The following is a 57,671-nucleotide window of genomic DNA, read 5'->3' as shown; positions in this document are numbered from 1 at the left end:
TCAGATTTTGCCAGACTTTTATACGAAGGCTTCTGACGTTAAGGTGGCTGAAAAGCCCGTTGTGTCTTTTCCTTTTATCATTGAAGAGGCACCTGAAAACACCAAAACCTTTGCTTGGACTTTTGTGGATTATGATTCAATCCCTGTTTGCGGGTTTACCTTTATCCATTGGGTAGTGGCTAATGTGCCTGCAAGTAATGCCCTTATTTTAGAAGATTTTGCTCGCGTGGATGAAAACCACGTGCATGGCAAAAATAGTTTGGCAAGTCCTTTCTTTAGGGGAGCTTATACTAGCATTGATGAAGGGTACACAGGACCTTGTCCGCCAGATGAAGACCATCTCTATACCTTGACGGTTTATGCCTTGGATTGTGAATTGCCTGTGAAAGACGGCTTTTACTTAAATGACCTCCGTCGTGAAATGGCGGGTCATGTCTTGGCAAAAGCTGATATTGAACTTGTGGGAAGATGTTAAGGGAGTCACTATGCAGCATTCAAAATGGCATGACTTAATCAAAAAGGAATTGCCAGAGCATTATTTTGCTAGAATCAATCATTTTATGGATGAGGTCTATCAAGCTGGAGTGGTTTATCCACCGCGCGAGAAAGTGTTCAATGCCATTCAGACCACGCCTTTGGAGGCGGTGAAGGTGGTCATTATTGGGCAAGACCCTTATCATGGTCCCAATCAAGCTCAGGGCTTATCTTTTTCCGTTCCTGAGGACATTCCAGCTCCTCCGTCATTGCAAAATATTCTCAAAGAATTAGCTGATGATGTGGGACAGCGGGACCACCATGATTTGACTTCTTGGGCTGAGCGAGGTGTTCTTCTTTTAAATGCTTGTTTGACCGTGCCAGCAGGGCGTGCCAATGGACACGCTGGACAAATTTGGGAGCCTTTTACAGACGCCATTATCAAGGTGGTAAATGAAAAAGAAACCCCAGTTGTCTTTATCTTGTGGGGTGGTTATGCTCGCAAGAAAAAAGCTTTGGTGACCAATCCCATTCATCATGTCATTGAAAGTGCGCATCCAAGTCCCTTGTCGGCTTATCGAGGTTTCTTTGGTAGCCATCCCTTTTCACGAACAAATGCTTACTTAACTCAAGACGGTCTTGAACCTATTGACTGGTTAGAATGATAGGAGTTTACTATGTTATTGATTAAAAATGGTCGTGTTGTTGACCCTCAATCTGGATTTGATCAGGTTGCAGATGTCCTTGTTGATGGCAAAAAAGTGGTGAAAATCGCTGAATTTATTGAGGAAAATGGTGCCGAGGTGATTGATGCAACTGGGCTCGTTGTAGCGCCTGGTTTGGTGGATATTCACGTGCATTTCCGTGAACCTGGTCAAACACACAAGGAAGACATTCACACAGGTGCTCTTGCGGCTGCTGCGGGTGGCTTTACCTCAGTTGTCATGATGGCAAATACCAATCCCACTATTTCAGATGTGGCAACCTTGAAAGAGGTTTTGGCCAGCGCGGCAAAAGAGGACATTCACGTCTATACCAATGCCACAATTACCAAAAATTTTGATGGTCAACATTTGACGGACTTCAAGGCTTTGCTTGAAAATGGGGCCCTCAGTTTTTCTGATGACGGTATTCCCCTTCAAAGCAGCAAGGTCTTGAAAGAGGCTCTTGACTTGGCTAAGGCTAATAATACTTTCCTTGCCGTGCATGAAGAGGACCCTGAATTGAATGGCATTCTTGGTTTTAACGAACACATTGCCCAAGACAAATTCCATTTTTGTGGGGCAACAGGTGTGGCAGAATACAGCATGATTGCGCGTGATGTTATGATTGCTTATGACCGCGGCGTTCACTTGCACATCCAACATTTATCAAAAGCGGAATCAGTGAAAGTGGTTGAGTTTGCCCAACAATTAGGGGCTCATATCACAGCAGAAGCAGCACCGCAACATTTCTCAAAAACAGAAGATTTGCTATTGATTAAAGGGGCAGCTGCTAAGATGAATCCTCCTCTTCGTACGGAAAAAGACCGTTTAGGCGTGATTGAAGGCTTGAAATCTGGCGTGATTTCTGTGATTGCGACAGACCATGCCCCTCACCACGCAGATGAAAAGAACGTGGATGATATCACAAAAGCCCCATCAGGAATGACAGGGCTAGAAACGTCATTGTCACTGGGCTTGACCAACTTGGTGGAAACAGGTGATTTGACCTTGTCAGAATTGTTGGCTAAAATGACCATCAATCCATCATCGCTTTATGACTTTGATGCGGGTTATTTGGCAGAAAATGGGCCAGCGGACATTGTGATTTTCGCGGATAAGGAAGACCGCGTGGTGTCTGACCAATTTGCTTCAAAAGCATCTAATTCGCCATTTATCGGTGAAACCTTAAAAGGTGTGGTCAAATACACGATTTGTGATGGTAAAGTTGTTTATCAAGCCTAACAGGCTTTTAGCATATTAAAACCGTGCTCATGATGAGTGCGGTTGTTTTAGTCGAGGTTATTTTCCTTGGCGTATTGCGTTAGCTTAATAGCGTTGTCGTAAGACATGCGTCCGATATCAGTAATGCCGTTTACATAATTTGCGAGAGTTCGCTCTGAAATGCCAGTCGCTTTAGCAATTTGATAACGTGAGTTGTTGGTTAGTAAGTGTAGCAATTCCTGTTTTGATAAAACGTCAATCATTTGCATTCTCCTTTTAATCGGTTTCTGAAATCCAAAGATAGATTGAAAAAACAAAGATAAAAATAATAAACTACCCGTGGTGCTAGTTAAATTTAAGATACGAAAAAGCCCAAATGGACTATACTGTAAGTGACAACTAAACAGAAGGTAGTCTAAATGAGCCATTTACAGTATACCGCTAAATCTCATCTTAGAAATTTTAAAACTAGGATTTTTCGGGACGAACAGGCTGATATTTCCTTTAATTCAACTAAACAAATGTGGTTTTATGGTTTCAAGGTGCGTATGTTGGTAACCTTATCAGGTTACGTTGTGAACGACCTCGTGACACCTGCATCACCCCATGATAGTAAAGCCTGTGAGGAATTACTAGAAGATACCAATTTTCCTATTATTTTAGCGGATTTAGGCTATATTAGCCAATCATTGAAGCAACGATTAGCACAAAAATGATACCAGCTTTGGACACCGTTACGTCAAAACATGAGCGAAGCTAAACATCATGATAATTGGAAATTAATGGCTAAACGACGAACTATTGAAACGAGATTTTCGGTACTCTGTACAGAATTTGATATTCAAAGACCCCTTGTTCGTAGCTTATGCGGACTGGAACTGTGGTTAGAAAGTATTATTTGGGTTTATAATTTGAGATTTTTCAACTAGCACCACGGGTAATAAAATATTTCATGATAATACCTTATAAAATAATTTGTCAGAAAAGCGAACTAGAGTGTTCTAGTCCACTTTTTGTTTGCTTAAATTTAGCCCCCAAGAAATAAGGTTTTCTTGGTGATTTCGGATACGAGTGATATTGTCACGATGTCGCACAATGATGATGGTTGCCATTACGATGATGATACTTGTAAATAGCCAGTCATAATGTGGTAGGATAATGTGAAAGGCGGGAAAAACCAAAACACTAACCATAGCCACAACTGCTGACACCACACTTGATAATGAAATCATGCTGAAAAGGTAAAGCGTGATGACAAAGACGACAAACAAGTAAAGGAGAAAGAGTGGTGCAAATCCTAAAAGCACACCTGCGCTGGTTGCCACGGCTTTTCCACCCTTAAACCCAGCAAAAATAGGAAAGGTATGTCCGATAATGGCAAATAGCCCGATAACTAGAGGCGATACGCTAGTTACACCCAATAGATGAGGCAATAGCGTTGCAAGGGTTCCTTTTAACATATCAATCAAAAAGGTGATGACACCTGCTCTAGCTCCCAAAACACGAAAGGTATTGGTTGTTCCTGTGTTGCCACTGCCGTGTTCTCTGAGGTTGATATGGTAAAACCACTGCCCAATCCATAAACCTGTCGGAATAGACCCCAATAAATAAGCGATGATAATCAAAACTAAAATGTTCATAGGCCTATTATAACACAGTCGAGGAACAATAGGGCAAAGAGATCTTAAAAAGTCATGCGATTTTAAGAAAAGATAGAGGGGTTAAAGCTTAAAAAGATAGCGTTATACTGGGGATTTTCAATTTTTTTTGCAAAAATGTCAAAAAACTTGTAAGATAAGAAAGATGAACAATTTGGAGGTCACTTTTGGCTAAAAAAGAAATTAACGTAAATAATTATAATGATGATGCGATTCAAGTGTTAGAAGGGTTGGATGCTGTCCGTAAACGTCCAGGGATGTACATCGGCTCAACAGATGCAACAGGTTTGCACCACTTGGTTTGGGAAATTGTCGATAATGCTGTCGATGAGGCCTTATCTGGTTTTGGTAATCAGATTGATGTGATTATCAACGCCGACGGTAGTGTGACGGTTAAGGACCAGGGGCGCGGGATGCCGACAGGTCAGCACGCTATGGGTATTCCGACTGTTGAGGTTATTTTCACTGTTCTCCACGCAGGTGGGAAATTTGGTCAAGGCGGTTACAAAACGTCTGGTGGCTTGCACGGTGTGGGGTCTTCAGTGGTTAATGCCCTTTCTAGCTGGCTTGAGGTTGAGATTACGCGTGACGGTGTGGTTTACAAGCAGCGTTTTGAAAATGGCGGAAAACCTGTGACCACACTTCAAAAGGTCGGAACAGCTCCCAAGTCACAATCAGGGACAACCGTAACTTTCATGCCTGATGCGACGATTTTTTCAACTATTGATTTTAAATTCAATACCATTGCGGAACGCTTGAAAGAATCGGCCTTCTTACTAAAAAATGTCACCTTGACTTTGACCGACAATCGTTTGGAAGAACCAGAACACCTCGCTTTCCATTACGAAAATGGGGTGCAGGACTTTGTTGAGTACCTCAATGAAGACAAGGAAACCTTGACGCCTGTTATTTTTGTGCAGGGAGCTGACCAAGATTTTCAAGTGGAAGTGGCTCTTCAGTACAACGATGGCTTTTCAGACAACATTTTGTCATTTGTGAATAATGTTCGCACCAAAGATGGTGGAACGCATGAAACAGGGCTAAAATCAGCTATTACTAAGGCTATGAATGACTATGCTCGTAAGTCTGGTTTGCTCAAGGAAAAAGACAAGAACTTGGAAGGCTCAGATTACCGTGAAGGCTTGTCTGCGGTCTTATCTATTCTCGTCCCTGAAGAATATTTGCAGTTTGAAGGGCAAACCAAGGATAAGCTGGGAAGCCCTCTTGCACGTCCGATTGTGGATAGCATTGTTTCTGAGAAATTGACCTACTTCCTGTTGGAAAATGGCGAAATCGCAGCCAACTTGGTTCGAAAAGCTATCAAGGCGCGTGATGCTAGAGAGGCAGCTCGTAAGGCGCGTGACGAATCGCGAAATGGCAAGAAGAGCAAGAAAGACAAGGGCTTGCTTTCAGGGAAATTAACCCCAGCCCAGTCTAAAAATCCTAAGAAAAACGAACTTTACTTGGTCGAAGGAGATTCTGCTGGCGGTTCTGCCAAACAAGGGCGTGACCGCAAGTTCCAAGCCATTTTGCCTTTACGTGGTAAGGTGCTTAATACAGCAAAAGCCAAGATGTCAGATATCGTCAAAAATGAAGAAATCAATACCATGATTTACACGATTGGTGCAGGCGTTGGCGCAGAATTTAACGTTGATAATTCTAATTATGACAAGATTATCATCATGACCGATGCGGATACAGACGGTGCTCACATTCAGACGCTCTTGTTGACCTTCTTTTACCGTTATATGCGCCCTTTGGTCGAGGCAGGCCACGTTTATATCGCTCTGCCACCGCTTTACAAAATGTCAAAAGGCAAGGGCAAAAAAGAGGAAGTGGCTTATGCTTGGACCGATGGTGAATTAGAAGAATTGCGTCAGCGTTTTGGAAAGGGTGCCCAACTCCAACGTTACAAAGGTTTGGGTGAAATGAATGCTGATCAGCTTTGGGAAACCACTATGAACCCTGAAACACGGACCTTGATTCGTGTGACCATTGATGATTTGGCGCGTGCCGAACGCCGTGTGAATGTGTTGATGGGGGATAAGGTAGAACCACGTCGTAAATGGATTGAGGACAATGTCACCTTCACCTTGGAAGAAAACACCGCTTTTAGCAAGTAATGCTAAAAACTAAATTAGCAAAAATTAAGGACAAAGGATTATGTCAAATGTTCAAAATATGTCTTTAGAAGACATTATGGGAGATCGTTTTGGACGATACTCCAAATATATTATTCAAGAGCGGGCCTTGCCAGACATTCGTGATGGTTTGAAACCCGTTCAGCGCCGTATTTTGTATTCTATGAATAAGGACGGCAATACTTTTGATAAAGGATTTCGTAAATCAGCCAAGTCAGTTGGTAACGTCATGGGGAATTTCCATCCGCACGGGGATAGTTCCATTTATGACGCTATGGTGCGGATGAGCCAAGATTGGAAAAACCGTGCTACATTGATTGAAATGCACGGAAATAACGGGTCAATGGATGGTGATCCACCTGCTGCCATGCGTTATACCGAGGCACGTTTGTCAGAAATTGCTGGCTATCTTTTGAATGATATCGAGAAAAAGACGGTTCCATTTGCTTGGAATTTTGACGATACCGAAAAAGAACCAACGGTTTTACCTGCAGCCTTTCCAAATTTATTGGTCAATGGTGCCACAGGGATTTCTGCGGGTTATGCAACGGATATTCCGCCGCATAATCTGGCTGAAGTCATTGATGCTGTGGTTTATCTCATTGATCATCCAAATGCCAACTTGGATAAGTTGATGACCTTCTTGCCAGGACCTGATTTTCCGACAGGTGCGATTATTCAAGGCGAAGATGGTATCCGAAAAGCTTATGAAACCGGTAAAGGGCGCGTGGTTGTTCGATCACGTACAGCAGTCGAAGACCTCAAGGGTGGCAAGAAACAAATTGTTGTGACGGAAATTCCTTACGAAGTCAATAAGGCTGTTCTTGTCAAAAAAATCGACGATGTTCGTGTCAACAATAAAGTGCCAGGCATCGCTGAAGTCCGTGACGAATCAGACCGTGACGGTTTGCGTATTGCTATCGAATTGAAAAAAGATGCAGACAAGCAAACCATTCTCAATTACTTGTTGAAATACACGGATTTGCAGGTCAATTATAACTTCAACATGGTGGCTATTGATCACTACACCCCTCGTCAGGTTGGGCTTATTCAGATGTTAACCAGCTACATTGCCCATCGTAAGGATATTATCGTAGCGCGTTCAAAGTTTGATAAGGCCAAAGCAGAAAAACGCCTCCACATCGTGGAAGGTTTGATTCGCGTTATTTCCATTCTGGATGAGGTGATTGCTCTTATTCGTGCGTCTGAAAATAAAGCAGATGCCAAAGAAAATCTAAAAGTCAGCTACGATTTCTCAGAAGAACAGGCAGAAGCCATTGTTACCTTGCAATTGTACCGTTTGACCAATACGGACATTGTTACCTTGCAGGAAGAAGAAGCTGACCTACGTCAACAAATCACTGTTTTAGAGGCTATTATTGCAGATGAACGTACCATGTACAATGTCATGAAACGCGAATTGCGCGAAGTCAAGAAAAAATTTGCCACACCACGCTTGACGGAATTACAAGCACAAGCAGAAACGATTGAAATCGATGTGACCAGCTTGATTGTGGAAGAAGATACTTATGTCAGCGTGACAAAAGGTGGCTACATCAAGCGTACCAGCCCGCGTTCTTATAATGCCTCAACGGTTGAGGAAGTCGGCAAACGTGACGATGATGAATTGATTTTTGTGGCACCTGCCAAAACCACGCAGCAGCTCCTTATCTTCACCAATTTAGGTAATGTGATTTACCGCCCTGTTCACGAATTAACCGATATTCGTTGGAAAGACATCGGTGAACATGTGTCACAAACCATTACTAATTTTGCAGCCAATGAAGTGGTGCTTCATGCAGAAATTGTCGATGATTTTGGCACACAAACGTATTTTGCAGCGACTAAAATGGGGCAAATCAAACGCTTTGAACGTAAGGAATTGACGCCATGGCGTACCTACAAATCAAAAGCCATCAAATTCGCCAAATTGAAGAGCGAAGAGGACCAAGTGATTGCCATTTCACCGATAGCCCTTGATAATGTGATGCTTCTAACGCAAAATGGCTACGCTCTGCGATTTAACATCGAAGAAGTGCCAGTTGTTGGCCCGAAAGCAGCAGGTGTCAAGGCCATCAACCTCAAAGATGATGACGTCGTTGTTTCGGTTTTTATCGCAAATACTGACAGTGTGTTCATTTTGACCCAACGTGGTAGTGTGAAACGCATGGAAACCGACGTGATTCCATTGACCAATCGTGCCAACCGTGGTTTGCTCGTCTTACGCGAATTAAAAACCAAGCCACATCGCATCTTGCTTGCTGGTCCTGTTTACGATGAGCAACAAGACGAGTCGCTTGATTTGTTCACGACAGCACCAGAGGAAAATCTCGACCATGCTAGTCAAACCTTAGAAGTGCATTCAAACAACGGAACGGTTTATCAAGTGATTTTGGCAGATTTGAGTCTGTCTGAACGCACAAGTAACGGCGCTTTCATTTCAGACACCATCTCGGACGAAGGCATTTTCAGTGCCACGGTCAAATAGATGTAAAAATCAGGAGTTTTCCTGATTTTTTTAGTTAGTCAAAATTTTCAGAATTTTACAAAAAACACTTGAAAAATGATAAAAAAAGCGTACAATAGGATAAAAGTCAGGAAAGAGGATTTATTATGACAGTAGATTTCGATTGGGAAAACTTAGGATTTGAATACCATAAACTACCATTTCGCTACATTTCGTATTATAAAGACGGCAAATGGGACGATGGGCAATTAACAGAAGACGCTGTTTTGCACGTATCAGAAGCCTCAACAGCTCTTCACTATGGGCAGCAGGCTTTTGAAGGTTTGAAAGCCTACCGCACCAAAGATGGCTCTATTCAATTGTTCCGTCCTAATATGAACGCTGAGCGTTTGCAACGTACTGCTGACCGCTTGTTGATGCCACAAGTTCCAACGGATAAGTTCATCGATGCCGTCAAACAAGTCGTGCGTGCTAACGAAGACTATGTGCCACCATACGGCACAGGAGCGACTCTTTACATTCGCCCTCTCTTAATTGGGGTTGGTGATGTGATTGGGGTACATCCAGCCGATGAGTATATTTTCACTATTTTTGCTATGCCAGTGGGAAATTATTTTAAGGGTGGCTTGGTGCCAACCAATTTCCTCATTCAAGACGAATACGACCGTGCAGCACCACACGGCACAGGAGCAGCCAAGGTTGGTGGAAACTACGCGTCTAGCCTTCTGCCAGGAAAAATTGCCCACGAACGCCAATTTTCAGATGTGATTTACTTAGACCCTGCCACTCATACCAAAATCGAAGAAGTGGGGTCAGCTAACTTCTTCGGTATTACAGCAGACAATGAATTCATTACTCCTCTTAGTCCATCAATCCTACCGTCAATTACAAAATATTCGCTTCTTTATTTAGCAGAAAATCGCTTTGGTATGACAGCCATTCAAGGCGATGTCAAATTGGATGAGTTGGATAAGTTTGTAGAAGCAGGAGCCTGTGGAACTGCCGCTGTTATTTCCCCAATTGGTGGTGTTCAGCATGGTGATGATTTCCACGTCTTTTACAGTGAAACAGAAGTTGGTCCCGTCACTCGTCAGTTATATGATGAATTAGTCGGTATTCAATTTGGAGATGTGGAAGCTCCAGAAGGATGGATTGTCAAAGTAGATTAAAGCAGGAATCAGGAAGCTTGCCCTTGCCAGCTTCCTATTTTTTCGGTAAAATGGGTAGAGCGAGGTGAGAGAATGAGTAAAAAAGATAAAAAAATTGAATTGCAATTGTCAGATAGCAAGGTCACTATTAATAATGCCAAGGTTGACGGATATGCCTTGCAAACAGGTAAAAAAACAATTGGTGAAATTGCTGAGTTGGAGAACCGTTTTGCAGTCGTTGAAAACGGCGAAGTTAAAGCCTTTTTCAAAAATTTAGAACAAGCCATTGAAAGCACGATTGAAAATTATAATCTTAATCGTTAAAAAGAAGTGAAAACTACTTGCATCGAAACAAAAACTATGTTAAAATAGTTTTTGTTGTAACGGAAGGGTAGCGAAGAGGCTAAACGCGGCGGACTGTAAATCCGCTCCTTCGGGTTCGGGGGTTCGAATCCCTCCCCTTCCATTCTGTTATTGGGGTATAGCCAAGCGGTAAGGCAAGGGACTTTGACTCCCTCATGCGTTGGTTCGAATCCAGCTACCCCAGTCAAAGGTATCAAGTTTTGGCTTGACACCGTCAAAGATAAAAGTTGTTGTCATTGCGGGTTACCTTGAGAAATATTATTGTTGTCAAAAGTTAGTTAAACTAACTTTTGTTGGAGGATTTTTTAGAATGAATGAATTTGAAGATTTACTAAACAGTGTTAGCGAAGTAAATCCAGGTGATGTAGTCACTGCGGAAGTTTTAACAGTTGATAATGAACAAGCAAACGTTATTATCGAAGGAACAGGTGTTGAGGGTGTTCTTACACTTCGTGAATTGACTAATGATCGTGATGCTGATATTAACGATTTTGTTAAAGCTGGCGACACAGTTGAAGTTCTTGTTCTTCGTCAAGTTGTAGGTAAAGATACTGATACAGTTACTTTCCTTGTCTCTAAAAAACGTTTGGAAGCTCGCAAAGCTTGGGATAAACTTGTTGGTCGCGAAGGTGAAGTTGTTACTGTTAAAGGAACACGTGCCGTTAAAGGTGGCCTTTCAGTTGAATTTGAAGGACTTCGCGGTTTCATTCCGGCTTCAATGATTGATACTCGTTTTGTTCGTAACACTGAAAAATTTGTTGGACAAGAATTTGAAGCAAAAATCAAAGAAGTTGTTCCAGCTGAAAACCGTTTCATCCTTTCACGTCGTGACGTTGTTGAAGAAAAAGCAGCTGAAGCACGTAAAGAAGTCTTCTCAAAACTTGAAGAAGGCGCTATTGTTAAAGGTAAAGTTGCTCGTTTGACAAGCTTTGGTGCATTCATCGACTTAGGTGGTGTTGATGGACTTGTTCACGTTACTGAATTGTCACATGAACGCAACGTTTCACCTAAATCAGTTGTTTCTGTTGGTGAAGAAGTAGAAGTTAAAGTTCTTTCAATCGATGAAGAAGCAGGTCGTGTATCACTTTCACTTAAAGCAACAACACCTGGACCATGGGATGGTGTAGAACAAAAACTTGCTGCTGGTGATGTTGTTGAAGGTAAAGTAAAACGTTTGACTGATTTTGGTGCTTTCGTTGAGGTATTGCCAGGTATCGATGGACTTGTTCACATTTCACAAATTTCACACAAACGTGTTGAAAATCCAAAAGATGTTCTTTCAATAGGACAAGAAGTTAAAGTTAAAGTTTTGGATGTAAATGCTGATGCAGAACGTGTATCACTTTCAATCAAAGCTCTTGAAGAACGTCCAGCACAAGCTGAAAACAACGAAGAAAAACGCCAATCACGTCCACGTCGTCAAAAACGTGAAGTAAAACGTGATTACGAACTTCCAGAAACTCAAACTGGATTCTCAATGGCTGATTTGTTCGGTGATATCGAATTATAATCACTAGCTAATATATCAGGTACGAGGTTGATGTTAATCGACCTCGTATTCTTTTTTTGTTTTGGTTTTTATTTTTCTGGAAATATGGTATAATATAACAGTTGCCACTCTTAGTGTAATGGATATCACGCAAGATTCCGGTTCTTGAGATAGGGGTTCGATTCCCTTAGGGTGGATACAACTATATTAAAAAAGGCTTGGTTTCAAGGCTTTTTTAATTCTAAAAATAAGTTTTGTCCAAAATTTGTCCAAAAATATTTAAATAATTTTTCTAACAAGTTCAAACACTTCATCTTGCCTTCTCTCAAATAGATGGGCGTACGTTTGAAGTGTTTCTGTAGCGTCCTTGTGCCCGACAAGTCTTGCAATTGAAACAACGTCAATATTATGATAAATCAAAAAGCTTACATACGTATGTCTCAAACCGTGACAAGTAACTTCCGTTTGAGTTCGTTTTTTAATTAATTTATTAGCCATGTTATTTGAAACGTGAGTAAATAATCTGTTATCTTCGTTTGCTACAAACCCAGAGTTTAAGTATTCATCTAGTTTTTGAATAAACTCTTCATCAATTGGAACTTTTCGTTCTGACTGATTATTCTTAGTTTTTCCCCAACCTCGCCTTGCGCCGTTAACTTTATATGTTCTAAAAACATATACATACAGCTCTTTGCGATTAATGCATTTGTCATCATTCGTCAAACCTTGCGCTTCAGAAAAACGTAGTCCTGTTTTTGCTACAACATAGCAGAAGAAGCTTGATTGATACTGAATTGTCTCACTAACACTTTCAATAAAGTCCTCCCGCTGTTCTAATTCAAGATAGTTCATCCCTTTTTTTGAAGATTCGATAGAAGAGTGAATTTTAACCAATGCTGTAAAATCTTTTTTTAAACTACCTTCGTGCAAAGCAACTTTCAGTGATTGCCTGATGTTTGAATTAACTCTTTTGACTGTGTCTTTTACTATCGTTCTCCCAATTGATTAAAGATTTTTTGATAATGTGTAGCTGTAATATCAACCATCTTTGCGTCTTTGAAATATTCTTTAATCACTTTGTGAGAGAATTTGTATTTAGTATACGTTTCAGGATCAACTTCAGGTTTTTTGTAAATTTCTATCCAATTGCCGAAATAATCAGCTAGACTTATTGTTTTATTTTCTTTAATGCCGTCTAATAAGTCTTTTTTAGCGATTGCCGCAGCATTGACGGCCTCGGCTTTGGTTCTGAAACCGCCTTTTGTTAACTGGTCGTATTTTCCATACATGTTTTTATAACTTATACGATATTCCCAACCATTTGAACGTTTACGAAAAGAAGCCATTGCTTTAACCTCGCTTTTTTGATAAAATGGGTATAGCAAAGAGACCTACGCATGCAGGTTCTTACTATACTACCAATTATTCCTTGCACTCAAAGTTTGGCGATGGAGAGTGTGAGGGATTTTTTTGTTTTATTGACCTGTATACTCACCAGTATTTGGGTCTATATAGCCTTGTTCAATTCCCCATTGAACTTGGTCATCATACCATTGCTGATGTGCTTGGTCATCGGCTATTTCTTCATCAGATGGATAATATCCTCCATAAAGAAAGTACACATAAGAATGGCAGATATCATAGCAAATCAAGCTTATTATTTGTCTAAAAGTGGGAAAATTAATGAATTAAAACAAAAAATGATTACACATTTTTTACCGTAATTATCGGCTGACTAACGTATGCTAGCTCTATAATTTCTGTAGTGGGTAAAATCCTGCTAAGAAATTATAGAGCTTTTTATTTGCAAATAAAATAATAGAGGAGTAAACTTAAGGTATCAAATACTTAAGGAGTGTATCTATTATGTCAAACTATGAAGAAAAAGAAGCAAAAGCATTAGTAAAAATTGCAGATGTTTTGAACAAACTGGATTCAAATTTAGAAGAATTAGATTCTCTAAATGAAGATGCGAAAAAACATAGTATGAGAAAATGGCTTGTTGAGAAAAAAGCCATGCATGAAATTAAAAAGATTGTACACGAAGCTGGCAAGTATGAAAAGTACGATGAAAAAGAATTACAAAAAGAAATTGAACATGTAGAACAATATATGTAAAAGAAAATATTAAAAAGAAGAGTGTGCAGTCCCTTTTTTGTGGCTCTTTGTCAACTGTAGTGGGTGGCAAAGTTAAGCTCTAGCGAGAACAAATGATGTTCTCGCTTTTTTGCTGTTCAAAGCGATGTAAATACGTTTTTTTAAAGTTGTCAAAGTTCCTGTAACCAAAAGCGCAAGTGATAAATTGGATATATTGGATATATTGTTACATACTTATGATTCTGAATGTTGGGTGAACGTTGGAGGTAACCATTCCTTCCTAGTCATTGAACCTCTTAGGAAGTTTGTAAGGTAGCTCCTCATAGCTCAGACCTAAGACGACTATCAGCTAATAAGTTGCATATATTTGAAGCAGAGCGAAGGCTCATTTAGTTAGTTGTTTTAAATTTGTGATAAATCCGTACTCCTGAGGGGGTATGTGATGGAGAGCTAACAAAGGTTAGCTCTTTTTTATTTTCCAAGTAAATTCCCAAATACCAACAAAGCTCATAATATCAACGTTTTTTTATTTTCCGTTATAACCACAAAAACAAGAAAAGTCCGCTTTAACGGACTAAAAAATAAAAAAATATCAAAAAAGTTTATAAAAAGTGTTGACGATTTATCTTACATGTACTGTAATATACTTGTAAGATAAAGAAAGACGAAAGAGGTAAACATTATGAAAACATGGAAAACAATTAGCATTACAGCATTAACAACATTAGGACTAATTGCAGGTGGTAGCTTCGTTTACACAAGCAATCAACCAGCTAACTACGAAGGTAAAACATTTAAATCAAGTGTTTCATCATCTAGTACTGAAGAAACTACCACTGAAGAAACTACGAAGACATCATCATTACCAGAAATGGATGCTTATGGTACAGAAACGGCTAGTGCTGAAGATAATAGTTATGAAGGACTATACATTAATAACGGACCAGGTCCTTACAATTGCGTAGGTGACAATGCTGAACCAGTCTCACGCTATGGATTTTACATCATGACACCAATGCAAAGAACTAATCAAATTATGGTTATACAATGCGGAGCTTCTCGTGAAAAGGGAGAATATGATGATATGGTTATCGTACATGGTGAAAATAATGATAGTGATTTAAGTGAGCTCAATTGTGATAGTGCTAAACAAAACGCTGAAGCTTTCTGTAGATGGCTTCGCCAGCAAGCACCAGACGGTACAACTCAAAATGGGTTGCAATCTAACTATGACTATTGGTGTAAGAATGAAAAATATAAATTTAAAACTGTTGACAATCATCAATAAAATAAAATGAAATAATATAATCAGAAAGATGAAAGAGGTAAATGAAATGAAAACAATTAAATTTAACAACAAAGTTAGCTGTACCAGCTGAAACAATCGTGGAATATTTGGAATATCGCAAACTTGGTAAAGAACTTGAAGAATTTTACAGCGAAGGTCTTAACCAAGCGCAAGATAATCTGGCTCAAAATATTATGATTTGGGCAAACGACATCGCAGGTCTCAATACAACTTTCCCAGAACTTGAACCAGAACTCGAAAAACTCGCTCTTGAGCTTATCTAATAAATTATGTTATACTATAAGTACCTCTTATCTAGGTACTTTTTTATCTTACAAATTGCACCCGATTCGGGTGCATTTTTGTCCAAAATTTGTCCAAAAACTTTAAAAAATACTAGGAAAAGTAAGAAAGAAAAACGTTAAAAAATAGCTACTTTTATATCTTTTTTTACTTTTTTATTCCTATGTAATACCCAAATATTCCCTTAGGGTGGATGATAGTTAACGTTTTCTTATGAGATGTTTTAAGCTTTATTTTAATTGCTAGTGCTAGTCTTATAAGTATAGGATATATCGGTTGATGCCATCCGTTTCTGTTTCATGAGGTGACCAATATGCAAAAGTACTCTTCTTATCGTCGGCAATTTCTCTGCTTGCTCATTTACCTTGTTGCAATCATTTATAATATAATGACTTTGAACATGGTCTTTGTTTATTTATGGATAGCGATTTTCTTGGGGCATCTGATGTTTTTGCTTTGTAGTATATTTAAAGATCATAAGCAGTAAAAGCACCCTTTGGATAGGGTACTTTTAGTTAATTAATGGTTGCCATTATGCTATCTGCAGTAGTTGTTGGTAGAATACGTATGCGGTTGAGTGACAGCAGTCCATTGTCGGCGCTTGCGAGTCCTTCGTTGGTGGTTACCCCAAGTTTGTAATCTAGATTTTCTGCAATTTGTAAGGTTGTGTCAGAATAACGTCCAGCAGGGTAAGCGATAGCAATGGTGTCTTGATTCAAGGAATCGTCTAGATACTGTTTGGAATCCTTCATTTCGGTTGTTTGCGTAGAACTGTCTGTGGCAGATAAATCAGGATGAGTCACTGTGTGGTCTTGGAAAGACATACCGTTGTTCTTCATTTCAAGCATTTCATCAAGAGATAAATTGGTTTGGCTACCAACTGTACTAGTGATCACATTATTGGTTGCCTTGACTTGGTATTTTTGTAAAATAGGGTAGGCATTATCATAAAAATCCCACAAGCTGTCATCAAAAGTTAGCCAGATAATTTTTTGATTGCCATTTGGAAGTACATTTTCAGTTAAAACCTTGTGGACTTCCTCAGGCGTTAGAAAGTAGTAGCCTTCGTTTGACAGGCGTTGAATGTGGCTTTCAAAAGTGGTCGGGTCAACGATGAGGTTGGCGTTAGCACTTTCTTCAGGCGCCATGACGTGGATGGCGTGGTACATGAGAATCGGGAAATGGATGGCCGTGTCTTGCTTGACCCAGTCCACTTCACTGCTTTCTTGGGTAGTGGTCGATGAAGAAGTACTGCTAACAGCAATCATAGTGCTTTCTTGTTTTATGACATCTTGTGCTTGTTTTGTTGCGTGGTTAGGTTTTGCTATAAAAAAGATGGTGACTCCAGCGATAACACAAGCAAATGCTAAGAAAAACCAAATAAGGACAGTTGGTTTCTTCTTTTGGCGCCTGTGGCGATGGCTTCGTTTTTCCATAATGTAATAAAATCTCCTTGTTAAATCATTCGTTTACTTCTATTCTACTATTTTTTTGGCTTAAAATGGAAGCTTTTCTGAAAAATGACGGCTATTTTTAATGAAAGCTATTTTTCTGTAAATTCTGAATAATTTTGTGGTATAATGTAAGAAATGTGTTTATTTTAGAGAGTTTTTCTCAAATGAAGGAGGAGACGATGTCATTAAAAATTGCTTTACTTGGATTTGGTACGGTTGCTAGCGGAGTGCCGTTTTTGCTGGAAGAAAACCATTCAAAAATTGTAGAGGCAGCTCATGACACCATTGAAATCGCTAAAGTTTTGGTGAGAGATGACGAGGAAAAAAATCGTTTAAGAGCAGCAGGTCACGATTATCATTTTGTGACAAATATTGATGATATTTTAAACGATGAAAGCATTGCAATTGTGGTTGAATTGATGGGACGCATTGAGCCAGCTCGTACCTTTATCACAAGAGCCCTTGAGGCAGGCAAGCATGTGGTAACAGCCAATAAAGATTTGGTGGCGACCCATGGGAAAGAGTTGATACAATTGGCAAAAGACAAGGAAGTTGCCTTTTATTATGAAGCAGCAGTTGCTGGGGGAATTCCAATTTTGCGTACCCTTGCCAATTCATTGACTTCAGATAAAATCACACGTATTTTGGGCGTGCTTAATGGAACATCTAATTTCATGATGACCAAAATGGTGGATGAAGGTTGGACTTATGAGGATGCTCTTAAAACAGCTCAAGAATTAGGATATGCTGAAAGTGACCCAACAAATGACGTGGAAGGGATTGACGCGGCTTACAAAGCTGTCATTTTAAGTCAATTTGGTTTTGGAATGACCATTGATTTTGATGATGTGGCTCATAAAGGCATTACCAACATCACTCCTGACGATGTGGCAGTGGCTCAAGAATTGGGTTATGTGATTAAATTAGTGGGTGATATCCGTGAAGTTGCTTCAGGTTTGTCCGCAGAAGTGTCACCAACCTTCTTGCCAAAAACACACCCATTGGCTAGTGTCAACGATGTTATGAATGCTGTTTTTGTGGAATCTATTGGTATCGGGGAGTCGATGTACTATGGACCTGGTGCGGGTCAAAAACCAACAGCAACCTCTGTTACGGCTGATATTATTCGCATTGCACGTCGTATCAAAGACGGTAATGTTGGCAAACCATTTAATGAATTTGAGCGTGAAACCAAGATGGCTGACCCAGCAGATGTGAAGAGCCATTATTACTTTGCGATTAACACGCCTGATAAGAAGGGGCAATTACTGCGTTTAGCTAAAATTTTCAATGCGGAAGATATCTCATTTGAGCAAGTACTTCAACAAAAAGCGAATGGCACACGTGCACGTGTGGTCATTATCACGCACGTCATGAGCCAAACCCAATTGGCATCTGTTACAGCTAAGTTGGAAGCTATTGACGATTTCCAAGTGCTTAATACATTGAAAGTATTAGGGGAATAAACTATATGAAAATTACTGTACCAGCGACTTCGGCCAATTTGGGCCCAGGTTTTGATTCGGTGGGGATTGCGGTATCCAAGTATTTAACTATTGAGGTTTTAGAGCCTTCTGAGAAATGGGAGGTCTTGCATGACTTGGACGGTGTTCCTAACGATGAGAACAATCTTTTGATTGCGACGGCTTTGAGTGTGTGCTCTGAATTAAGGCCGCACCGTGTGAAAATGGTGTCTGATGTTCCTTTGGCCAGAGGTCTGGGGTCATCGTCATCGGTTATCGTGGCAGGGATTGCCTTGGCTAATGAATTGGGGCAATTGCATTTGTCAAAAGAAGAGATGTTGGCTATTGCTACTAAAGAAGAAGGGCATCCTGATAATGTTGCGCCAGCTATTTTTGGGCAATTGGTGGTGTCATCGTACGTTGATGGCAAGGTTAGCCATGTTGTGGCCAAATTCCCTGAAACGGCTCTGATTGCTTTCATTCCCAATTATGAATTGAAAACCAGCGATAGCCGCCGTGTCTTGCCAAGTGAATTTGCTTATAAAGAGGCCGTAGCCGCTTCTTCCATTGCCAATGTAGCACTTGCGGCACTTTTGACAGGTGATTTGGTGACGGCAGGTAAGGCCATTGAAGCTGACCTTTTCCATGAGCGTTTCCGCCAACAATTGATAAAGGAATTTGCGCCAATAAAAGCAGCGGCCCATGAACTTGGTGCCTATGCCACTTATTTATCAGGAGCTGGGCCAACTATCATGGTCTTGGCGCCCAAAGATAAAGAAACAGCCATTTTTGAGTGTTTAATAGCTCTTCAGTTGGATGGTGAAGTTGTATCTTTAAACATTGACCCTCAAGGGCTTGTGATAGAATAATTCCATTATTTTAATCAAAGTGATATTAAAACACACACCTTAACGATTGGACGTCTTGTCTAATGGTTAGGGTGTTTTTTTGTTTTGTCTAAAAAACGCGGCGTATAGCGTATTTTGTCATAAAAAAGACTTATACCCAACCATAAAAAATTTAGAGTACACGATTAGGTCTTATTCTTTTATAATACTTTTATACGATTTGGAGGGGTGCTATGTTAGATTGGTCGTTTATTGTTGCAAATATTCCCCTATACCAAGAAGCTTTGGTGTTAACAGTTCGGCTGGCTTTGTTTGGTATTTTGGGAGCTATTGCGTTGGGCTTTGTCATCAGTCTTATACGCTATTATCATGTTCCGATTTTGAATACGATTTGCAAGGCTTACGTTGAATTGTCACGCAATACGCCTCTTTTGATTCAACTGTATTTTTTGTATTTTGGATTGCCAAAGATTGGTGTGATGCTTGAACCTGAAACCTGTGCTATTGTAGGCTTGATTTTTCTGGGTGGGTCTTACATGGCAGAATCTTTCCGTTCAGGCTTAGAAGCCGTTTCTGCTAGGCAATACGAAGTGGGATTGAGTATCGGATTAACACCTTTACAGAATTTTAGTTATGTCATTTTTCCGCAATCGTTGGCCGTTGCATTCCCCTCACTTGTCGCCAATGTCATTTTCTTAATCAAAGAAACGTCTGTTTTCTCCATTGTTGCTTTAGCTGACTTGATGTATGTCACTAAAGATTTGATTGGCTTGTATTATAAGACAGACGAGGCTTTGTTGATGTTGGTACTGGCTTATTTGGTGGTTTTGTTGCCCTTGTCTTTAGTAGCCAAATGGTTGGAAAGGAGGTTGAACAATGCAGGTTTCGGGATTGCACGTACTTTTTCAGGGGAATAATGTATGGCGTTTGCTTCAAGGTTTGCTGGTCACGATTAACATTGCCTTGATTTCTATTGTAATTTCTCTTGTGCTTGGGTTTTTCTTTGGTTTTCTTTTGATTTCTCGCTTTCGCGTGGTGCGTATTGCTTCTCACATGTATTTAGAATTCATTCGCATCATGCCCCAGTTAGTTCTCTTGTTTTTGGTTTATTTTGGTTTGGCACGCACTTTTAATGTCAATTTATCCAGTGAAGTGGCGGCGGTGATTGTCTTTTCCATGTGGGGAACGGCTGAAATGGGCGATTTGGTCAGGGGTGCTCTACTTTCCTTACCTAAACACCAATTTGAGAGTGGTTTGGCTTTGGGGTTGAGCAAGGGACAATTGCTCATTCATGTGATTATCCCGCAAATCTTACGGCGATTATTGCCCCAAGCGGTCAATTTGATGACGCGGATGATCAAAACCACTTCCTTGATCGTGCTGATTGGGGCGGTAGAAGTGGTCAAGGTCGGGCAACAGATTATTGAGGCCAATCGTTTAACGGTTCCCAGCACCGCCATTTGGGTTTATGGCTTGATCTTTTTCTTGTATTTCGCGGTCTGTTTCCCGATTTCAAGATTATCTGGTTATTTAGAAAAGTGTTGGAAGGAGTGACTCTAGTGACAGCAATTTTAGACATTCAGGATATAACGAAGGATTATGGCGAGCAAACAGTGCTTGACCACTTGTCTTTTTCCGTTGGGAAAGGGGAAGTTTTGGTGATTTTAGGACCGTCTGGGTGTGGCAAATCAACCTTGCTGCGCTGCTTAAACGGTCTGGAACCCATTCAATCAGGGCAGGTGCGTTTAAACGGCGAAGCTATTTTAGAACACCCCAAACAATTGTCAGCTGTTCGTCAAAAAATTGGCATGGTCTTTCAATCCTACGACTTATTTCCGCATTTGACAGTGCTGAAAAACGTGATTTTGGCACCTGTCCGAGTGCAAAAGCGTCCCCGCAAAGAAGTCGAGGCAGAAGCCCTTGCTTTGCTGGAACGAGTGGGTTTGGCAGGAAAGGAAAATAGCTTGCCACATGAATTATCAGGCGGGCAGCAGCAACGTGTGGCTATTGTTAGAAGTTTGTTATTGCATCCTGAAGTTCTCTTGCTTGACGAGGTGACGGCCTCACTAGACCCTGAAATGGTGCGAGAAGTCTTGGAATTGGTCGGCGAATTGGCGCGTGAGGGATACACCATGATTATCGTGACCCATGAGTTGCAGTTTGCCAAAGCTGTGGCAGATCGTGTCTTGTTTTTGGAAAAGGGAGCGATTGTAGAAGAAGGTGACGCTAAAGCCTTTTTCAACCATCCCAAAACCCAACGTGCCCAAGAATTTTTAAGTGTCTTTGATTTTTCAACAGTCACTGATTGATTATAAAAAGGAGTTTGCTATGAGAAATGTAAAACGTTTATTAGGTGTGATTGGCCTACTGGCTTTGTTTGTTGTTGGTTTGGCAGCTTGCTCAAATTCCGATGCTGATTCAACGGCATCTTCTGCCAGTTCGTCAGGTAATACGGCTAAGGCGAGAACTTTAGACGAGATTAAAAAAAGTGGCACGATTAGAATTGGTGTGTTTTCCGACAAAAAACCGTTTGGTTATGTAGATGACAAGGGCGCTTATCAAGGTTACGATGTTTATTTTGCCAATCGTTTAGCCAAAGATTTGGGTGTGGATGTCGAGTACGTGGCAGTGGACCCAGCCAGTCGTGTGGAATACTTGACGTCTGCCAAAGTGGATGTGATTTTGGCTAATTTCACGGTGACAGATGAACGTGCTAAACAAGTTGATTTTGCCTTGCCTTACATGAAAGTTGCGCTGGGTGTGGTGTCACCTAGTCAAAACCTGATTTCGTCAGTGGATGATTTGAAAGGTAAGACCTTGATTGTCGGCAAAGGGACAACGGCAGAAACCTATTTTGAGGAACATTATCCAGATGTGAAATTGCTCAAATACGACCAATACAGCGAAGCCTATCAAGCGCTTCTTGACGGTCGCGGAGATGCCTTATCAACGGACAATACGGAAGTGCTCGCTTGGGCTTTGGAAAATAAAGGCTACCAAGTCGGTATCACTAGTTTAGGAGATATTGATACCATCGCACCTGCCGTTCAAAAAGGCAACACCGAATTGCTCAACTGGTTAAATGATGAAATCAAATCTTTGGGCAATGAACAATTCTTCCACAAAGATTATCAAAAAACCTTGGAACCCGTCTATGGCCAAACCACCAATCTAGACGATTTAGTAGTTGAAGGTGGTGTCGTTAACTAAAAGAATGCAAAAAAGCCAGTAGCACTGGCTTTTTTTGGCTCTCAGTATGTTATAATGGCTACATCTATTATAAGGCAACACAAAAAGCGCAAGCCTTTTAAATTTCCCAAGACAAGAAGCAAGCGCTAAATCAAAATAGGTAGCAAAGAAAGTCAAACGGCTTTCCCACTGCTCCTATCATATCATAAGGAGACGATCGATAAAAATACTTGTTGTTATTTTTGTAATTATAATGATAGTCACTATTGCAGCAACGATTGTTGTTGAATGGTTCGCAAGGAAAATTAATAGAAAGGCGGATGAAATTGGAAAAGAATAAAAGAAAAGCTTACGCAACGAAAGAGGGGCAAGCAGAGGCGATTAAGCGTTGGCTTGAAAAGAGCCCCGAGAATAGAGTACACCGCAATTATTTAAATCGCCGCTCTAACGCTCGTGGTTTTATCAGAACTATGGCGACTGCGGAAGATTTGGAAGAGTTAAAACAACTCATTTCAGAGCGCGAAAAAGACCTGAAAAACATTTAACTGGGGGATGGGAAATGGATTATCAAGAAGCGTTGGCGTGGATTCATGGGAAATTGAGATTTGGCATTAAGCCTGGTTTGGAGCGTATGGCTTGGATGTTGCAAGAGCTGGGCAATCCGCAAGAAAAAGTAGCTGCCGTGCATGTGGTGGGAACTAACGGCAAAGGCTCTGTAACAAGTTATTTGCAGCATATCTTTTCGTTAGCGAGCTATGAGGTGGGAACATTCACCTCGCCTTATATCCTTGATTTTAGGGAACGGATTAGCCTAAATGGACAGATGATATCGCAGCCAGATTTTCTTGAGTTGGTTGAGCGGGTGCGTCCTGTGGTCGAGCGTTTGCCCTTGGAAACGGATTTGGAGCCTGCCACAGAATTTGAAGTCATTACTGTTTTAATGTTTGAATATTTTGGGCATATACACCCTGTTGACATTGCCATTATTGAAGCAGGGATGGGTGGACTTTACGATTCGACCAATGTTTTTAAGGCCTTGGCTGTGGTCTGCCCATCGATTGGTTTGGACCATCAAGCCATTTTAGGGCAGACTTACGCGGCTATTGCGGAGCAAAAAGTTGGTGTCTTGAAAGAAAAAGTGCCTTTTGTTTTTGCAACAGAGCGTGAGGATGTTCGTAAGGTTTTCATGGAAAAAGCGGCAGCTTGTCACAGTCACACATATGAATGCCAAAAGGACTTTATTATCAACGTTCACGATAAGGCTTTTGATTACCGTGGGTTAGCGGCTATCGACAAAATCCACCTCGCTATGCCAGGTTATCATCAAATGAGCAATGCTAGCCTTGCGATTACCACCGCGCTTTTACTGCAAGAGCAATACCCAAATGTGACTAATCCTATTATCAAAAAAGGCTTGGAAACCACTCACTGGGTCGGACGTACCGAGTTACTCTTTCCAAATGTCATGATTGACGGCGCCCATAATAATGAAAGCGTAGCGGCTCTGGTTAAGGTCATGGAAGCCTATAAAGACAAGACGATTCATATTTTATTTGCTGCTATTGACACCAAACCAGTGGATTCGATGCTGGAGCTGCTGAGCCAAGTGGCAACTGTTGCTGTAACGACTTTTGAGTACCCTAATGCCTTGGCCTTGGAGCGTTACCCTGAGCAGTACCGCAAAGTGGCGCACTGGCAAGATTGGCTTGCCCAAATCAATCTCGATAGTCAAGAGGATTTTTACCTCATAACAGGGTCACTCTACTTCATCTCACAGGTCCGCCCAGTGCTTTTGTCAAAAGAGGTCAATTAGGTTATAGATAAATCATCAAAAACACCTGCTTTTGGATAAATAGTCTGAAAATTAGCACACCCTTCTGGAGGGTGTTTTTTGTAAGATTTATCCGAAAATTTTCGGAAAAGTTAGGAAATGATAAAAATAAACTGTTGTATTTTGTGATATAATAGTAGGAAATAAAAAAGATTGGAATAAGTATGTCAAAGCAAGAAAAACTTGAATCAGCCGTTTATCAATTGTTGGAGGCCTTGGGTGAAAATCCAGAGCGTGAGGGGTTGTTGGATACACCAAAGCGTGTTGCGAAAATGTACCAAGAAATGTTCTCAGGTTTGCATGAGGACCCGAAAGACCAGTTTACCGCCGTTTTTTCAGAAAATCACGACGAGATTGTCTTGGTCAAAGATATTCCTTTTTATTCCATGTGTGAACACCATTTGGTGCCTTTTTATGGAAAAGCTCACGTGGCTTATTTACCGAGTGACGGCCGAGTGACTGGTTTAAGCAAGTTGGCGCGTGCGGTCGAGGTTGCCAGCAAACGCCCACAATTGCAAGAACGTTTGACAGACCAAGTGGCTACGGCGCTGGAAGAAGCCTTGCAGCCAAAAGGGGTATTTGTCATGGTAGAAGCAGAGCATATGTGCATGACCATGCGCGGCATTAAAAAACCAGGCAGCAAAACAGTCACAACCGTTGCTAAAGGGATTTTCAAAGACAATCGAGATGAGCGAAATGAAATCTTGTCTTTGATTTTGGGCAAATAGTAGCAAGTGATCACACAAGGGAGATAAGATGAAAATTGGTACACACGAGCTCGATGCAAAAGCTTGCATTATGGGAGTGCTCAATGTTACTCCAGATTCGTTTTCAGATGGCGGATCTTATATCACGGTTGAAAAGGCGCTCAAGCAAGCGGAGCAAATGATTGCAGCAGGGGCGCAAGTGATTGATGTCGGCGGCGAATCCACTCGTCCAGGAGCTAGTTTCGTAGACGCTGAGGAAGAAATCCATCGCGTAGTCCCTGTTATCAAAGCCCTCAAGGAACGTTTTGACGTTTTGGTAAGCATCGATACCTATAAAACCCAGACGGCGCGTGCGGCTCTAGAAGCTGGTGCTGATATTTTAAATGACGTTTGGGCTGGGCTTTACGATGGAGATATGCTGGCTTTGGCAGCTGAAAAAAAGGTGCCCATTATGCTGATGCACAATCAAAAAGAGGAAAGCTATCAAGACATTACCCAAGACGTTTGTGATTTTTTGAGTCAGCGTGCTCAAGCTGCTCTGGAAGCTGGCGTTCCTGCGGAGTGTATTTGGTTGGATCCAGGTTTTGGTTTTGCTAAAAATGAGCAGCAAAATGTCGAACTATTAAAGGGCTTGGACAAGGTTTGCCAGCTGGGCTTTCCTGTTCTTTTTGGTATTTCACGAAAACGCACGGTAGATTATTTGCTGGGCGGAGGGACTTTGGCCAGTGAGCGTGATATGGGAACGGCTGCGCTATCAGCGTGGGCAATTGCCAAGGGTTGTCAAATGGTTCGTGTTCACAATGTTGACCTTAATCGTGATTTGGTTCGAGTGATTAGCCAGTTAGTGTGAAGGGAGTGACAGACAAGGAAAGCAGACAAGTGGCTTTCTTGTGGTGATATGGATAAGATTTATTTAAACGGCTGCCGTTTTTACGGTTATCATGGTGCCTTGGCTGAAGAACAGGTTTTGGGTCAGATTTTTCGTGTGAATTGTACCTTGTCAGTTGATTTGCAACAAGCATCGCAATCGGATGCTTTAGAAGACACGGTGCATTATGGTTTGGTCTTTGACGCTATCAAAAAACAAGTGGAAGAAAAGCGTTATGCCTTGCTAGAGCGTTTGGCGGGAGCTATTTGCCAAGACATTTTTGACCAATTTCCCTTGGTTCAAGCCATTTCCATTGAGATTTTCAAAGATAATCCCCCTATCAATGGGCATTATGATGCCGTGGGCATTGCTTTAGAGAGGAAACGTGTATGACCCGTGTGTACTTGAGTTTGGGCAGTAATATTGGTGATAGAGAAGCCTATTTATCTGCCGCGGTGGAGGCTCTGAGACAATTAGAGCAAACAAGGGTGACGGCTGTGTCTTCACTCTACGAAACAGCCGCTTGGGGGAAGACAGATCAAGACGATTTTTTGAATATCTGTTGCGAACTAGACACGTCTTTATCGCCTCAAGTCTTCTTGCAGGCTTGTCAGACCATTGAAAGGGACCTTGACCGTGTGCGGCATGAGCATTGGGGGCCTCGGACCATTGACATCGATATTCTTATCTATGGCAATGAAAAGCAAAAAACGGAAGAATTGACCCTTCCGCATCCTTATATGACTGAGCGTGCCTTTGTTTTAGTACCCTTGGCTGAGATTGCGCCAAACCTTTTGCTTGATGGTAAAGATCTGGTTTTTTATCTAGGAAAGTTAGAGGCGCAAGAAGTTCGAAAAGTTCCTTGGAAATGATCGTCAAACAGCCGTTTTTGTGCTATAATGAAAATCGGCTTTATGCCGTTTTTTAGTCATGCAAATAAGAATCAGATAACTCAAACAGCCTTATTTGTTATTAAAGAGTTAGAATTGGAAAAACATGTTAGATTTTTTAGAAAATGAATTAGAAGGCATTGATATTCGTGTCAATGAACCTTTGAAAAAATACACTTATACCAAGGTGGGTGGTCCAGCAGATTACCTTGCCTTTCCGCGCAACCGCTATGAATTGTCACGCATTGTCGCTTATGCCAATGCGCATGACATTCCTTGGATGGTCCTTGGAAATGCCAGCAACATCATTGTCAGAGATGGCGGTATCCGTGGTTTTGTGATTATGTTTGACAAGCTAAATACCGTGACGGTCAATGGTTATGTTATCGAAGCCGAAGCAGGTGCCAACCTAATTGAAACGACTCATATCGCTAAATTCCACAGTTTGACAGGTTTTGAATTTGCTTGCGGTATTCCAGGTAGCGTTGGTGGTGCGGTTTTCATGAATGCAGGTGCTTACGGCGGAGAGATTTCGCATATCTTGGTTTCAGCCAAAGTTCTCAATAAAGATGGTTCGATTGAAACTATCGCTGCGCGTGATATGGCATTTGGTTACCGTCATTCTGCGGTGCAAGATAGCGGAGCGGTGGTGATTTCAGCAAAATTCGCTCTCAAACCAGGGGATTTCCACTTGATTGAACAAGAAATGCTACGTTTGACCCATTTGCGTGAATTAAAGCAACCGTTGGAATACCCGTCATGCGGTTCGGTTTTCAAACGTCCCGTCGGTCATTTTGCAGGGCAATTGATTAGCGAAGCTGGTCTAAAAGGACATCGTATCGGTGGCGTTGAAGTCAGCAAAAAGCACGCTGGCTTTATGGTCAATGTTGCTGACGGTATTGCTCAGGATTACGAGGACCTCATTGCCTATGTGATTGACCAAGTGGAGCAGACATCTGGTGTTCGCTTGGAACGTGAAGTTCGTATTATTGGTGAAAAAAACAGTAAAGAAGCCCTCAGGAGGATTTATGAGAATTGACTAATCCAATTATTGAATTTAAAAATGTATCAAAAGTATTTGAAGACAATGGCACTGTCGTTTTAAAAGATATTAACTTTACGCTAGAAGAAGGGAAATTCTACACCCTTCTTGGTGCTTCAGGTTCTGGTAAATCAACGATTTTAAATATTATCGCTGGTTTGCTGGATGTCACGACAGGGGATGTTTACCTAGACGGGCAGCGCATCAACGATGTCCCAATCAATAAGCGTGATGTGCACACCGTTTTCCAAAATTATGCCCTTTTTCCACACATGACTGTTTTTGAAAACGTCGCTTTTCCGCTGAAACTCAAAAAAGTGGACAAAAAAGAGATTGAGCGCCGTGTAGAAGAAGCTCTTAAAATGGTGCGTTTGGATGGATTTGGCAAACGTCAAATTCAAAAACTCTCAGGTGGGCAACGCCAACGTGTCGCGATTGCACGCGCTATTATCAACGAACCACGCGTGGTCTTACTTGATGAACCCCTGTCTGCCCTTGATTTGAAATTGCGAACGGAAATGCAATACGAACTGCGTGAATTGCAGCAACGATTGGGTATCACGTTTGTCTTTGTGACACACGACCAAGAAGAAGCGCTTGCCATGTCAGATTGGATTTTTGTCATGAATGAGGGGGAAATTGTTCAATCAGGAACGCCAGTTGATATTTACGATGAGCCCATCAACCACTTCGTTGCGACCTTTATCGGTGAGTCTAATATTTTGCCAGCTACCATGATTGAAGATTACTTGGTAGAATTCAACGGCAAACGCTTTGAAGCTGTTGACGGTGGTATGCGTCCTAACGAGCCTGTTGAGGTGGTCATTCGTCCTGAAGATTTGCAAATTACCATGCCTGAAGAAGGTAAATTGCAGGTGAAAGTGGATACGCAACTCTTTCGTGGGGTGCATTATGAAATCATCGCTCATGACGATTTAGGCAATGAATGGATGATTCATTCAACCCGCAAAGCGATTGAAGGAGAGGTCATCGGACTGGATTTCACACCAGAGGACATCCACATCATGCGTCTGAATGAAACTGAGGAAGAATTTGACGCACGTATCGAAGAGTACGCTGAAGTGGAAGAGCATGAAGACGGTTTGATTCATGCCATCGAGGAGGAACGCAATGAAGAAAAACACTAGTTTCTTCTCGGTGACCTACTTGCTTTGGCTGGGGCTTTTTGTCATTGCACCTGTGGTTATGATTCTTTGGCAATCTTTTTTTGACATCCAAGGTCATTTCACTCTAGCCAATTATGAAACTTTTTTTAGCTCATGGACTTACCTGCGCATGAGTTTTAATTCCATTTTGTATGCTGCCATCATCACTTTGGTGACTTTGGTGATTTCTTACCCAACGGCCTATTTTTTAACCCGTTTGAAACATAAGCACCTCTTTTTGATGCTGGTTGTCTTACCGACATGGATTAATTTGTTGCTGAAAGCCTATACGTTCATGGGGATTTTTGGGCAACAAGGTGGGGTCAATAACTTTTTAACCTTTATTGGTATTGGTCCTAAACAGATTTTGTTTACCGATTTTTCATTTATTTTCGTCGCTTCTTACATCGAAATTCCCTTTATGATTTTGCCTATTTTCAATGCTCTTGACGACATTGACCAAAACCTTATTCATGCTAGCCGTGACTTAGGGGCAAATGAATGGCAGACCTTTTTAAAAGTCACGCTGCCTTTATCCTTAAATGGGGTGCGAAGTGGGGTGCAATCAGTCTTTATCCCGAGTCTTAGCTTGTTCATGCTGACACGCTTGATTGGGGGAAATCGAGTGATTACACTAGGAACTGCGATTGAACAACACTTTTTGACCACTCAAAACTGGGGCATGGGTTCAACCATTGGGGTAATTTTAATTATCGCCATGATTGCGACCATGTGGGTGACTAAGGAGAGAAGAAAATGAAAAAATTTGCAAATCTTTATCTGACTTTAGTCTTTATTATCTTATACATTCCGATTGCCTACCTCATTTTTTATTCCTTTAATGAAGGTGGGGACATGAATGGGTTTACGGACTTTACCTTGGAGCATTACCGCACCATGTTTGCAGATAGCCGCTTGATGTTAATTCTCGTGCAAACCTTTTTCTTAGCCTTTCTCAGTTCTATTTTGGCGACAGCAATTGGAACATTTGGTGCGATTTTTATTTACCAAGCCCGCCGCAAACACCAGCAAGCCTTGTTATCATTGAATAACATTTTGATGGTGGCACCAGACGTCATGATTGGGGCAAGTTTTTTGATTCTCTTTACCCGTCTGGCTAGTCTTTTGCATTTCAATCTTGGCTTTATGACGGTTTTACTGAGCCATATCGCCTTTTCTATTCCCATCGTGGTGCTGATGGTTTTGCCACGCTTGCAGGAAATGAATGCAGACATGATTAATGCCGCTTATGATTTGGGGGCAACGCCTTGGCAAATGTTGCGAGAAGTCATGTTGCCTTATTTGACACCTGCGATTATTTCAGGTTTCTTCATGGCGTTTACGTATTCCCTTGATGATTTTGCGGTGACGTTCTTTGTGACAGGAAATGGTTTTTCAACTCTTTCTGTTGAGATTTATTCACGGGCTCGCCGTGGGATTTCTCTGGAAATCAATGCCCTATCAACCGTCGTCTTTCTCTTTAGTATCTTGCTTGTTATAGGGTATTACTTTATTTCTCAAGATAAGGAGGAAAAAGATGCGTAGATTATACTCGTTTATCGTGGGAGTGCTCGTGATTACGGGTGTTTTGTTTGGGGCTTCGATTTACATGAAAAGAAGTACTAGCTCAACCAGTCAATCAGACAAGCTGGTTATCTATAACTGGGGGGATTACATTGACCCTGAGTTGATTACCAAATTCACCAAAGAAACAGGTATCGAAATCCAATACGAAACCTTTGATTCCAATGAATCCATGTACACAAAAATCAAGCAGGGCGGAACAACTTATGACATTGCCGTGCCTTCTGATTACATGATTGACAAATTGAAAAAAGAAAACCTGCTCAACAAGCTGGACAAATCAAAGATTGTTGGCTTGGATAATATCGGCAAGGAATTTCTCAATCTTGGTTTTGACAAAAATAACGATTATTCCATTCCCTATTTTTGGGGAACGCTAGGGATTGTTTACAATGATACCATGGTAGATAATCCACCTGAACATTGGACAGACCTTTGGAATCCTGAATATGCTAACGATATTATGCTGGTTGATGGAGCGCGCGAGGTGATGGGAATTGGACTTGGTGCTTTGGGTTATAGCTTGAACACCAAATCATTGCCTGAATTGGAGGCAGCTTCGCAAAAATTAGCTGCGCTGACACCCAATGTCAAGGCGATTGTGGGAGATGAGATGAAGGGCTACATGATTAATGGCGATGCCGCCATTGGGGTGACTTTCTCAGGGGAAGCCAGTGAAATGCTTGATTCGAATGAACACCTGCATTATGTCTTGCCAAGCGAAGGCTCGAACTTATGGTTTGATAACCTTGTCATTCCAAAGACAGCCAAGCACATTGACGAAGCTTATGCCTTTATCAACTTCATGTTAAGACCTGAAAATGCTGCTCAAAATGCGGAGTACATTGGTTATTCGACGCCTAATAATGCCGCGAAGGCTCTTTTGCCTGACAGTGTGAAAAATGACAAGGCTTTCTATCCATCAGAAGACACCATTTCACACTTGCAAGTTTATGACAACCTCGGTCAAAAATGGCTAGGCATTTACAACGACTTGTACTTACAATTTAAAATGTACCGCAAGTAAACAGACAGATTGAAGGGATTTCCCTTCAATTTTTTTGATTCCCTCGAAATACCGCAGAAGTTTTATGGTATAATAGCAGCGTATGAAATCTATTGGAAAAGTATGAAAACACTGTTTCATGAAAAGGAGTTTAGTATGGATCGTTATCATAAGGAGTATCAATTTTCGCTATCGTCCATTCTTAGTTTTGTATGGCGGGGCTTATTGGTTGGCTGTGTGGCAGGGACTATTGCCAGTGTTTTTCGCCTTTTAATTGAGCTCAGTTTGAAAAAAGTGGTACACCTTTACGAATTGTCCCACCAGCAGCCTAGTTTGTTGCTGATCTTATTTGGATTAAGTCTGGTTGTTGTAACCATTATTGGCTTTTTCATCCAATCTGACCCCAATATTAAAGGTTCAGGGGTTCAACACGTTGAAGCTGAATTGAAAGGTTTGTTGCACCCTAACTGGTGGTCTGTTCTTTGGAAAAAATTCTTTGGAGGTGTACTAGCCATTTCAATGGGATTTTTGCTTGGGCGTGAAGGACCTAGTATTCAGCTTGGTGCTATGGCAGGAAAAGGTATCGGGCGGTATTTTAAGGCTGGGCGTCTAGAAGAACGTGTCTTGATTGCTAGTGGTGCGGCAGCTGGTTTGTCTGCTGCTTTCAATGCCCCCGTGGCTGGATTGATGTTTGTTGTAGAAGAAGTTTACCATCAATTTTCGCGCTGTATTTGGATTAGTGCCTTGGTTGCCAGCCTAGCTGCTAACTTTATTTCCATGAATTTCTTTGGCTTGAAGCCTGTGCTTTATATGTCAGACCGCTTGCCTGTCTTGCCCTTGCGTTATTATTGGCTGATTTTATTGCTAGGAATTATCTTAGGTGTTTTGGGTTATGTTTATGAAAAAGTCACTCTAAATGGCGATTTGTTCTACCGTTATTTAGCCAAATTCATTCCAATTCCAAGTGCTTTTTACAGTGTTTTTGCGGTCTTTCTCATTATTCCTATCGGTTATTTCTACCCACAATTGCTGGGTGGGGGAAATGGTTTAATCACGTCTTTGCCAAGTAGTCACTTGACCTTGACCGCTGTCTGTCTTTATTTTGTCATTCGCTTTGTGTGGAGTACTTTTAGTTATTCTAGCGGCTTGCCAGGTGGTATTTTCTTACCAGTCTTAACCTTGGGTGCTATTTTAGGATTTGGTTTTGGTCTGGTTGGTCAAGGCTTGGGACTTTATGCGGACAAATACCTCGTTTTATTTCTTGTGATGGGAATGTCAGGTTATTTTGGAGCCATTTCCAAAGCTCCGCTGACAGCCATGGTGTTGGTGACTGAAATGGTTGGTGATTTTCGTCAACTCATGCCAATTGCTGTGGTGAGCATTGTGGCTTATATCGTCATGGATGTCATGAAAGGGGAACCTATCTACGAAGCTTTGTTAGCTAAATTACCGATTTTAGAGGATAGAGAAGTCATTGAGCCAACGTTGGTGTCTTTGACCGTTTCAGATAAAATTGCTGGCAAGTATGTCAGAGATTTGGTTCTTCCTAAAAATGTGCTGATTACTATGCAAGTTAGTGACCAACATTCTGAAGTTGTGTCAGGAAGCACGCGCTTAAATGCTGGAGATACCATTTTCCTTGTGGTCAATGAGCCAGATATCGGCAAAATAAGATCCTTACTGATGTAGTTTGTAAAATGATGGTGCTCTTTTTTCTTTCTTTGTAATTTTTGATACAATAAATGGAGAAAAAGGATTGTTTCTGATATGAACATTATCAAAGTTTATAATAACAATGTGGTTTGGGCGAAAAATGACCAGGATGAAGAACTCATTGTTATGGGAAAGGGGCTTGGTTTTCAGAAAAAACGGGCGATGCTGTTGCCCCTCTTTTGATTGAAAAGACTTTTGTTTTGTGAAATGAAGGGACTAGTGATGAATTAACACGGTTTTATTTGGAATTGTCATCATCAGGGGCTTACCTATCAACTGTTATGTCAAGTATTTTAGCATTTTGGTTGGCATCAATGATTGAAAAAGGCATTAAGAACATCAGGCCTGATCTGGTCAAACTCTTTGTGGTACCATTTTTGACAATTATTGTCACTGCTCTTTTAACCTTCCTAGTGGTTGGTCCGATTACTAATCTCCTAACGGACTGGCTATCTCTAGGATTCCAAACAATTTTGAACTTCAACTCAGTTCTTTATGGTTTCTTCTTGGGAGCATTGTGGCAAGTATTGGTTATGTTTGGTTTGCACTAGGCTCTTGTTTCACTTGCTATCATGAACATTACTATAAATGGTTATTCTTGCTATTCTTTTGGATCATGTCTGCCAAACTTCACTCAAACAGGTGTTCTTGAAGCGATTATTCTTAAAACCAAAGAACCAAAAGTTCGCACGATTTCAACGCCAGCCTTCATTTCATCAGTTTTTGGTGTAACCGAACCGGATAATTTTGGTGTGACGCTTCCAATGAAACATCGTTCTTCATCTCATATTTCGTTTTAGGTATTGCCGGTGCTTTGGAAATATTCTTCAAAGTGTATAGCTATAGCACTAGAGTATCTGGAATCTTCCAATATCCAGCTTATATTAAGTCAGAAATGGGTGATATGTTTGATATGTGGATTATGATTAGACTTTCAGTGATTACCATTGTTCTTGCCTTCACTATCCAAATGTTTGTTCTAGTATCATACCTTTACGGCTAACCAAAAGAAGAAAAGACACAAGCTGTGGTTGAACCAGTCCATAACTTGAAAGAATTCCAACAAGAAATCATTGCTAGCCCAATGACAGGGAAAGTAGTGAAACTTGAAGATGTGCCAGATGAAGTTTTTGCGACAGGTGCGATGGGTAAAGGTATTGCCATTGACCCAGCAGACGGTATCGTATCATCGCCTGTTGATGGTGAAGTCACTCTTGTCTTCCCAACAGAACACGCCCGTTGGCCTACGCACAGAAAGCAGTGTCGAATTGCTCATTCACGTAGGTATGGATATGGTTTTTCTTGATGGTAAAGGCTTTACAACCTTTGTCAAAGCAGGGGATAAGGTTCAAGCTGGTAAAAACTTACTAGATTTTGATTTGAAAGTCATCCGCGATGCAGGCAGGCTTTACCAGTTATCTCACCGATTATCGTTACCAATTCGACAGACTTCAGTGATGTGCTAACCACACAAGATGCAACGGTAATAGCTGGTGATTACCTCCTAACGGCACTAGCTTAAAAATAGAGCAAAACAAAAAGCATGATTGAGTATCATGCGTTTTTTGGTGTCACGATTTGTGAGAATGCGTGAATTTTTTACGGTATTGACTTGGGGTTAATTGGTAATAACGCTTGAATTGGCGGTTAAAATTAGACAGATTATTAAAGCCGACATCCGTCGCGATATCTAAAATAGAATGCGATGTGTTGATGAGCAATTCACTGGCCTTATTGAGTCGTACTTGAATGACAAATTCAGTACAAGAAACCCCTGTTTGTTGCTTGAAAAGGGTCATGAAATGGGTCTTGCTATACCCCATAAAATGAGAGAGGTAATCAATAGACAAATTCTTTTGGTAATTGTGGTTGATGTGGTCAATCAAATGACGAATTTGCTCGTTTTTACGATAGGCATCATCTGTCGTTTTTTGAACAACATAATGATGGTAAAACAAGAGATAAAGAAATTCGTTGAGTTTTGATTTGAGAGAGAGTTCAAAATGGCGGTTTTTATTGGCAGACAGCTCAAAAATGGTAAACAAACAACGTTTAATCTCATCATAGCCTCCCATGCCTGGTTGAATCCGCGGAACAAATTGGTAAAGACTGGATTGCAAGGGTTGCAAGTAACTAATGCTGACATGGTCAACTGTTGAATGGCCAATCATATCCAAATGAAAGTGGAAAGTATCCATCACATGGGTTTGATTTTCCAAAGGATGAATAGAGTGCATACCATTTGGACGGATGAGGATAATATCACCTGCCTGACTGTCAAAATAATCGTAGTCAATATGAAAACGAGCTGACCCCTCATAAATGTAATTGATTTCTATTTCGGGATGCCAATGAAATAAAATATCTGGACGTCCTGACTCCACGACCGTTCGATAATAGTCGTAAGGAAGTAAGGACTTGTGTTCTGAATTAGTTGTCATAGTCAAACACCTTAATCATATGATAGTATTATATGATTATTATAACAAAAAACGAAAGAGATAACAGATTTGAACAGTGGTCCCCTTAGCTATTTTGCTTTAAAAGTAGTAAAATAAAGGGGTATAAGATGTATTGTCACATGATGTAAGGAGGAAGTATCATGGATGAATTGAAAAAGGTATTATTGGCTGGTATTGGATTAACATCTATGACCTTAGAAAAAGCAGATACTTTTGTTAAGGATTTGGTGCAAAAGGGACGTTTGACCGTTGATGAAGGCAAAGAACTTCAAACCGAATTAAAACGCAAGAGTAGAGACCAAGCTGAAGATTTGTTGACGCAATTAGACGTCAAAACAAAACCTGTGCAATACGCCACTAAGGCAGATATCGCGCGTCTAGAAGAAAAATTAGATGCCTTATTGACCAAGGCACCAAACGATGACGACAAAGAGTAAGGACAGTTTATGTCGAATAAGCGCCTAAGAGAAATTATAGGAGTCTTTAGTGCAGTTGGCCTCACAACCTTAAAAGAAAAAGGAAAGCCCTTAAAAGACAAGTCCACACCACGAAAACTGCGCCTTGCTTTTGAGAAACTGGGCCCTAGTTTTATCAAAATCGGGCAAATTCTCTCCACTAGAAGTGACCTTTTGCCAGATGTTTACATCAAAGAACTCAGCAAGCTTCAAAATGATGTCATTCCGCTGCCGCAAGAGGAAATGTTGGCTGCTATCAAGGCAGAGTTACCTGTGCCAATGTCAGAAGTTTTTGCAGAGATTGGCACAACACCACTAGCCAGTGGTTCGGTGGCACAAACAGTGCGTGCGACCTTGGTTGATGGGCAACAAGTGATTATCAAAATCCAGCGGCCGCATTTGCCTGAAATCATTAATGAGGATCTCAACCTTCTGATTCGATTGTCGCGTTTTATTCCCAAAGGCATTTTGCCCATGGTGAATTTTGGGGAGGTCTTTGAACAATTAAAAGAGAGTCTAAGTAGAGAGATTGATTTTCGTAATGAAGCGCAGGCCATTCAGACCTTTTCTGACTTAAACAAATCAGTTGCCTGCATTGCTACGCCCCGTTTATTTGATTCCTACACAACGCCTCGTATGCTAGTGGAGGAATACGTTGAAGGCATTCCCATCAATCATTATGATGAGTTGGTAAAGGCGGGCTATGATTTAGAGGACATTGGTAAAAAGCTGATGTTAAGTTTTATCAAGCAAGTCTTTAAGGACGGGTACTTTCATGGTGACCCTCACCCAGGAAATCTGCTGATTTCTGAAGGCAAAATCTATTTCATTGACTTTGGGATCATCGGCCAACTGGAAAATGATATGCGCGTGGCGCTCAACGATATTTTGTATAGTTTTACGGCTCAAGATGTTGAGGGCATGATGCAAGGAATTTTGGCGGTGACTAGCTTTGATTCCACCCTCAGCAAAACCGATTTGGCTCAAGATGTGGAGCGGATGTTGGCTAAATATTCTAATTTGGATTTGGGCAATCTATCTCTGACTGATTTGATAGAAGATTTGCTAGATGTGTTTGTCAAAAACGATTTGAAAGCATCGCCCAAGATTACCATTTTGGAAAAAGCCAGCCTTCAAATTGAAGGGATTTTCAGAGAATTGGCCCCAGATGTTGACCTGATGACCTTATCAAAGAATTACTTTTTGGAAAATATGGGGCCTGATATGCTCAAACAAGCCCTCAATAAAGAAACCTTGTTGATTGAGCTCTTTTATCAATTAAAAAATGGTAAGAACATTCCGCGTCGTCTAAATCAGCTTTTGGAACAAGTGTTAAATGGGCGTATTTTAATCAATCACGATATTTATGATTACAAAAAGCGGATATTGGTGATTAATCAAATGGTCAATCGTTTTGTGGTGGGTTTGCTCTTTACAGGAACTCTGCTTGCGGCGACCATTTTAAGTTTTAATCCTCAGCGCCAAGGCTTGTCAACGGCTTTGTTTAGCTTGTCCGCTATATTATTTTTGTGGGACCTTGTCCTTATCTTGAAAAAGAAAAAATGAAAATGGTTTTTAAAAATTTCCTAATTGGTTAGGAAATTTTTTCTATGTTGATTTTTGAAAGCGATTGCTATAATGAAAGAGTAAAAAACAAGGAGGTTCTAACATGTCAAAATTACCAGATAACTTTTTATGGGGCGGAGCCGTTGCTGCTCATCAGCTAGAAGGTGGATGGAAAGAAGGAGGAAAAGGACTCAGTGTTGCTGACGTGATGACAGCTGGTCGTCATGGTGTTCCTCGTGAAATCACTGACGGTGTGGTTGAAGGTAAATATTATCCAAACCACGAAGCGATTGATTTCTATCACCACTATAAAGAAGATATTGCTTTGTTTGCTGAAATGGGCTTCAAATGCTTCCGTACATCAATTGCATGGACACGTATTTTCCCAAATGGTGATGAATTAGAAGCAAATGAAGCAGGTTTGCAATTCTACGATGATTTATTTGACGAATGCTTAAAACACGGTATCGAACCTGTTGTTACTTTGTCTCACTTTGAATTGCCATATCACTTGGTTAAAGAATATGGTGGTTTCACAAACCGTAAATTGGTTGATTTCTTTGTTCGTTTTGCAGAAACATGCTTCCGTCGCTACAAAGATAAAGTTAAATATTGGATGACTTTCAATGAAATCAATAACCAAGCAAACTATCAAGAAGATTTTGCACCATTTACAAACTCTGGTATTGTCTACAAAGAAGGCGATGACCGCGAAGCGATTATGTATCAAGCTGCTCATTATGAATTGGTAGCATCTGCGCGTGCGGTTAAAATTGGTCGTGAAATCAACCCTGATTTTCAAATTGGTTGTATGATTGCTATGTGTCCAATTTACCCTGCAACATGTAATCCAAAAGATATTCTAATGGCACAAAAAGCCATGGAAAAACGTTATTACTTCACTGATGTACATGTTCATGGTTTCTACCCAAATCATATTCTTAAATACTGGGAACGCAAAGGTATTGACATTGACATTACCGAGCAAGATTTGGATGATTTGATGAATGGGACCGTTGATTATATCGGTTTTTCATACTATATGTCTTTTGCGATTGATGCTCACCGTGAAAATAATCCGCATTTTGACTACTTGGAAACAGAAGATTTAATCCGCAATCCGTATGTAGAAGCATCTGAGTGGGATTGGCAAATTGACCCAGAAGGCCTGCGTTATAGCCTGAATTGGTTTACTGATATGTACCACTTGCCACTTTTCATCGTGGAAAATGGTTTTGGTGCTATTGACCAAGTAGAAGAAGATGGCATGGTTCACGATGATTATCGTATTGATTACCTTGGTGCTCACATCAAAGAAATGATTAAAGCTGTCGACGAAGACGGTGTTGATTTGATTGGGTACACGCCTTGGGGCTGTATTGACCTTGTTTCAGCAGGAACAGGTGAAATGCGGAAACGTTACGGCTTTATCTATGTTGATAAAGATGACGAAGGCAACGGTACTTACAAACGTACACCAAAATTGTCATTTGATTGGTATAAGAAAGTCATTGCTTCTAACGGTGAAGAAGTCTAAAGCTATCCATTAAGTTAGTATTTTGAAACCTTTGTGGGGGTGTAATCTCTTACCCTACGAAGGTTTTTACATGATTATAAGAAGAGAGTAGGTCTTTATGATTGGGTATATTGCGGCTTGTTTGACAACATTTGGTTTTTTGCCACAAATGATCAAGGTTTTAAAAACCAAAGACATTGAATCCATTTCACTTGGCATGTATACCATGTCAGTCACTGGGATAGCATTGTGGTTAGCACATGGAATTTCTGTTTCAGATCCAGCTTTAATTGTTGCCAATACCATCTCAGTTGCCTTAGCAGGAATTATCCTTATTTGTAAAATAATTTATAAATAATTTTTAAAAGTCTTTGAAATGTTGTTGTATCAATGTTTTGGAGACTTTTTTGCAAAAGTTTTTCAGTAGATTCTTCCTATTTAATTCCTGAAAAGAAACCTTACAGAAAATAATTGACAGGGCTTTCAAAAAGGATTATAGTAATCGTATAATTTGAGTGTTTCGCTAGGAACAAGGAGGTGAGGGTTATTACGGTGACGATTTTAGCAATTGTTTTTGGAATTTTGTTAATCTTCGCGATTGTTCGTGTTGTTCAAATCAAAATGGGCGTGACCAAACGCTTTGGTTACCATTACACCATTACCATGCATCATGGACTGAAGTTACCAGATTTGATAAAAAATGATAATCTTGGAGGAAAGATTAAGATTATTTCAGCAACAGACGACACTTGCAAGGTACAATCACAGATTAATGATACCGAGCTGAAAACAACTTTGATGAAGGATTATCAACTGGATTCAACTCAGGTGTCTGTCGAGATTACTCAGTAAATCGTATGCCAGTTGGGAAGGTTTATTTTTAAGGGATGGCTAAAACTATTTAGAAAAAATACAACTACCAATTTTATGTTAATATTTATGACATTTTTTCTTAAAAATAATTGTTTTTTTTTGAAGTTTAAAAAAATACTTCAAAAAAACAGGTTAAAGGAGATTAATGACGTTGAAAGTTTTATTGATTGTTTTGCTTATTGCACTTATTGTAGCTGGTGTATACAGCGTTAGAAATCAACTTTGGGTAGCAAAAACATTTGGTTGTGATTATGTGGTCGTCATGAAAGATGGTGCAAAACTACCTGATTTAGCAAGCATTGCCAACCTTAAAGGAAAAGTTAGATTTGTCGGCTCATCAGATGATACTTGTAGCGTTCAATCACATCTCAACGATGTGGAATTGAAAAAGGTTTTGATGGCAGATTATCACTTGTCAGACGAACAAATTTATATCCGCCCAGCCCAACTATCAGGTGCCCTTGGTATGATGTAGTTTAGGTGATGACGAATAAGAGCATTAAATGGGTTATTATTATCGTATTTTTAGTTCTGATTGTTCTTATTTACTTTTTGCCTAGCAAATATCGAAAAGTTTATGATAATCAAGGTCAACGAATGAGTGGTCCATATATCATCACCTCTTCAAATCCTAATGAGCTTCCTGATATTTTAGCTAATCAAAAGATTGCTGATACGATTCAAGTGCTTTACAAAGACTCAAAAAGCTATCGCGTTTATTCTATAATGAACGATGAAAAATTGAAAAAGCTAATTATTGATGAGTTAGGCTTGCAATAAAATCAAGTTTCTGTGAATTATACAAAATTATTTATTCCTGAATTCTTTTAAGATAGTCAGACTAGTTTTCCCTAGTCTGGTTCTTTTTTTCTAAAAACACTGAAGATTTACAGCAAATTTCCGTAGTGATTGTAGTTTGATTACGGAAAGAGTTATATCTAAACGGAAATTTTCCGTAGTGGTCTTATTTTTTTCCTCATCACATAGGAAAAAGAATGCGTTTACATAATGATGACGTTTTCATATAATATCAGTGTAAATAAAAAACAAAGGAGATTAAACGTTATGGCTAAACAAGCTTTAATTATCTGTGCAGGCGGTATGTCATCATCAATGATTGCTAAAAAAACAATGACATATCTTCAAGAAAAAGGTGAAGACATTGAAATGGATGCTGTTGGGGTTCCAGAAGGACAAAAACGTATCGAAGCTGATAAATACGATTTGTACCTTGTCAGCCCACAAACTAAAATGAACTTTAAACAATTGGCAGATGCAGCTGCTAAAACAAACAAACCAATCGTTCAAATTCCACCACAAGCTTACATTCCAATCCCAATGGGTATTGAAAAAATGGCAGCTTTGGTAAAAGAAAACATCTAATGCCCGTTGTGATATAATAGTTCTAATGGTACTTGGAGGTGTCCTCTTCTGTGTTAAATAAAAAAGAAAAGCAGATTATTCAATATCTTATTAAAGATAAGGATAAATTCGTTACTAGTAAAGAACTAGCAGCGCAATTAGGATGTTCGGATAGAACAATTAGAACTTACTATAAAACACTTGTTGAAAAATTAGATTTTTACTCAGGCATTGATTTGATTTCCAAACAAGGTTACGGCTACAAGTTAGACATCGTAGATGATGATACTTATGCTGATTTCTTAGAAGAAAATCATATCAATGACCATCACAATAACTACCAAAACATTACTGATATCAGTGATCGTTACAATTATCTGCTAAATAAACTTTTGTTTGAACAAAATGAAATTTATTTTGATGATTTAGCTGATGAGTTGTTTGTTAGTCGATCAACATTATCTAGTGATTTTAAAAAGATAAGACAAAAATTTAAACCTTATCATTTGAAAATTGAAAGCAAAGCCAATAAAGGGGTTTACGTCTTAGGACAAGAACGTGATAAACGTCGTTTCATCATGGATTACTTTATTGATTCTGGTTTTATTAACACCATGCATTCATATGTTGACAATGAGCTGCTTAATCAAAAGATTTCTTTTGAAGAGTTAACCATCATTGTTCTGGATGAATGTCGGGAAGGTGGTCTTAAATTATCAGACTTTGTGATTCAAAATCTAATCATCCACATTGCTTTAGCGATTCGTCGCATTACCGAAGGTTTTCGCATTAGCAAGGTGTCAGAAGATGAACTGGTACTGAGAGGTTTGGCAGAACGTCAAATTGCTGAAAATATTTTAAAACGTGTTTCAGTATCTACGCACATTGATTTTCCAGCAGATGAAGTTGATTACATTACTCTCCACTTGGTTTCAAAAGGTCACGGGAGTGCTTGTCACATTTCAGAAGTTTTGCAAGAGCAGATACGTCAGGAATTGATTGACAGTATTGACCAAATTAATCCAACTGTTAAGAATGACTTCCAATTGATTGAGGGCTTACTTGCTCATCTATCAACTATGTTCATTCGCTTGCAAAGTAGGGTTGTTATGGAAAACCCTTTGACAGCGGAAATTAAAGCCAATTATCGCGACATGTATCAACTAGCTGAACGTGTTGTAGCTAATATGCCAACTTTCAGTGCTTACACTTTATCACCAAATGAAATCGCCTACATTGCTCTGCATTTTATGGCTGCCAAAGAAAGATACAAAGAACAACGTAAATACAATGTTCTTGTCATCTGTGCTACGGGATACGGCAGTGCTCAAATGCTTAAGAGCCGAATTGAAAACGAGCTCGGGAACTTGGTTTCGATTACGGATGTGATTGGTTATTATGAAATCAACGATGAAAAGTTAAAAGGAATTGATTTTATCGTTTCTTCTATTGCCTTATCAAACTTGATTTTCAATATTCCAGTCTTTACGGTTTCAGTTTTCTTAAATGATGAAGAGTTAAAGGATATTAAACAGGGAATCTCTAATTTGAATAGGTCTTTAGCAAATGTAGAAAATCGTCAATTAGAACTCAGTGTAAGCGATGTGTTTGATGATTACTTCTCAGAAGACTATTTCTTTCTACTATCGGACGCTTCAAAAGAAGAGGTATTGCAAAAACTAGCTCAGAGCATTTCACAAAATGAAAATGAGCAATTTGAGGAACGACTTCTTAATATGATGAAACAGCGGGAATCTATGAGTTCCATTGTATTCGGGAAAAACATTGCCGTACCTCATCCTTTGAAAGCCGTCGGTAGCAAACATCATTTTGCGGTAGCAATTGTCAAAAATGGTGTGAAATGGGATGAACAATATCTATCAATCAAAATTATCTTTTTAATGTCAATGTCAATTCATGATAATGATGGACTACCAGAGTTGACATCTGCCATTGTTGATTTGGTTGATAATCCAAAACTTCAAGAACAAATGTTAGCTTGCCAATCATTTGATGAATTTAAAAAAATATTTTTAACGATTTAAAAAGGAAGTAGGAGTTATATGAATTCAGAAGAATTGCAAGTTGCAGCATTTGAGATTATCTTAAATTCTGGTAACGCACGTTCAATCGTCCACGAAGCATTCGATGCGATGCGAGAAGGAAACTATGCCTTAGCAGAAGAAAAGTTAAAAGAATCAAATGACGAATTATTAAAAGCCCACCAATCACAAACACACTTGCTCCAAGAGTATGCAGGTGGTAAAGAAGTTAATGTTGAAATCATCATGGTTCATGCTCAAGACCACTTGATGACTACAATGACTCTTCGTGAAGTTGGACTTGAAATGTTAGAATTATACAAAAAAGTTAATTAGTTGAGAGGAGATAAATGATGGCAGGACGTAAAAATCAAAAAAGTAGTACGCAAAAAAGGGATTTAAAGCAGGAAACCACTTGGAAGAATAACTTGTTTGCTCGGTATATACTTTTTAGATATTCTCTTGCCTTGTTATTCTTCGCTAATATTTATTGGATAATGATTTTGTCGTATCAATTGAATGTTATTATTATTTTGCCAATTTTACAGTTACTTTTAATTGCAATCGCTTTCGCTGAACAATTCACTTTGTATGGTAAAATAACAGTTGCTTTGAAATGGACTAAGTTAGCATTTTTAGGACAAATAGCGGTAAGCCTCATCGGTATTTTATTGGTGATTTTACCATATCAGTTTGAACAAGCTTTTCCAATTTTTAGCAACGGATTAAGTGGCAAAGTATTTGTTATTGTTTTACAACTTTTAGGATTGGGGCTTAGTCAGCTAAATATTAAGCGGATTGAGCAAGTAAAAAATAATACAGACAAATTTTATTATCGTTTTCAACAAACTTTTGGAAAGTAGATTAATAAGCTTGTGATTTAAAAGGAGTTTAATATGGATGAACAAAAAGGATTCTTTGGCTTGCTAGATAAGTATTTAATGGGGCCAATGAGTGTCATTGCTCAATTTAAGGTTGTACGTGCTATTACAGCAGCTGGTATGGCAGCAGTACCATTTACGATTGTTGGATCAATGTTTTTGGTATTTTCTATTTTGCCACAAGCATTCTCATTCTGGCCTATTGTAGCTAATATTTTTTCGGCATCTTTTGATAAATTTACGGATCTTTATATGATTGCTTATTATGCAACTATGGGATCACTTTCATTGTACTTTGTCCTTGCTATGGCTTATGAATTAACAAAAATTTATGCAGAGGAAGAAGATTTAAATCTAACTCCGCTAAATGGTGCCTTACTCGCTTTGTTTGCATTTATTATGACGGTACCCCAAATTATTTTTGAAGGCGGAGCAATGTCTGCGGTAATAAGCCTAAAGGAAGGTACAGTTGTAGCTGATGGTTGGGCTATGTCAAATGGGGTTACACGTTTTGGTACAACTGGTATTTTTACAGCAATTATTATGGCAGTTGTGACAGTATTGTTATATCGTATGTGTGTGAAACATAACTGGGTTATTAAAATGCCAGAATCAGTTCCAGAAGGTGTTTCACGAGGCTTTACAGCATTAATTCCTGGATTCGTTGTAGCCTTTACTGTTATCATTGTTAATGGTATTCTCGTTGCCTTCGGTACTGATATTTTCCAAGTTATTGCGATTCCGTTTGCATTTGTAGGTAATTTAACAAATACTTGGATTGGTTTAGTAATTATTTACTTACTAACTCAAGCGCTTTGGATTGTGGGTATTCATGGGGCAAATATTATTTTTGCATTCGTTAGTCCGATTGCTTTGGCTAACATGGCAAGTAATGCTGCGGACGGAACACACTATATTGTAGCAGGTGAATTTTCTAACATGTTTGTTATTGCAGGTGGTTCTGGTGCAACTCTAGGTCTTTGTATCTGGTGCGCTTTCCGAGCACGTTCAACTCAATTAAGTGCTATTGGAAAGGCTTCTGTTGTTCCTGCTGTATTTAATATTAATGAACCTTTAATTTTTGGCTTACCAATTATCTATAATCCTGCTTTGGCTATTCCATTTATGACAGCACCGATTGTTTCAATGAGTATTTACTATTTTGCAATGAAATTTAATTTGATTAATGCTGTTATTGCACAAGTTCCATGGCCAACTCCAGTTGGTATAGGTGCTTTTCTTGGTACAGCTGATGTCAAAGCAATTCCTGTAGCACTTCTTTGTGCGATTGCAGCCTTCCTAGTTTATTGGCCATTTGTTCGTCGTTATGACAACCAACTTCTTAAAGAAGAAGGTGTTGAAGCTTAAAATAATGAGAGTGGGTAAGCCCACTCTTTTTTATAGAAAGAACGTGAAAATATGGAAGAATTAGGAATTCCTATCTATCCATCAAAATCAAAATTGAGATGAAAGATTATATAGCGCAAGCGGCTAAGATAGGTTATCAACGTATTTTTACCTCGATGTTAGAGGTAGCAGGTAATTCAAGTGCAACAATTGGAAGATTTAAAGAAACCATTGACAATGATATAGACTGATGATGTCACGCTCACCATGAGATTTCTATTTTTGAAAATCTTGTGGTAATTTTTCATATCATAGTATTAGTTATTCATATCATAGTATTAGTTATTCTGATAATAGACAAGGATATTTTCAAGAAAATAGCGTATAATGGTGAAAAAGGAGAAGCTTATGACAATAAAAGTAATCGCAACAGATATGGACGGAACGTTTTTAACGAATAACAAAACCTATGATAAAGTACTTTTTAACCGTTTATTTGATAAATTTATGGCAGATGATGTTAAATTTGTCGTGGCAAGCGGTAATCAATACCGTCAAATTATTCAACAATTTCCTGAACATAAACATCAAATGACGTTTGTGGCTGAAAATGGCGGTCACATCATTGAAAATGGTCGAACTTTGCAGGAAGAATTTGAAACAGTAGAAGCTATCTCAGCTTTGGTTAATTATATCGAGAAACATTATCCTGATACGGTGATTAACTTGGCAGGAAAGGCATCGTCATACTTGCCAAAGTCGACACCGAAAAAAATTAAGGATTTGCTTAGCTATTATTTGCCTGTTTTAAAATACGTTGATAATCTACATCCAATTCCTGATGATGATTATTTTAAAGTCACTTTACTGGTTCGTGATGAATTGACCTTCCAAGTGAGAGATGAAATTAACACTTTATTTGCAGATTATCAACTAACGGCAACCTCTAGTGGTTTTGGTTGTATTGATGTCATTCCATCGCATGTGCATAAAGGAACTGGCCTTGATTTCTTGCTCAATCACTGGGGCTATAGTCCTGAAAATCTGATGGTTTTTGGTGATGGTGGCAATGATATTGAGATGTTAAAACTGGCGAAATACTCTTTTGCTATGGCGAATGCTCCACAGGAAATTAAAAATGTAGCCTGCTATCAAGCTCCGTCAAATCAAGAAAATGGTGTCTTACAAGTCTTAGCTAATCATTTTTTGAACGAGGGTGATTCGTGATAGAATAGTCACAAAAGGAGAAACTATGACTGGTTTTCAAGAACTATATCACAAAGCTGATGTGACAGAATTTCGCAACAAAGTTTTAGCTGACCAACAAGTACAGTTGTGGGAAAAATACGACGCTTTGAACAAACTGGTAAAACAGCCAAATATTGTCTTTGCTGGAGATTCTATCACTGAATATTTTCCAATTCACGAAATGCTGATATCTAATTTTCCGCTTTATAACCGTGGTGTTCATGGGATTAACAGTTTGCAGCTCTTAGAACATCTGCATACGCAGGTTTTAGATTTGCGTCCAAGTAAGGTAGTTTTGCTCATTGGGGTTAATGATTTAAAGATCAGACATCCAGAAGAAGTGTGTGAAACAATTGAGACAATCATGGCTACTATTCAACAAAAATTGCCTGAAACTGAGATTATCTTACTTTCTGTCTTTCCAATGAATGAGTCACCAAGATTTGTTCGCACACCAAATCATCGTAATAATGATAGCATCAATCAATTAAATAATTTGCTATCTAATTTGTCAAAAAAAAGTGTAATCTACCTCAATATTCACGATTCCTTGTGTGACGAAAGTGGTCATTTGCCACTAACTTGTACAATAGATGGCCTTCACCTTAATATCACTGGTTATCGTGTGGTGTCTGAAATTTTGTCAGTGTATTTGTAGTGGGATGGTATCATTTTCCAAGATAATAATGCAAGATTGCGCTTTCAAATAACGGTATACTATTATTGTACTTAATTGAAAGAGGGAAAAGATATATGACAAAAGCATTTCCAAAAAACTTCCTTTGGGGCGGAGCAATTGCTGCTAACCAAGCCGAAGGTGCTTATGACAAAGATGGTCGAGGACTTGTTGCAACTGATGTGACAACTGGTGGGTCAGTCAATGCGCCACGTTACATGACTTATATCGACAAAAATGGTAACCCTGGTAAAGCGCCAGCTATGGGACATAATGGTAAGATTCCTGAAGGGGCTAAATACGCCGTGCTCGATACAGAGCATTATCCAAACCATGTGGCTGTTGATTTTTATCACCGTTACAAAGAAGACATTAAGCTGTTTGCTGAAATGGGCTACTCTGTTTTTCGTTTGTCAATTTCTTGGGCTCGTATTTTCCCAAATGGTGTTGACAAAGAGCCTAATCAAGCAGGACTTGATTTCTACCATTCTGTCTTTGAAGAATGCCGTAAATATAACATTGAACCTTTGGTTTCAATTTGGCATTTTGATACGCCATTAGCACTTGAAGAAAATTATGGCGGTTGGAAAAATCGTAAGCTGATTGATTTTTATGTGCGTTATTGTGAGGTTATTTTTAACGAATACAAAGACTTGGTTAAATACTGGTTAACTTTCAATGAAATCAATAACACAACCATGTTCCTTGATATGTTTGGTTCAAAAGCTAGTGATGCAGATTATCAAGAAGGTTATCAAATTCTTCACCATCAATTTGTAGCATCAGCTAAAGCTGTTCAAATTGGTCATGCCATCAATCCTGATTTCATGATTGGAAATATGATTTGTGGTATTACATTTTATCCTGGCACATGTGATCCAGCAGATATCCTTGCTAATGAACACAAATGGCAATCAGGCATTTACTACTGTGGTGATGTGCAAGTAAAAGGAAAATACGGTACTTATGCCAAACGTCTTTGGAAAGAGCATAATGTTGAACTTCATATCACTGAAGAAGATCTTGAAGATTTGAAACGTGGTACGGTTGATATGTATACTTTCTCATATTATATGTCAAACAACGTGACGACCCACACAGGTGTCGAAGAAGTATCAGGAAACTTCTCAACAGGTGCTAAAAACCCTTATTTGACTTACTCTGACTGGGGTTGGGCACATGACCCAATGGGCTTGCAATATTACCTTGAAAAAATTTATGACCGCTACGCTATTCCATTGATGGTGGTTGAAAATGGTCTTGGTGCCTTTGATACGATTGAAGAAGACGGTTCTATCCACGATGATTATCGTATTGACTACCACCGTGCTCACATCAACGCTATGGCAGATGCGATTACAAATGGTGTGGACCTCATTGGCTACACAACTTGGGGTTGTATCGATATCGTTTCAGCTGGAACAGGTGAAATGCGTAAACGTTACGGTTTCATTTATGTGGATATGGACGATGCAGGCAACGGAACACTCAACCGTACACCAAAAGATAGCTTCTATTGGTACAAAGAGGTTCTGGCGACAAACGGACAAAAAGCCATTGAAGAGGCTGAAAATACAAGCAAAGAGTAGTGAGTCACTGCTCACCAATTAAGCTGGGACGACATGCCCAGCTTTTCTTTTTTATTAGTCAATAAAAGTCAAGCATTTCATTTTTCGGGGATTTTACCAACCTTAAAAATATGTTGAAATAGTAACAAAATGAAAGCTTTTTAGGAGAAGTTTATGAAGACAAAAGGTCATGGAGCCACAGGAGGCGGAACTGGAGTAACGGATAGAGTGACCGACGTTTATCTAGGTAGCAACGGTTTCAACATCCAATACAACCAACCAATCGCTGATGGGGCTAAAATCATGTTTGCGGTTTGGTCAGACAAGAATGGCCAAGATGACTTGATTTGGTACACGGCCGACAGCCATGGTAAAACAACAGCTAAATACACGGGTTCTTATGGCAAATACCATATTCACACCTATCAAAACCTTAATGGTAAAATGACTGGACTGAATGGAACAAGCATCATTGTGCCCTGAGCCAAGTGCCAAAGTGACAATTGCGAAAGCCAGCGAAACCAGTTACAAAGTAACGGTTTCAGATGTACCTGTCTACATTTCAAGCGTGCAATTGCCAACATGGACTCAAGCCAATGACCAAGATGATCTGATTTGGTACAAGACAACTAAGGATTCAAACACCACTTATTCGGCTATTATCAGTGTGGCTGAACACAATCCAGAAAGCGGTCGCTATAATGTTCACGTTTACGGAACGAGCGCGGTAACCAATGCTTTGACAGGTTTGGCTGGTACGCATTTTGAAGCGGATTACTATTTTGGTGACGTAGCGGTTGATGCCACATTAGCCAAAGACGGCATTGATTTGACTATGCCAAGTGATGTCAGCAAAGGGATGGCGGTTTACCACGCGGTTTGGTCTGCGGAAAATGATCAAGATGATATTGTTTGGTACAAGGCTGACCCTTCAGGTCATACTAAAGCCAACTACACTGGCTCTTACGGAACTTACCTCGTTCACACATATGGAGTTGTTCGCGGGCAAATGGTCGGTTTGAACGCCACTTCAGTCCTTGTGCCAAAACCAGAAGTTAAGGCTAATATTACCAAAGAAAGTGCGACGACTTACAAGGTAACCATCACTGATGTACCGATTTACATTGATGATATCCAAGTACCAACTTGGACAGAGGCAAATGGTCAAGACGATCTTCAATGGTACAAGGCAGAAAAAGCAGCAGACGGTTCTTATTACGTTGTTTTCAGCGAAGCGACCCATAATCTAGAAGCGGGTACTTACAATGTCCACGTTTATGGCTATAACCACGTTAAAAAGTACAAACAGGATTACTTGGCAAACGCTTTGAATCAGACTATCGTTTCGGTGATGTGGCCGTTAAGGCAGAATTGGCTCCAACAGGTATCTACATTACCATGCCAAGCGACGTCAGCTCAAACCTCAAAACTTACCACGCGGTTTGGTCAGCCAAAAACGATCAAGACGATATCAAATGGTACCAAGTGGCTAAAAATGGTCAATTAACAGCTAGCTACACAGGTGATTACGGTGCTTATTACATCCACACTTATGCCGTTGTCAAAGGGAAAATGACCTGCATCAGTGCAACCAGCATTGACGTGCCAAAACCAGATGTCAAAGTCAGTGTAACCCAAGCCAGCGATACTTCAGCTAAGGTTGTGGTGACCAACGTCCCAATCTACGTTCATGATATTGAAGTGCCTGTTTGGACTAGCCAAAACGGCCAAGATGATATCAAGTGGTACAAGGCAGAAAAAACAGCAGACGGCAGCTACACTTACACTTTCTACGCGAAAAATCATAACTTTGAATCAGGCCACTACAACGTTCACGTTTACGGTGTCAGCGAAGTAACACATTCCCTTGTTGGTTTCGCTACTACTTCAGGGATTGATTTGACCTTTAATCAAAACTTGACAGCACCAACGGTTACCGTGCAAAACCACAACGCCGATAAAGGAACGCTGCAAGTTGTTATTGCCGAAACAGAAACCTCAAAATCTATTGCGAGTGTGTCCGTAGCAGCATGGTCAGAAAGCGATCAATCAAACCTTCATTAGTACACAACGTCAAATCTTGTCGATGGTTCGGCAACTGTGACCGTGGATGAAAAATACCACCACAATCTAACAGGAAATTACACTGTTCATACTTATATCAAAACAAAAGATGGCAGTACCATTGGTTATAATTTGGAACAATGTGCCTTTAACAATACCCAATCAACAACTAGCGTAACAGCTACTTATAAGGGGACAGGCGTTTATGGCGTTACCATTTCAGGTGTGTATTCAAATGGCTCTGTTAAATACGCTGTCTGGTCAGATGTTAATGGCCAGGACGACATTAAGTGGTACGACGCTTCTGTTTCACAAGCGGTTGCAACTGGTTTAATTAATGTTGCTAACCATTCTGGAACAGGAACCTATCATTTGCACGCTTACCAGTCTGATAATGGGAAAATGTACTTGCTTGGTAAAACGGAATTTACCGTGAAAAAAACCAGCTACAACACTCCTTATTACAATCAGAAAGATGAACGCTGGGGAAACACTCTCTACGGTGGCTACAAAATGGGAGCAACAGGTTGTGTGCCAACCAGTTTATCTATGATTATCTCGTCATTATCAGGAAAAGAAATTTTACCAACGATGGTAGCAGATTACCTGTATTATGATACGGTTGAATTTAACCGTGGTAGTCAAGGAACGAGTGGAAATGGTGTATTGTTGGCCTCTAAACACTTTGGAATGACACCGACAGCTTTGGGTTCAGTGAATGAATTAACCAATGCCTTGAAAGAAGGTCACTATGTATCAGCATCTGTTCAGATGAATAAGTTCTCGTCATGGCCTTTTGGCACCAGCCACGCTATTGTCTTAAAAGGCTATTCAAATGGAAATACCTATGTTTTAGATCCGTATAACGCAGCCAACAACGGCTGGTATCCAATTGATGCCCTTTGGAGAGAACAAAGTACGCAATATGAAAACATTGCTGCTTTGGGTCATCCATTGGTGAAAATCACGGATATCTAATGACAAAAAGGGAACCAGGAGGTTCTCTTTTTATATTTTTTCCATGAAACTCATATCATTATGAGGTGTTTTTATTTTCAGAAATAGGGAGAAAACTTGAAACAAAATACTTGTAAGCGTTTTTTCTATGTGGTATAATAATAGTGATAAAACTATTAGTCAGTAGAGGTTTTTCTTATGAGTAAAATTGTTGTTATCGGAGCAAACCATGCTGGAACAGCATGTATTAAAACCATGTTAACCAACTACGGAGCTAACAATGAAATTGTTGTTTTTGATCAAAATTCTAATATTTCATTTTTAGGCTGTGGTATGGCGCTATGGATTGGAGAGCAGATCTCTGGTCCAGAAGGGTTATTCTACTCTAGCAAGAAAGAGCTAGAAGAGTTAGGTGCTACCATTTATATGAATTCTCCTGTGGAGTCTGTCGATTATGATAATAAAGTGGTAACAGCAATTGTAGATGGTCAAACACATGAAGAACACTACGATAAATTGATTTTTGCGACAGGTTCGCAACCTATTATTCCTAAGATTAAAGGGGTTCACATGGACCCAGATTCTCTTGAATTCAAAGCAGCTCTTGAGAATGTTCAGTTTGTGAAATTGTACCAAAACGCTGAAGATGTGATTAATAAATTACACCATGAAAACATTTCACGTGTTGCCGTTGTTGGTGCGGGTTATATTGGTGTAGAATTGGCAGAAGCCTTCCAACGTAATGGCAAAGAAGTAACCCTTATCGATGTTGCTGAAACATGCTTGGCAGGTTACTATGACGCAGATTTTAGTGCAGCGATGGCGAAAAATTTGGAAGATCACGGTATTCGACTAGCCTTTGGTGAAGCCGTTAAAGAAATTGCGGGTCAAACAAAAGTTGAAAAAATCATCACTGATAAAGCTGAATACGATGTTGATATGGTTATCCTTGCTGTTGGTTTCCGCCCAAATACTACTCTAGGTGGTGGCAAAGTGGAACTCTTCTCAAACGGTGCTTTCCTAGTGGATAAATACCAAGAAACAAGTGTTCCCGGCGTCTATGCTATTGGTGACTGTGCAACTATTTTCAATAACGCAACACAAACAATCGATTATATCGCTCTTGCATCGAATGCAGTAAGAACAGGGATTGTGGCAGCCCACAATGCTTGCGGACATAAATTAGAAGGTGTCGGTGTCCAAGGTTCAAACGGTATTTCGATTTATGGCTTAGACATGGTTTCAACTGGTTTGACTTTGGAAAAAGCAGCTGCCAAAGGATTTGAAGCAGCAGAAGTGGAATACAAAGACAATCAAAAGCCTGAATTTATCGAGAAAGACAATGCCAAAGTAACCTTGAAGATTGTTTACGATAAAAAGACTCGCAGAATTCTAGGGGCACAATTGATGTCTAAAAAAGACATTTCTTTGGCACTGCACCTCTTCTCATTGGCTATCCAAGAGCAAGTAACGATTGATAAATTAGCTTTGACAGATTTGTTCTTCTTGCCACACTTCAATAAACCTTATAACTACATTATTATGGCAGCGTTGAGTGCTGAGTAGTGTTGAGTAAAAAAATAACAGGGAGTGGTAGTTTCCTGTTATTTTTTATTTTAAGGTAGAAAAAAGAGAGTCTTTCGACTCTCTTTTACCATCCTTTAGAGCTAATTAGTTTTTAGAAGCAGCAACGTATTCTTCTTTAGAGAAAGCTTTGTCGATGATAGCTTTTAATTCTTCTGCAGAAGCTTGCATTTTTTGTGTTTCAGCATCGTTCAATGGAATGTTCACTGGACGAACGATACCATGTGCACCAACGATAGCAGGTTGACCAATGTAGCAATCAGTTACGCCTGGGTATTGACCGTCTTGATATACAGAAACTGGAAGAACGGCATTTTCATCGTTAAGAATAGCTTGAGTAATACGTGCAAGGGCAACAGCGATACCGTAGAATGTAGCACCTTTTTTGTCGATGATTGAGTATGCAGCGTCACGTACGCTTACAAATAGATCAACCACTTCTTCAGCGTTGAAGTTTTCAACATCTTTAAGGTAGTTTTCGAGATTTACACCAGCAACGTTAGCATGTGACCAAACAGCGAATTCAGAGTCACCGTGTTCACCCATGATGTATGCGTGTACTGAACGTGCATCAACACCAAGTTTTTCACCCAATGCTTGACGGAAACGAGCTGTGTCAAGTGAAGTACCTGAACCAATAACGCGTTCTTTAGGGAATCCTGAGAATTTCCATGTAGAGTAAGTCAAGATATCAACTGGGTTAGCAGCGACCAAGAAGACTCCGTTGAAACCAGATTTAACGATTTCAGTAACGATAGATTTGTTGATAGCCAAGTTTTTATCAACAAGGTCAAGACGAGTTTCACCTGGTTTTTGAGGAGCACCAGCAGTAATTACGACAAGATCAGCATCTGCACAGTCTTCGTATTTAGCAGCGTAGATTTTTTTAGGTGAAGTGAATGCAAGAGCGTGGCTCAAATCTTCAGCGTCACCAACAGCTTTGTTGAAAAATTGTGGAATTTCGATGATACCAAGTTCTTGTGCGATTCCTTGGTTTACAAGCGCAAATGCGTAAGATGATCCAACGGCACCATCACCAACAAGAATAACTTTTTTGTGTTGTTTAGTTGCAGTCATTATCTAAACATCTCCTTAACTTTTTTTGAGGTTAAAGCCTCATACGTTTATATTTTAGCACGTTACGTGAGATATGTCACTAATTTATTCTAAAAACTTTGTGAAATTTTATTTTAGTGTAGTCAATCTAAGTTTGGCTAGCCATGTCGTTTCTAGGAAAAATATGGTATAATATAGAAGAGTTTTACAGTAGAGGAGGAGAGTTTTTCCTTAATGCAGGATAAAAATTTAATTGACGTTAATCTAACCTCAGAGATGAAAGTAAGTTTTATCGATTATGCGATGTCTGTTATTGTCGCACGCGCACTGCCAGATATTCGCGATGGGTTAAAGCCTGTTCATCGCCGCATTCTTTATGGAATGAATGAGCTTGGAGTAACGCCTGATAAACCGCATAAAAAATCAGCTCGTATCACAGGGGATGTCATGGGTAAATATCACCCTCATGGTGATTCTTCGATTTATGAAGCTATGGTTCGAATGGCTCAATGGTGGAGCTATCGTCATATGTTGGTTGATGGTCACGGAAACTTTGGTTCAATGGATGGTGATGGTGCAGCAGCACAACGTTATACCGAAGCCCGAATGAGCAAAATTGCGCTAGAGATGTTGCGTGATATCAACAAAAAAACAGTTGATTTCCAAGATAACTACGATGGTAGCGAACGTGAGCCTTTGGTCTTACCATCGCGTTTTCCTAATTTGTTGGTCAATGGTGCAACAGGGATTGCCGTCGGTATGGCGACAAATATCCCACCGCACAACTTAGGCGAATCGATTGATGCGGTTAAGTTGGTGATGGATAATCCTAACGTGACGACGCGTGAATTGATGGAAGTCTTGCCTGGACCAGATTTCCCAACAGGGGCTTTGGTAATGGGACGTTCAGGGATTTACAAAGCTTATGAAACAGGTAAGGGGTCTATTATCCTGCGTTCACGTGCAGAGATTGAAACAACTAAGAGTGGTCGTGAGCGTATCGTGGTGACGGAGTTCCCTTATGGCGTCAATAAAACTAAGGTACACGAACACATCGTGCGTTTGACGCAAGAAAAGCGTATCGAAGGAATCACAGCGGTACGTGATGAATCAAGCCGCGAAGGTATTCGCTTTGTTATTGAAGTGCGTCGTGATGCCTCTGCTAATGTGATTTTGAATAATCTTTTTAAATTGACCAGCTTGCAAACCAATTATAGTTTTAATATGCTGGCGATTGAAAATGGTGTGCCTAAGATTTTATCACTCAAACAGATTATTGTTGATTACATCGAGCACCAAAAAGATGTGATTGTTCGCCGCACAAAATTTGATAAAGCAAAGGCAGAAAAACGCGCTCACATCTTGGAAGGCTTGCTGATTGCTTTAGACCACTTGGACGAAGTGATTAGCATTATCCGCAATAGCGAAACCGATGTTTTGGCACAAAAAGAATTGATGGAACGTTTCCAATTGTCAGAACGTCAAAGTCAAGCTATCCTTGATATGCGTTTGCGTCGTTTGACTGGTTTGGAAAGGGAAAAAATCCAAGATGAATACGATGATTTGTTGGCTTTGATTGCTGATTTGTCGGATATTTTAGCCAAACCAGAGCGTATTATTGCGATCATCAAAGAAGAAATGGACGAGATTAAGCGTAAATATGCTGACCCTCGCCGTACAGAATTGATGGTGGGAGAAGTGCTTTCACTAGACGATGAAGATTTGATTGAAGAAAGCGATGTTCTCATCACCTTGTCTGATAATGGTTACGTTAAACGCCTTTCTCAAGACGAATTCCGTGCGCAAAAACGTGGCGGTCGTGGAGTCAAGGGAACAGGTGTCAATGACGATGACTTTGTGCGAGAATTGGTATCGACAAATACTCACGATTACGTTTACTTTATGACCAATCGTGGTCGTGTTTACCGTTTGAAGGGCTATGAAATCCCTGAATACGGTCGCAGTGCCAAGGGATTACCAATTGTCAATCTCTTGAAATTGGACGAAGACGAAGTGGTTCAAACCATCATCAGAGCCACACAAGCTGAGTCAGAAGAAAATTATTTCTTCTTTGTGACACGAAATGGGATTATCAAGCGAACTAAGGAGTCTGAATTTGCGCATATTCGTCAAAATGGTCTGAAGGCTATTACCCTTAAAGACGGTGATGAGTTAATCAATGTTATCCGAACAAGCGGCGATGATGATATCATCATTGGAACACGTTTTGGTTATAGTGTCCGCTTTAAAGAAAGTGCTGTTCGTAGTATGAGCCGCTCAGCTTCAGGTGTTCGTGGGGTAAATCTTCGTGAGGGTGACGCTGTTGTGGGTACTTCACGCATCACAGATGACCAAGAAGTGCTTGTGATTACAGAGAAGGGTTACGGCAAACGTACAGCTGCATCTGAATACCCAACTAAAGGTCGCGGTGGTAAAGGTATTAAGACTGTTAAGATCACTGAGAAAAATGGTCTGTTAGCTGGTCTAGCAACTGTCAATGGTGACGAGGATATCATGGTTATTACAGATACAGGTGTTGTCATTCGTACAGGTGTGTCTAATATTTCGCAAACAGGTCGTTCAACCTTGGGCGTTAAAGTCATGAAATTGGACCAAGATTCTAAAATCATGACCTTTACCCTCGTCCATCCCGAAGAAGAAAATGATGAAGTATAAGGCTATAAGGATATGAAAAGAAGATTCGAAACAACTCTGAAAGTCTTTATCTGCTTTGTTTTAATCGTCGTTGGTCTAGCCTTGATTTTTAATCAGTCTATTTGTAATTTTTTGATTGGTCGCCAGTCAAATCGTTACCAAATCGAAAAAGTATCTAAAAAAACACTGGAAAAAAACCAGTCGGCAGACGTGACTTATGATTTTTCAGCGGTTGAGCCAATCAG

Annotated in this window: 61 protein-coding genes, 3 tRNA genes and 3 pseudogenes (2 of these 67 only partly in view); 59 read left to right on the top strand and 8 right to left on the bottom strand. The window is 40.0% G+C overall.

Annotated elements, in window-relative coordinates:
* The 3 genes in view from HFK82_RS03890 to HFK82_RS03880 are tightly spaced (at most 12 nt apart) and all read left to right on the top strand, a layout consistent with a single transcriptional unit that may run on beyond the window.
* A protein-coding gene (locus HFK82_RS03890; protein ID WP_168260868.1) for a YbhB/YbcL family Raf kinase inhibitor-like protein crosses the window boundary here: on the top strand, positions 1 to 475 show its 3' portion. Its footprint begins 26 nt before the window's first position; the window shows 475 of its 501 coding nt (coding positions 27-501); its start codon lies beyond the left edge, outside the window; it ends in the stop codon at positions 473 to 475.
* Between the two features lie 10 nt (positions 476 to 485).
* Positions 486 to 1,139, top strand: a complete 654-nt coding sequence (locus HFK82_RS03885) for a uracil-DNA glycosylase (protein ID WP_168260867.1) — start codon at positions 486 to 488, stop codon at positions 1,137 to 1,139.
* A 12-nt stretch (positions 1,140 to 1,151) separates the two neighbouring features.
* Positions 1,152 to 2,420, top strand: a complete 1,269-nt coding sequence (locus HFK82_RS03880) for a dihydroorotase (RefSeq protein ID WP_154455155.1) — start codon at positions 1,152 to 1,154, stop codon at positions 2,418 to 2,420.
* Positions 2,421 to 2,467: 47 nt separating this feature from the next.
* On the opposite strand, the gene HFK82_RS03875 is transcribed toward HFK82_RS03880, so the two are convergent.
* A complete protein-coding gene (locus HFK82_RS03875) occupies positions 2,468 to 2,662 on the bottom strand; it encodes a helix-turn-helix transcriptional regulator (protein WP_168260866.1) in 195 nt (64 codons plus the stop codon).
* A gap of 189 nt (positions 2,663 to 2,851) precedes the next feature.
* On the opposite strand from HFK82_RS03875, the pseudogene HFK82_RS08960 reads away from it, so the two are divergent.
* Positions 2,852 to 3,328: pseudogene (locus HFK82_RS08960) on the top strand (IS982 family transposase); the annotation flags it as partial.
* Positions 3,329 to 3,400: 72 nt separating this feature from the next.
* Here the strand turns inward: HFK82_RS08960 and plsY are convergent.
* Entirely contained in the window at positions 3,401 to 4,039 is a 639-nt protein-coding gene (gene plsY / locus HFK82_RS03865; RefSeq protein ID WP_168260864.1) for a glycerol-3-phosphate 1-O-acyltransferase PlsY, read from the bottom strand.
* A 185-nt stretch (positions 4,040 to 4,224) separates the two neighbouring features.
* Between plsY and parE the strand changes: the two genes are divergently transcribed.
* The 8 genes from parE (at position 4,225) to HFK82_RS03825 (ending at position 11,862) form a co-directional block, all read left to right on the top strand.
* On the top strand, positions 4,225 to 6,180 hold the full coding sequence (gene parE / locus HFK82_RS03860) for a DNA topoisomerase IV subunit B (RefSeq protein WP_154455159.1): 1,956 nt from the start codon (positions 4,225 to 4,227) through the stop codon (positions 6,178 to 6,180).
* A 40-nt stretch (positions 6,181 to 6,220) separates the two neighbouring features.
* Complete coding sequence (parC, locus tag HFK82_RS03855; protein ID WP_168260863.1) at positions 6,221 to 8,686, top strand: DNA topoisomerase IV subunit A; 2,466 nt, start codon at positions 6,221 to 6,223, stop codon at positions 8,684 to 8,686.
* 125 nt (positions 8,687 to 8,811) lie between these two features.
* The gene (locus HFK82_RS03850; protein ID WP_154455161.1) at positions 8,812 to 9,834 is read left to right on the top strand and encodes a branched-chain amino acid aminotransferase; all 1,023 of its coding nucleotides are present in this window, start codon (positions 8,812 to 8,814) and stop codon (positions 9,832 to 9,834) included.
* A 72-nt stretch (positions 9,835 to 9,906) separates the two neighbouring features.
* Positions 9,907 to 10,137, top strand: coding sequence for a DUF2969 domain-containing protein (locus HFK82_RS03845; protein ID WP_154455162.1), 231 nt, complete (start codon positions 9,907 to 9,909; stop codon positions 10,135 to 10,137).
* A gap of 61 nt (positions 10,138 to 10,198) precedes the next feature.
* Positions 10,199 to 10,279, top strand: a tRNA-Tyr gene (locus tag HFK82_RS03840).
* A 9-nt stretch (positions 10,280 to 10,288) separates the two neighbouring features.
* A tRNA-Gln gene (locus HFK82_RS03835) sits at positions 10,289 to 10,360 on the top strand.
* A gap of 126 nt (positions 10,361 to 10,486) precedes the next feature.
* Positions 10,487 to 11,686, top strand: a complete 1,200-nt coding sequence (gene rpsA, locus HFK82_RS03830; RefSeq protein ID WP_154455163.1) for a 30S ribosomal protein S1 — start codon at positions 10,487 to 10,489, stop codon at positions 11,684 to 11,686.
* Between the two features lie 104 nt (positions 11,687 to 11,790).
* Positions 11,791 to 11,862: transfer RNA gene (locus HFK82_RS03825), tRNA-Arg, on the top strand.
* 82 nt (positions 11,863 to 11,944) lie between these two features.
* Here HFK82_RS03825 and HFK82_RS08955 read toward each other — a convergent pair.
* The 3 genes from HFK82_RS08955 to HFK82_RS03815 all read right to left on the bottom strand — a co-directional run bounded on the left by HFK82_RS08955 (position 11,945) and on the right by HFK82_RS03815 (position 13,317).
* Positions 11,945 to 12,595 carry a site-specific integrase gene (locus HFK82_RS08955; protein ID WP_240928821.1) on the bottom strand — a complete coding sequence of 217 codons (651 nt, stop codon included), beginning with the start codon at positions 12,593 to 12,595 and terminating at the stop codon, positions 11,945 to 11,947.
* A gap of 56 nt (positions 12,596 to 12,651) precedes the next feature.
* Complete coding sequence (locus tag HFK82_RS08950) at positions 12,652 to 13,011, bottom strand: Arm DNA-binding domain-containing protein (protein ID WP_240928820.1); 360 nt, start codon at positions 13,009 to 13,011, stop codon at positions 12,652 to 12,654.
* Positions 13,012 to 13,140: 129 nt separating this feature from the next.
* Positions 13,141 to 13,317: a hypothetical protein gene (locus HFK82_RS03815; RefSeq protein ID WP_168260862.1), complete on the bottom strand. Its 177-nt coding sequence runs from the start codon at positions 13,315 to 13,317 to the stop codon at positions 13,141 to 13,143.
* A 214-nt stretch (positions 13,318 to 13,531) separates the two neighbouring features.
* On the opposite strand from HFK82_RS03815, the gene HFK82_RS03810 reads away from it, so the two are divergent.
* From HFK82_RS03810 to HFK82_RS03800, 3 genes are all read left to right on the top strand, one after another.
* Entirely contained in the window at positions 13,532 to 13,783 is a 252-nt protein-coding gene (locus tag HFK82_RS03810; RefSeq protein ID WP_058833071.1) for a hypothetical protein, read from the top strand.
* Positions 13,784 to 14,444: 661 nt separating this feature from the next.
* A complete protein-coding gene (locus HFK82_RS03805; protein ID WP_168260861.1) occupies positions 14,445 to 15,050 on the top strand; it encodes a hypothetical protein in 606 nt (201 codons plus the stop codon).
* Positions 15,051 to 15,148: 98 nt separating this feature from the next.
* Positions 15,149 to 15,334, top strand: coding sequence for a hypothetical protein (locus HFK82_RS03800; RefSeq protein ID WP_168260860.1), 186 nt, complete (start codon positions 15,149 to 15,151; stop codon positions 15,332 to 15,334).
* 534 nt (positions 15,335 to 15,868) lie between these two features.
* Here the strand turns inward: HFK82_RS03800 and HFK82_RS03795 are convergent.
* The gene (locus HFK82_RS03795) at positions 15,869 to 16,789 is read right to left on the bottom strand and encodes a polysaccharide deacetylase family protein (protein ID WP_168260859.1); all 921 of its coding nucleotides are present in this window, start codon (positions 16,787 to 16,789) and stop codon (positions 15,869 to 15,871) included.
* Positions 16,790 to 16,986: 197 nt separating this feature from the next.
* Here HFK82_RS03795 and HFK82_RS03790 point away from each other — a divergent pair, with 197 nt between their 5' ends.
* The 24 genes and pseudogenes from HFK82_RS03790 (at position 16,987) to HFK82_RS08925 (ending at position 34,580) form a co-directional block, all read left to right on the top strand.
* Positions 16,987 to 18,273: a homoserine dehydrogenase gene (locus tag HFK82_RS03790; RefSeq protein WP_168260858.1), complete on the top strand. Its 1,287-nt coding sequence runs from the start codon at positions 16,987 to 16,989 to the stop codon at positions 18,271 to 18,273.
* Between the two features lie 5 nt (positions 18,274 to 18,278).
* Entirely contained in the window at positions 18,279 to 19,139 is an 861-nt protein-coding gene (gene thrB, locus HFK82_RS03785; protein WP_168260857.1) for a homoserine kinase, read from the top strand.
* A gap of 212 nt (positions 19,140 to 19,351) precedes the next feature.
* A complete protein-coding gene (locus HFK82_RS03780; protein ID WP_168260856.1) occupies positions 19,352 to 20,035 on the top strand; it encodes an amino acid ABC transporter permease in 684 nt (227 codons plus the stop codon).
* Positions 19,995 to 20,672 carry an amino acid ABC transporter permease gene (locus tag HFK82_RS03775; protein ID WP_168260855.1) on the top strand — a complete coding sequence of 226 codons (678 nt, stop codon included), beginning with the start codon at positions 19,995 to 19,997 and terminating at the stop codon, positions 20,670 to 20,672. The genes HFK82_RS03780 and HFK82_RS03775 overlap by 41 nt, the downstream gene beginning before the upstream one ends.
* Positions 20,673 to 20,677: 5 nt before the next feature.
* Positions 20,678 to 21,427, top strand: coding sequence for an ATP-binding cassette domain-containing protein (locus HFK82_RS03770; RefSeq protein ID WP_168260854.1), 750 nt, complete (start codon positions 20,678 to 20,680; stop codon positions 21,425 to 21,427).
* 19 nt (positions 21,428 to 21,446) lie between these two features.
* Entirely contained in the window at positions 21,447 to 22,328 is an 882-nt protein-coding gene (locus HFK82_RS03765) for a cysteine ABC transporter substrate-binding protein (RefSeq protein WP_168260853.1), read from the top strand.
* A 299-nt stretch (positions 22,329 to 22,627) separates the two neighbouring features.
* On the top strand, positions 22,628 to 22,852 hold the full coding sequence (locus HFK82_RS03760; RefSeq protein WP_168260852.1) for a hypothetical protein: 225 nt from the start codon (positions 22,628 to 22,630) through the stop codon (positions 22,850 to 22,852).
* 14 nt (positions 22,853 to 22,866) lie between these two features.
* Positions 22,867 to 24,120 carry a bifunctional folylpolyglutamate synthase/dihydrofolate synthase gene (locus HFK82_RS03755; protein WP_168260851.1) on the top strand — a complete coding sequence of 418 codons (1,254 nt, stop codon included), beginning with the start codon at positions 22,867 to 22,869 and terminating at the stop codon, positions 24,118 to 24,120.
* Positions 24,121 to 24,302: 182 nt separating this feature from the next.
* Complete coding sequence (gene folE, locus HFK82_RS03750) at positions 24,303 to 24,866, top strand: GTP cyclohydrolase I FolE (protein ID WP_154454991.1); 564 nt, start codon at positions 24,303 to 24,305, stop codon at positions 24,864 to 24,866.
* 28 nt (positions 24,867 to 24,894) lie between these two features.
* On the top strand, positions 24,895 to 25,695 hold the full coding sequence (folP, locus tag HFK82_RS03745; RefSeq protein WP_168260850.1) for a dihydropteroate synthase: 801 nt from the start codon (positions 24,895 to 24,897) through the stop codon (positions 25,693 to 25,695).
* Positions 25,696 to 25,743: 48 nt separating this feature from the next.
* Complete coding sequence (gene folB / locus HFK82_RS03740) at positions 25,744 to 26,106, top strand: dihydroneopterin aldolase (protein WP_168260849.1); 363 nt, start codon at positions 25,744 to 25,746, stop codon at positions 26,104 to 26,106.
* A complete protein-coding gene (gene folK / locus HFK82_RS03735; protein WP_168260848.1) occupies positions 26,103 to 26,585 on the top strand; it encodes a 2-amino-4-hydroxy-6-hydroxymethyldihydropteridine diphosphokinase in 483 nt (160 codons plus the stop codon). Before folB ends, folK begins: the two co-directional genes overlap by 4 nt.
* A 124-nt stretch (positions 26,586 to 26,709) precedes the next feature.
* The gene (gene murB / locus HFK82_RS03730) at positions 26,710 to 27,642 is read left to right on the top strand and encodes a UDP-N-acetylmuramate dehydrogenase (protein ID WP_168260847.1); all 933 of its coding nucleotides are present in this window, start codon (positions 26,710 to 26,712) and stop codon (positions 27,640 to 27,642) included.
* Complete coding sequence (locus HFK82_RS03725) at positions 27,639 to 28,793, top strand: ABC transporter ATP-binding protein (protein WP_154454995.1); 1,155 nt, start codon at positions 27,639 to 27,641, stop codon at positions 28,791 to 28,793. The genes murB and HFK82_RS03725 overlap by 4 nt, the downstream gene beginning before the upstream one ends.
* Entirely contained in the window at positions 28,777 to 29,571 is a 795-nt protein-coding gene (locus tag HFK82_RS03720) for an ABC transporter permease (RefSeq protein WP_154454996.1), read from the top strand. The genes HFK82_RS03725 and HFK82_RS03720 overlap by 17 nt, the downstream gene beginning before the upstream one ends.
* Entirely contained in the window at positions 29,568 to 30,356 is a 789-nt protein-coding gene (locus HFK82_RS03715; RefSeq protein ID WP_168260846.1) for an ABC transporter permease, read from the top strand. Before HFK82_RS03720 ends, HFK82_RS03715 begins: the two co-directional genes overlap by 4 nt.
* Entirely contained in the window at positions 30,349 to 31,422 is a 1,074-nt protein-coding gene (locus tag HFK82_RS03710) for an ABC transporter substrate-binding protein (RefSeq protein WP_168260845.1), read from the top strand. The genes HFK82_RS03715 and HFK82_RS03710 overlap by 8 nt, the downstream gene beginning before the upstream one ends.
* A gap of 135 nt (positions 31,423 to 31,557) precedes the next feature.
* The gene (locus HFK82_RS03705; protein ID WP_168260844.1) at positions 31,558 to 33,090 is read left to right on the top strand and encodes a ClC family H(+)/Cl(-) exchange transporter; all 1,533 of its coding nucleotides are present in this window, start codon (positions 31,558 to 31,560) and stop codon (positions 33,088 to 33,090) included.
* Between the two features lie 78 nt (positions 33,091 to 33,168).
* Positions 33,169 to 33,317: pseudogene (locus tag HFK82_RS03700) on the top strand (CAT RNA binding domain-containing protein); the annotation flags it as partial.
* 39 nt (positions 33,318 to 33,356) lie between these two features.
* Positions 33,357 to 33,665, top strand: coding sequence for a PTS transporter subunit EIIC (locus tag HFK82_RS08945; protein ID WP_240928818.1), 309 nt, complete (start codon positions 33,357 to 33,359; stop codon positions 33,663 to 33,665).
* A 21-nt stretch (positions 33,666 to 33,686) separates the two neighbouring features.
* Positions 33,687 to 33,914 carry a hypothetical protein gene (locus HFK82_RS08940; protein WP_239472540.1) on the top strand — a complete coding sequence of 76 codons (228 nt, stop codon included), beginning with the start codon at positions 33,687 to 33,689 and terminating at the stop codon, positions 33,912 to 33,914.
* A 32-nt stretch (positions 33,915 to 33,946) separates the two neighbouring features.
* On the top strand, positions 33,947 to 34,117 hold the full coding sequence (locus HFK82_RS08935; protein WP_240928817.1) for a hypothetical protein: 171 nt from the start codon (positions 33,947 to 33,949) through the stop codon (positions 34,115 to 34,117).
* 24 nt (positions 34,118 to 34,141) lie between these two features.
* Positions 34,142 to 34,420: a PTS sugar transporter subunit IIA gene (locus HFK82_RS08930; protein ID WP_235300328.1), complete on the top strand. Its 279-nt coding sequence runs from the start codon at positions 34,142 to 34,144 to the stop codon at positions 34,418 to 34,420.
* A complete protein-coding gene (locus HFK82_RS08925; RefSeq protein WP_239472539.1) occupies positions 34,407 to 34,580 on the top strand; it encodes a PTS glucose transporter subunit IIA in 174 nt (57 codons plus the stop codon). The genes HFK82_RS08930 and HFK82_RS08925 overlap by 14 nt, the downstream gene beginning before the upstream one ends.
* Positions 34,581 to 34,685: 105 nt before the next feature.
* Here the strand turns inward: HFK82_RS08925 and HFK82_RS03690 are convergent, their stop codons facing one another.
* Positions 34,686 to 35,555 carry an AraC family transcriptional regulator gene (locus HFK82_RS03690; RefSeq protein ID WP_168260843.1) on the bottom strand — a complete coding sequence of 290 codons (870 nt, stop codon included), beginning with the start codon at positions 35,553 to 35,555 and terminating at the stop codon, positions 34,686 to 34,688.
* Between the two features lie 161 nt (positions 35,556 to 35,716).
* Here HFK82_RS03690 and HFK82_RS03685 point away from each other — a divergent pair, with 161 nt between their 5' ends.
* The 18 genes and pseudogenes from HFK82_RS03685 to nox all read left to right on the top strand — a co-directional run bounded on the left by HFK82_RS03685 (position 35,717) and on the right by nox (position 53,697).
* Positions 35,717 to 36,013 (top strand): phasin family protein, encoded by a 297-nt coding sequence (locus tag HFK82_RS03685; RefSeq protein ID WP_168260842.1) that lies wholly within the window; start codon positions 35,717 to 35,719, stop codon positions 36,011 to 36,013.
* 9 nt (positions 36,014 to 36,022) lie between these two features.
* Positions 36,023 to 37,597, top strand: a complete 1,575-nt coding sequence (locus tag HFK82_RS03680) for an ABC1 kinase family protein (protein ID WP_168260841.1) — start codon at positions 36,023 to 36,025, stop codon at positions 37,595 to 37,597.
* Positions 37,598 to 37,700: 103 nt separating this feature from the next.
* Positions 37,701 to 39,134: a 6-phospho-beta-glucosidase gene (locus tag HFK82_RS03675; RefSeq protein WP_168260840.1), complete on the top strand. Its 1,434-nt coding sequence runs from the start codon at positions 37,701 to 37,703 to the stop codon at positions 39,132 to 39,134.
* A gap of 97 nt (positions 39,135 to 39,231) precedes the next feature.
* Entirely contained in the window at positions 39,232 to 39,471 is a 240-nt protein-coding gene (locus tag HFK82_RS03670; protein WP_168260839.1) for a SemiSWEET transporter, read from the top strand.
* A gap of 194 nt (positions 39,472 to 39,665) precedes the next feature.
* A complete protein-coding gene (locus HFK82_RS03665; protein ID WP_020916866.1) occupies positions 39,666 to 39,965 on the top strand; it encodes a hypothetical protein in 300 nt (99 codons plus the stop codon).
* 166 nt (positions 39,966 to 40,131) lie between these two features.
* Positions 40,132 to 40,461 (top strand): hypothetical protein, encoded by a 330-nt coding sequence (locus HFK82_RS03660; protein ID WP_168260838.1) that lies wholly within the window; start codon positions 40,132 to 40,134, stop codon positions 40,459 to 40,461.
* A gap of 8 nt (positions 40,462 to 40,469) precedes the next feature.
* Positions 40,470 to 40,766 carry a hypothetical protein gene (locus HFK82_RS03655; RefSeq protein ID WP_168260594.1) on the top strand — a complete coding sequence of 99 codons (297 nt, stop codon included), beginning with the start codon at positions 40,470 to 40,472 and terminating at the stop codon, positions 40,764 to 40,766.
* Positions 40,767 to 41,051: 285 nt separating this feature from the next.
* Entirely contained in the window at positions 41,052 to 41,369 is a 318-nt protein-coding gene (locus HFK82_RS03650; protein WP_020916863.1) for a PTS cellobiose transporter subunit IIB, read from the top strand.
* A 50-nt stretch (positions 41,370 to 41,419) separates the two neighbouring features.
* On the top strand, positions 41,420 to 43,393 hold the full coding sequence (locus HFK82_RS03645) for a PRD domain-containing protein (RefSeq protein ID WP_168260837.1): 1,974 nt from the start codon (positions 41,420 to 41,422) through the stop codon (positions 43,391 to 43,393).
* An 18-nt stretch (positions 43,394 to 43,411) separates the two neighbouring features.
* Positions 43,412 to 43,726: a PTS cellobiose transporter subunit IIA gene (locus HFK82_RS03640; RefSeq protein ID WP_061407881.1), complete on the top strand. Its 315-nt coding sequence runs from the start codon at positions 43,412 to 43,414 to the stop codon at positions 43,724 to 43,726.
* 17 nt (positions 43,727 to 43,743) lie between these two features.
* Positions 43,744 to 44,253, top strand: a complete 510-nt coding sequence (locus tag HFK82_RS03635; RefSeq protein ID WP_148525458.1) for a hypothetical protein — start codon at positions 43,744 to 43,746, stop codon at positions 44,251 to 44,253.
* Positions 44,254 to 44,286: 33 nt separating this feature from the next.
* Positions 44,287 to 45,639 carry a PTS cellobiose transporter subunit IIC gene (gene celB, locus HFK82_RS03630; RefSeq protein ID WP_168260836.1) on the top strand — a complete coding sequence of 451 codons (1,353 nt, stop codon included), beginning with the start codon at positions 44,287 to 44,289 and terminating at the stop codon, positions 45,637 to 45,639.
* Between the two features lie 98 nt (positions 45,640 to 45,737).
* Positions 45,738 to 45,869 (top strand): MupG family TIM beta-alpha barrel fold protein, encoded by a 132-nt coding sequence (locus HFK82_RS03625; RefSeq protein ID WP_231853189.1) that lies wholly within the window; start codon positions 45,738 to 45,740, stop codon positions 45,867 to 45,869.
* A 157-nt stretch (positions 45,870 to 46,026) separates the two neighbouring features.
* Positions 46,027 to 46,845: a Cof-type HAD-IIB family hydrolase gene (locus HFK82_RS03620; RefSeq protein WP_148525454.1), complete on the top strand. Its 819-nt coding sequence runs from the start codon at positions 46,027 to 46,029 to the stop codon at positions 46,843 to 46,845.
* 25 nt (positions 46,846 to 46,870) lie between these two features.
* Entirely contained in the window at positions 46,871 to 47,524 is a 654-nt protein-coding gene (locus tag HFK82_RS03615; protein ID WP_168260835.1) for a GDSL-type esterase/lipase family protein, read from the top strand.
* Between the two features lie 95 nt (positions 47,525 to 47,619).
* Entirely contained in the window at positions 47,620 to 49,131 is a 1,512-nt protein-coding gene (locus HFK82_RS03610) for a glycoside hydrolase family 1 protein (RefSeq protein ID WP_168260834.1), read from the top strand.
* A 159-nt stretch (positions 49,132 to 49,290) separates the two neighbouring features.
* Positions 49,291 to 52,152, top strand: a pseudogene (locus tag HFK82_RS09355) (GBS Bsp-like repeat-containing protein); the annotation flags it as partial.
* A gap of 177 nt (positions 52,153 to 52,329) precedes the next feature.
* The gene (gene nox, locus HFK82_RS03590) at positions 52,330 to 53,697 is read left to right on the top strand and encodes a H2O-forming NADH oxidase (protein ID WP_168260832.1); all 1,368 of its coding nucleotides are present in this window, start codon (positions 52,330 to 52,332) and stop codon (positions 53,695 to 53,697) included.
* A 105-nt stretch (positions 53,698 to 53,802) separates the two neighbouring features.
* Here nox and HFK82_RS03585 read toward each other — a convergent pair whose 3' ends face one another.
* Positions 53,803 to 54,792, bottom strand: a complete 990-nt coding sequence (locus HFK82_RS03585; protein WP_168260831.1) for an L-lactate dehydrogenase — start codon at positions 54,790 to 54,792, stop codon at positions 53,803 to 53,805.
* Positions 54,793 to 55,005: 213 nt separating this feature from the next.
* Between HFK82_RS03585 and gyrA the strand changes: the two genes are divergently transcribed.
* Entirely contained in the window at positions 55,006 to 57,447 is a 2,442-nt protein-coding gene (gene gyrA, locus HFK82_RS03580) for a DNA gyrase subunit A (protein WP_168260830.1), read from the top strand.
* Positions 57,448 to 57,459: 12 nt separating this feature from the next.
* On the top strand, positions 57,460 to 57,671 hold the beginning of the coding sequence (locus tag HFK82_RS03575) for a class A sortase (RefSeq protein WP_168260829.1). Its footprint extends 460 nt past the window's final position; the window shows 212 of its 672 coding nt (coding positions 1-212); the start codon lies at positions 57,460 to 57,462; its stop codon lies beyond the right edge, outside the window.

It is taken from the genome of Streptococcus alactolyticus, assembly GCF_012277075.1.
Lineage (GTDB): Bacteria > Bacillota > Bacilli > Lactobacillales > Streptococcaceae > Streptococcus > Streptococcus alactolyticus.
Note: the sequence above shows the minus strand (reverse complement) of the source record. Positions and strands in the feature narration are given on the sequence as shown.

Bases quoted from the DNA above. Each gene is read 5' to 3' on its own strand.
- HFK82_RS03885 (WP_168260867.1), top strand. From the start codon at position 486: ATGCAGCATTCAAAATGGCATGACTTAATCAAAAAGGAATTGCCAGAG.
- HFK82_RS03880 (WP_154455155.1), top strand. From the start codon at position 1,152: ATGTTATTGATTAAAAATGGTCGTGTTGTTGACCCTCAATCTGGATTT.
- HFK82_RS03875 (WP_168260866.1), bottom strand. From the start codon at position 2,662: ATGATTGACGTTTTATCAAAACAGGAATTGCTACACTTACTAACCAAC.
- plsY (WP_168260864.1), bottom strand. From the start codon at position 4,039: ATGAACATTTTAGTTTTGATTATCATCGCTTATTTATTGGGGTCTATT.
- parC (WP_168260863.1), top strand. From the start codon at position 6,221: ATGTCAAATGTTCAAAATATGTCTTTAGAAGACATTATGGGAGATCGT.
- HFK82_RS03850 (WP_154455161.1), top strand. From the start codon at position 8,812: ATGACAGTAGATTTCGATTGGGAAAACTTAGGATTTGAATACCATAAA.
- HFK82_RS03845 (WP_154455162.1), top strand. From the start codon at position 9,907: ATGAGTAAAAAAGATAAAAAAATTGAATTGCAATTGTCAGATAGCAAG.
- rpsA (WP_154455163.1), top strand. From the start codon at position 10,487: ATGAATGAATTTGAAGATTTACTAAACAGTGTTAGCGAAGTAAATCCA.
- HFK82_RS08950 (WP_240928820.1), bottom strand. From the start codon at position 13,011: ATGGCTTCTTTTCGTAAACGTTCAAATGGTTGGGAATATCGTATAAGT.
- HFK82_RS03810 (WP_058833071.1), top strand. From the start codon at position 13,532: ATGTCAAACTATGAAGAAAAAGAAGCAAAAGCATTAGTAAAAATTGCA.
- HFK82_RS03805 (WP_168260861.1), top strand. From the start codon at position 14,445: ATGAAAACATGGAAAACAATTAGCATTACAGCATTAACAACATTAGGA.
- HFK82_RS03795 (WP_168260859.1), bottom strand. From the start codon at position 16,789: ATGGAAAAACGAAGCCATCGCCACAGGCGCCAAAAGAAGAAACCAACT.
- HFK82_RS03790 (WP_168260858.1), top strand. From the start codon at position 16,987: ATGTCATTAAAAATTGCTTTACTTGGATTTGGTACGGTTGCTAGCGGA.
- thrB (WP_168260857.1), top strand. From the start codon at position 18,279: ATGAAAATTACTGTACCAGCGACTTCGGCCAATTTGGGCCCAGGTTTT.
- HFK82_RS03780 (WP_168260856.1), top strand. From the start codon at position 19,352: ATGTTAGATTGGTCGTTTATTGTTGCAAATATTCCCCTATACCAAGAA.
- HFK82_RS03775 (WP_168260855.1), top strand. From the start codon at position 19,995: ATGCAGGTTTCGGGATTGCACGTACTTTTTCAGGGGAATAATGTATGG.
- HFK82_RS03765 (WP_168260853.1), top strand. From the start codon at position 21,447: ATGAGAAATGTAAAACGTTTATTAGGTGTGATTGGCCTACTGGCTTTG.
- HFK82_RS03760 (WP_168260852.1), top strand. From the start codon at position 22,628: ATGAAATTGGAAAAGAATAAAAGAAAAGCTTACGCAACGAAAGAGGGG.
- HFK82_RS03755 (WP_168260851.1), top strand. From the start codon at position 22,867: ATGGATTATCAAGAAGCGTTGGCGTGGATTCATGGGAAATTGAGATTT.
- folE (WP_154454991.1), top strand. From the start codon at position 24,303: ATGTCAAAGCAAGAAAAACTTGAATCAGCCGTTTATCAATTGTTGGAG.
- folP (WP_168260850.1), top strand. From the start codon at position 24,895: ATGAAAATTGGTACACACGAGCTCGATGCAAAAGCTTGCATTATGGGA.
- folB (WP_168260849.1), top strand. From the start codon at position 25,744: ATGGATAAGATTTATTTAAACGGCTGCCGTTTTTACGGTTATCATGGT.
- folK (WP_168260848.1), top strand. From the start codon at position 26,103: ATGACCCGTGTGTACTTGAGTTTGGGCAGTAATATTGGTGATAGAGAA.
- murB (WP_168260847.1), top strand. From the start codon at position 26,710: ATGTTAGATTTTTTAGAAAATGAATTAGAAGGCATTGATATTCGTGTC.
- HFK82_RS03720 (WP_154454996.1), top strand. From the start codon at position 28,777: ATGAAGAAAAACACTAGTTTCTTCTCGGTGACCTACTTGCTTTGGCTG.
- HFK82_RS03715 (WP_168260846.1), top strand. From the start codon at position 29,568: ATGAAAAAATTTGCAAATCTTTATCTGACTTTAGTCTTTATTATCTTA.
- HFK82_RS03710 (WP_168260845.1), top strand. From the start codon at position 30,349: ATGCGTAGATTATACTCGTTTATCGTGGGAGTGCTCGTGATTACGGGT.
- HFK82_RS03705 (WP_168260844.1), top strand. From the start codon at position 31,558: ATGGATCGTTATCATAAGGAGTATCAATTTTCGCTATCGTCCATTCTT.
- HFK82_RS08940 (WP_239472540.1), top strand. From the start codon at position 33,687: ATGAACATTACTATAAATGGTTATTCTTGCTATTCTTTTGGATCATGT.
- HFK82_RS08925 (WP_239472539.1), top strand. From the start codon at position 34,407: ATGGTTTTTCTTGATGGTAAAGGCTTTACAACCTTTGTCAAAGCAGGG.
- HFK82_RS03690 (WP_168260843.1), bottom strand. From the start codon at position 35,555: ATGACAACTAATTCAGAACACAAGTCCTTACTTCCTTACGACTATTAT.
- HFK82_RS03685 (WP_168260842.1), top strand. From the start codon at position 35,717: ATGGATGAATTGAAAAAGGTATTATTGGCTGGTATTGGATTAACATCT.
- HFK82_RS03680 (WP_168260841.1), top strand. From the start codon at position 36,023: ATGTCGAATAAGCGCCTAAGAGAAATTATAGGAGTCTTTAGTGCAGTT.
- HFK82_RS03675 (WP_168260840.1), top strand. From the start codon at position 37,701: ATGTCAAAATTACCAGATAACTTTTTATGGGGCGGAGCCGTTGCTGCT.
- HFK82_RS03670 (WP_168260839.1), top strand. From the start codon at position 39,232: ATGATTGGGTATATTGCGGCTTGTTTGACAACATTTGGTTTTTTGCCA.
- HFK82_RS03660 (WP_168260838.1), top strand. From the start codon at position 40,132: ATGACGTTGAAAGTTTTATTGATTGTTTTGCTTATTGCACTTATTGTA.
- HFK82_RS03655 (WP_168260594.1), top strand. From the start codon at position 40,470: ATGACGAATAAGAGCATTAAATGGGTTATTATTATCGTATTTTTAGTT.
- HFK82_RS03650 (WP_020916863.1), top strand. From the start codon at position 41,052: ATGGCTAAACAAGCTTTAATTATCTGTGCAGGCGGTATGTCATCATCA.
- HFK82_RS03640 (WP_061407881.1), top strand. From the start codon at position 43,412: ATGAATTCAGAAGAATTGCAAGTTGCAGCATTTGAGATTATCTTAAAT.
- HFK82_RS03635 (WP_148525458.1), top strand. From the start codon at position 43,744: ATGGCAGGACGTAAAAATCAAAAAAGTAGTACGCAAAAAAGGGATTTA.
- celB (WP_168260836.1), top strand. From the start codon at position 44,287: ATGGATGAACAAAAAGGATTCTTTGGCTTGCTAGATAAGTATTTAATG.
- HFK82_RS03625 (WP_231853189.1), top strand. From the start codon at position 45,738: ATGAAAGATTATATAGCGCAAGCGGCTAAGATAGGTTATCAACGTATT.
- HFK82_RS03620 (WP_148525454.1), top strand. From the start codon at position 46,027: ATGACAATAAAAGTAATCGCAACAGATATGGACGGAACGTTTTTAACG.
- HFK82_RS03615 (WP_168260835.1), top strand. From the start codon at position 46,871: ATGACTGGTTTTCAAGAACTATATCACAAAGCTGATGTGACAGAATTT.
- HFK82_RS03610 (WP_168260834.1), top strand. From the start codon at position 47,620: ATGACAAAAGCATTTCCAAAAAACTTCCTTTGGGGCGGAGCAATTGCT.
- nox (WP_168260832.1), top strand. From the start codon at position 52,330: ATGAGTAAAATTGTTGTTATCGGAGCAAACCATGCTGGAACAGCATGT.
- HFK82_RS03585 (WP_168260831.1), bottom strand. From the start codon at position 54,792: ATGACTGCAACTAAACAACACAAAAAAGTTATTCTTGTTGGTGATGGT.
- gyrA (WP_168260830.1), top strand. From the start codon at position 55,006: ATGCAGGATAAAAATTTAATTGACGTTAATCTAACCTCAGAGATGAAA.